The following is a 52,162-nucleotide window of genomic DNA, read 5'->3' on the forward strand; positions in this document are numbered from 1 at the left end:
GAGAAGGCAGATCCGTAGCTTCCGGCTGAAACAACGGCAGTTGGCGCGTACGACGACGCAGCCGCGCGTTCGGTTTCGGCCGGGAGGCGGCGACTCACGGCGGCGGCGTGGCTGGATTCGGCGACGTGCCGGCGCAGTTCGACAGGAGCGCCGGCACGGGGGGCCTGTCGGGCATGTTCTCGCCGAACGTCATGGATCGTGCGTCAAGTGAAGAAGCGCGAGGGTCTCCGGAGACCTGCCGCATGTCCCTTTGCTTGTTTGCTTGTCGCACGCCTCTCGGATGGGCACGGTGTCGAAGGGGCCCCAGGCGGTTCGCCCTCTCTTCAAGGGGTGATCTGCTGGGTAGTACTGTCCGCACATGGCTGTTGATCAAGCGCTGGTGGATGCCGCGATCGAGCTAACGCGTACCCGCTTTCCGGGGCGGGACTGGTCGGGAGCAGCGGCACTACGCCTCGACGACGGGTCAATCCTCACGAGTACCGCCCCAGAGGTGCCGAACACCGCCGTGAGCCTGTGCCATGAGACGGGCGCGATCTGCGAAGCGTTCAAGCTGGGGCGACGCGTGGTCGCGTCGGTGTGCGTGACGACCGCCGACGGGAACCGCGGGTACTGGGTCCTGGCTCCGTGCGGCGTCTGCCAGGAGCGGCTCTTCGCCTACGGCCCTGACGTGGAAGTCGCGGTGCCCGAGCCTGCGGATCCGTGCCGTTGGCGCACGCTTCGGCTGCGGGATGTCCAGCCTCACTGGTTCGCGCGGGTGTTTCCCGACGACGTCTGGCCTTTCGACACCGATAGCTCGCGGTGACGCGCCGCCGCACCAGGAACACTGCCGCCGGATCGGTGCCGAACGCCCGCAGGCCGAGTATGCCCACCCGTGTGTGCCTACCGCCGTGCGAGCATGCGCCGATGCTCCAGGTGTGTCCGCCTACCGAGGGTGCGCACCCCGACTCGACCGGCACACAACAAGGTCAGTGAGTGTCTTCACCCTCGAAGGCGCGGTCAGCCCTGGGTGGCCCGCTCTCGCGCAGATACGTCTCCAACTCTGCGGCCCCGGCCAGCATCGCCCGCCCGCGTGCGGACAGCCGGCCGCGCCAGTCACTCAGCGCGGCTTCCAACGGCTCCAGCCCGCCGGCCGACCGCACTTGGGCGATCAGCGGCGCGATCTGCTCCAGCAAGTAACCGCCCCGCCTGAGCTGGTGGGCCAGCCGGGCATCCCGTACGTCGGCCTGGTCGTAGATGCGGTAGCCGGTCCCCGGATCGCGGCGTGGGCGCACGAGTCCGGCGCGCTCCCACTTGCGCAATGTCGCGGGTCGGATTCCGAGCTTCCCCGCCAGCGGCCCGATGAACGTGCCGTCGGTCCCGGGGATCGTGGTCGACTCGAGCTCGGACGCCCTCGTGGGCGCAAGTTCGAGGAGGGCGCTCTCCACGGCCTGGAGGGTCCGCCGGTCGTCGAGCAGTTGGGCATGGCTCTCGTCGATGAAGCGGAACGCCTCATCGACGGCGCCCTGGTTCACGGCCCGCATGATCGACGTCGCCGTCTGGTGACCGTGGCCGGGTGTCAGGGCAACAAACGCGCGCAGGGCGCCCGCATGCAGCGGGGTATAGGTGCGGTAGCCGTGGGGTGTGCGACCGGCGGCCGGAAGGATGCCGGCCTCCTCGTAGTTCCTGATCGCCTGTGTGGACAGACCATGCTCGCGCGCCAGATCAACCGGCCTCAGTCGCTCACGGCTTTGAAGGTTCTTCCCCATGGGGCGGACGATATCGCTGAAAAGTCTCAATCGAATGTTCAACGATACGGTTTATGGCATGGCTATCGACATCAAGGACACTGCTCATGCCGTCGAGGCTGCCGCCGTCATGAGGCTGCTCCCGGCCCGGCCTCGGCTGCTCGCCCTGGGCGAGCCCACCCACGGCGAGGACGCCGTGCTCGACCTCCGCAACGAGCTCTTCCGCCAACTCGTCGAGCAGGAGGGCTACCGGGCCATCGCGATCGAGAGCGACTGCATGAGGGGCCTGATCGTGGACGACTACGTCACCTCGGACACGGGCACTCTCGACGAGGTCATGGAGCACGGATTCAGCCACGGTTGGGGCGCCTCCGCGGCCAACCGCGAGCTCGTCCGCTGGATGCGCGCCCACAACGACGGCCGGCCAGCGTCCGAGCGGCTCCATTTCGCCGGGTTCGACGGCCCGCTGGAGATCACCGACGCCGCGAGCCCCCGGCAGGCGCTCACCGGGCTGCACGGCTACCTCTCGACCCGCGTGGACGCGGATCTGCTTCCGTGCACCGGTGAAACGCTCGACCACCTCCTCGGCGCCGACGACCGGTGGACCAATCCCGCCGCGATGATGGACCCGGCCCAGTCCATGGGCCAGTCGCCCGACGCCCGCCAACTGCGGCTGCTCACCGACGAGTTGGTGGCGCTGCTCGACGCGCAGACACCGCATCTGATCATGGCCACCTCGCGGGACGACCTGGACCGGGCGCGCCTGTACGGACGTACCGCTACGGGCCTGCTGCGCTACCACTACTGGATGGCGGACACCTCCCCGGCCCGCATGACGCGGCTGTGCGCGCTGCGGGATCTGATGATGGCCCACAACCTCCTTGCCGTTGCCGCTCGGGGCCCGGCACTCATCCATGCCCACAACTCCCATCTCCAGCGGGAGAAGAGCACGATGCAGATGTGGCAGGGGCCGGTGGAGTGGTGGAGCGCCGGCGCACTCGTGAGCGCCCAACTCGGCGAGGAGTACGCCTTCGTGGCCACGGCCCTCGGCACGATCCGGCACCAGGGAGTGGACACACCGCCACCGGACACCCTCGAAGGACTCCTGTACGCGCTCCCGGAGGACCGCTTCGTCATCGACGTCCCGCGGCTGGCCGCCACCCTCGGCGATACGCGGCCCGCGCACCGCGTGTCACCCTGGTTCGGCTACGCCCCGCTTGACCCGGCCCACCTGGCAGGGAACGACGGGATCATGTTTCTCAAGGACGTCCCGAACAGCCGGCCCCGGCGGCGATGAGGGCTGATCGCGTTGCCGCACATGGCCCTGGGCCTCGCGATACTTTCGGGACTGCGGATGCCCGGCTTCCCGACGGGTGTATAGGTCACGTCGAAGTCGGCCAGCCAGAGTTCGCCGCAGGGAAGGGGGCGCCGGCAGCCGGACGGTGTCTGTCCTTCACCTCTGCCCGCCCCGGCGAACACCCCACCCGCCGCGGGCAGTTGCTCGGCGATGCCCATCACAGCGCGGGCAGCCCAGCCGTGGCCCGGCAGGCGTGGCTGCATGCCCTGGTGATCCTCGGCGAACTCCCGCACCCCGACGCCGACCGGCCCCGCGCCAAACTCCGCTCCCGCGAAGCCTGTTCGGGCTGATCGCCCAGGCCTTGCCCCCGACCACCGGCTCGCCCTGGAGACCCGCGACGGTCCCGCCCGCCGTCGCGATCGACCGGCGGCTGTAGCGGACTTGTTTCACTCCTTGCCGTCAATCGCCGTTCGTGGCCACCAGGTCGTTCATCTCGTGAAGCCGACGAGGTCGCCAGCCGCTCGATGGACCCCGGATCCCCAGTATTGGTACAGACCTTGACCCCGTATCGAGGGGCTTGTTCAATGCCTCTGAATAGCTTTCGGATGCCCCCACACCACCGCTTCCCGCAGGATCCCGACGCCTCGTTCGCCCCAACGGGATCGCTCCTTCCCTTCACGAGCTGAACAGAATCCCCCACGAAGGGACCGCCATGACCCGGCTCCTTACAACCCGATGGCGGTCCGCAGAGACGTACTCCTCTGTCTGTGCCGCGTCCACCCTTCCCGGACTGGGCAGCGGACCGGGCACCGCGGCGGTTACGACGGTGACCGATGGCCGGCCGCGGAGCGCCAGCAGCCTTGCCGGCGGCTGGTACGCCCCGCAGTCGACCAGTGGAAGTCCATCGCCGCGCAGTGCGTCGCCCCCTCCTCCGGCACCGTGTGGCCGGTGAGCGCCGCGAACCGGCATCGATGAGCTACGCGTATCCGCGTCCGCGCCGCGCGCCATCGTGGCAGCAAGCACGTGGAAGTGGCCGGTGTGAACTCCGCCAAGGGCACCCGGCCGCAGATCTGAACTCGCTGCTCCGGCGCCAACCAGCTGCGGACGCTGCCGAGTTGACCGAGCCGAAGCCGTACACGAGGCAAGGACCGGGGCGGTTCCCGGGACGTAGCGACCCGACGTGCAATTCCCCACGAGATGGGAGACACACTGTGCGAACAGCCGTCCTCAAGATTCCCAGATCAGCGGCGGCGTTGGTCTTCGCCGCCTCCTTGGTCGTGACGGGCCTGCAGGCCCGGCCGGCCCACGCTGCCGGCGAGCCGTACCGCGACCCGACGTTGCCCGTGCCGACCCGCGTGGAGGACCTGCTCTCCCGGATGACCCTGGACGAGAAGATCGGCCAGATGACCCAGGCCGAGCGGGCCTCCGTCACCAACGGCAACGTTCCCGCCTACGGGCTCGGATCGCTGCTTTCCGGCGGCGGCTCCGCACCCTCGCCCAACAACGCGACGTCATGGGCGAACATGTACGACGGCTTCCAGAACGCCGCGCTCACCAGCCGCCTCGGCATCCCGATCATCTACGGCGTCGACGCCGTGCACGGCCACAACAACGTCTACGGCGCCACGATCTTCCCCCACAACATCGGTCTGGGCGCCACCCGCAATCCCGCCCTCGTCCAGCAGATCGGCCAGGCCACGGCGCAGGAGGTCTCGGGCACCGGTATCGACTGGGACTTCTCGCCCTGCCTGTGCGTCGCCCGCAACGACAGATGGGGCCGCTCCTACGAATCCTTCGGCGAGAAGCCCGAAGTGGCCACGATGATGACCAGTTACATCAACGGCATGCAGGGCAGCTCCCTCAACGCACCGGGGTCCGTGCTGGCCACCGCCAAGCACTTCATCGGCGACGGCGGAACCGACAACGGCGTCAACGCGGGCAACGCGACCCTGACCGAGGCGCAACTGCGCTCCACCCATCTGCCACCCTTCCAGGAGGCGGTTCGGCGCGGCGTCGGCTCGGTCATGATCTCGTACAACAGCTGGAACGGCGTGAAGGACCACGGCAACCAGTACCTCATCACCACCCTGCTCAAGGGCGAACTCGGTTTCTCCGGCTTCGTCGTCTCCGACTGGAACGGCATCGACGAGATCGACGGCCAGGCCGGCTTCACGGCCGCCGAGGTGAGCAAGGCGATCAACGCCGGCATCGACATGGTCATGGTGCCCACCGACTGGCAGCGGTTCATCACCACCCTGCGCGCCGAGGTGAACAACGGCCATGTGCCGATGTCGCGCATCGACGACGCCAACCGGCGCATCCTCACCAAGAAGTTCCAACTCGGCCTGTTCGAGAAGCCGTTGACCGATCGCAGCTACACCCCGACGGTCGGATCCGCCGCCAACCGGGCGCTCGCCCGACAGGCCGTGCGTGAGTCGCAGGTCCTGCTGAAGAACTCCGGGAACATCCTTCCGCTGGCGAAGACCAACAACAAGATCTTCGTGGCCGGCAAGAGCGCCGACAACATCGGCTACCAATCGGGCGGTTGGACCATGTCCTGGCAGGGCGGCAGTGGCGCCACCACACCCGGCACCACTGTCCTGCAGGGGATCCGGTCCGCCGCAGGCACGGGTACGACCGTCACGTACAACGCCAGCGGTACGGGCATCGACAGCTCCTACAAGGCGGCCGTCGCCGTCGTCGGCGAGACGCCCTACGCCGAGGGCTCCGGAGACCGGCCCGGCGCGATGGGCCTGGACACCACCGACCTCAACACCATCGCCACCCTGCGGGCGTCCGGGGTGCCGGTGATCGTCGTGCTCGTCTCCGGCCGACCGCTGGACATCGCCGCCCAACTGCCCAACTGGAACGCCCTGCTGGCGGCCTGGCTGCCTGGAACCGAGGGCAACGGCGTCTCCGACGTCCTCTTCGGCGACTACGCCCCGACCGGCAAACTCCCCAGCACCTGGATGCAGTCGGCAAGCCAGCAGCCCATCAACGACGGCGACGGCAAGACCCCTCTGTTCCCCTTCGGGTTCGGCCTCACCTACGGAACACCGCCCACCCACAGCGCGTACGACGTGACGCAGGCAGAGAGTTACACGTCCCAGTCCGGTACGCAGACGGAGACGACGACGGACACCGGGGGCGGCCAGGACGTGGGGTACATCGCCGCGGGGGACTGGCTCGCCTACAGCGGGGTGGACTTCGGGTCGACGGCCGCGGCCTCGGTGACGACGCGGCTGGCGTCGGCTTCCGCGACCACCGGTACGGTGCAGTACCGTCTGGACAGCACGACGGGGCCGGTCGTCGCCACCGTCCCGGTCACCAGTTCCGGTGGCTGGCAGACCTGGACGAGCCCCAAGGTCAACCTGTCGGGCGCCGCGACGGGTGTGCACTCGCTGTACGTCACCTTCACGTCCAGCGGCTCAGGGGACCTGGTCAACCTCAACTGGTTCCAGTTCGCGCGGTAAGGGCAGCCGATCGGCCGAGCCCTGCCTCGCACTCCCGCGGTATACAGGGGCGACGAGGCAGGGCAGTCGGGCTGCTCACGTGACTGCCCGGCGGAGCTCAACCGCGGGTCGCAGTGCGCGTCGGGCGCCGGGAAGGCCACGGTCACTACGCGCATCTCCCGGGCGAAGCCCGAGCCTCTCGCCGCTTCCGCTGCTCAGTGCAGTCCTTGTATCCGGGCAGTCGGACGCTCACGTACACCTGAGACGCCGCCTCGCAAAGGGAGGCGGAACCGCCGGACCTGCGCCGCGACGGCTCCGCCGAGCCCTGCCGGGATCAGCTCTTGGTGAACTTGTAGGTCATGCTGTCGGTCAGGACGCAGGAGCCGGGCGACACGACGATCACGCGCAGCGTTCCGGTACGCCGGTCGTAGTCGATGCCCTCCGCCTCGAAGGTGCCCGTGCAGCCGCTGCGCAACGGGAGTTGACGCAGCGCCGTGACGTGGCCGGTCACGTTGGAGGTGCCGTTCGGCTCGGCCGACAGGTCGATCTGGAGCAGCGGCTTGGTGATGCCGAAGAGCGTGCCCGCCGGGTCGTCGGAGGAGCACAGCAGCTGCGTCGCGGTGACGAAGTCGCAGCCCTGTACGTCGCGTACGGCGTGGTCGAGGGTGATGGCGGACGCCTGCGGAAGGTTCGCGGAGGGGGACGTACTCGGGTTCACGCCGGGTGTCGGGAACACCAGGAATCTGCTCATCGTGCCGTACTCGCCGTTCACCATCCACGAGCCGCTCGGTGAGATGGTGACCCAGGAGTTGTTCAGTGCCTCTCCGGAGTTCAGCGTGTGGACGTACTCCGACCACGCGCCGCCCGGCGCCTGCACCCGGAACATCTTGGCGGTGCCACCGTCGGCCTGGTACGGCTCGATGTAGTAGCCGTTGTAGGAGGCGTCCGGGTCGCCGACGTGGTTCCAGCCCCGGGAGTAGACGTCGATGGGGATCGTGCCGACGCCCGTGTAGCGGTTCGGGCTTCCGGCCGGAACCTCGACCGAGGTCAGGCCCTGGCTCTCACTCAGCGGGTCCGCGCGGTCCGAGCCCACCTCGGTCCAGGTGTCGGCGGCAACGGCGGGCGCGGTGGCGGAGACGGACAGGACGGCGGCCGTGGCGAGCGTGACGAGACCGGCCAATGCCGTGTGACAACGTTGCCGGGCGAGCATGCGCATGGGTGCTACTCCTAGGTGGGGGGCGCTTGTTCGGCGCACAGTCTGGCCTGCCACGAGGGCCAAGTACAGCCAGATGTATGGACGCAGGCCGTCAACTCGCCATCCAGAGCACGGCAGTTGCCTGTGCCTGTGCCAGTAGCCAGTACATGTGCCGGCGACTGTCCGGGAGCTGCCAGCCCCCCCGGGATGTGGACGCGACGGCCGGAGACTCGGGTCCAAGGGTGGTCGGCCACCGAAGTTCGGCAAGGCCGACATAGAAAGCGCCACGCGGTCGAACGCGGCATCAACCGCCTCAAACGAAACCGAGCCGGCGCCACGAGATGCGACAAACTCGCCGTGCGCTACTAGATACGTCAAACTCGCCCTGCACTAAGAACCACTAACGAAATGAGTAACGGGGAACGCTAGGCTCCCGGGGCATGAGTCAGAGTGGTTCGCAAGCGGCAGCGTTCTTCCGAGAGGCCCGCCAGAGCGGAGTGGCCTAGTTTGTCCGGGATGACGAGGGAAGCCCGGCTCCCCTCTCCGCGGACGGCACACGAAGTCTTCCCTACTGGTCGACCATGACCCGCGCCCAGAGGGCGGCGAAGATCTGGGGGCACGGGCTACGTGTTGAGTCCATGCCCCTGGACGCCTGGCGCGATCGCGATCTGCCCGATGCCACCCAAGAGGGATACATGATCGGGATCAACTGGAGTGGACCGCGCCTCGTCGGCTGGAGCTTCACCCCGGCGGAAGTCCTCAACCGACTCGCAGCGGGTGATTAGCCTACGGCGCCGCTCAACACAGAGCGCAGCCGCCGCCAACAGATCAGAGCGCATCCGAGGGTGAGGAACGCTTCGTGGATGTCGTCGCGTATCTCCCAGCGGATCCGTAGGCGGCGGAACCAGTGCAGGTGGGCGAACGCGCGCTCCACGACCCAGCGTTGGGTACCCAGGCCGGAGCCGTGCTCGATGCCACGGCGGGCGATCAGCGGTTTCACGCCCAGGTCCCAGACCAGGCGGCGGTACTTGTCGTGGTCGTAACCGCGGTCGCCCAGCACCACGTCAGGCCGGCGTCGAGGTCGGCCACGCTGGCCGCGCACGGGCGGCACGGCCTGGAGGAGCGGGATCAGCTGGGTGACGTCGTTGCGGTTGCCACCGGTCAAGGTGGCTGCAAGCGGGATGCCGGTGGCGTCGGTGATCAGATGGTGCTTGCTGCCCGTCCTGCCCCGGTCCACTGGGCCTCGTCCGGTCTTGGGCCCCCCTTTAACGCCCGGATGTGGGACCCATCGACCGCCGCACGGGAGAAGTCCAGAGCGTTCGCGCCGCGGAGTCTGGCGAGGAGGACCTCGTGCAGCCGGGACCACACCCCAGCCTCGGTCCACTCCGCCAGGCGTCGCCAGCAGGTCATGCCCGAGCCGAAGCCCAGTTCCTGCGGCAGGTGTTCCCAGGCGACCCCGGTATGCAGCACGAACAGAATGCCCTGGAACACCAGCCGGTCCGGATACCGCTTGCGTCCCGCATGCCGGGTCCGACGCTCGATCTTGGGCAACAGCGGCTCGACCACCGCCCACAACGCGTCATCGACTTCCCACGGCTTTGGCCGAGCCACCCCGCACCCCCAGATCACCGGTCCCGGAGTGATCCAACCACCTCGAAGATCATTTCGTTAGGAGTTCTAAGAAGCGCCCCGTGCTGGTTGCGGCCACCGAAGAATGGCTGTGACCAGCACTGCCGCGACGCTCCCTAGACCAGCTGCACCCTGCGGTCCAGGACGGCCGAATGAATACCGGCGGATGTCTCCCGCATGTACGCCGTCCGCAGTTCGTGCGCCTTCCGGTACTCGTCGGTCGCCAGAGCCTCGCGCATCTCGTTCTCCGACTCGAAGGCGATCCGCACGATCGCGTCGATCGGCTCCTCCTCGCCGTCCGCCGCGAGATCTGTCAGGTAGTACTGGACGTATTCCTTGACCTGGGGAAGCGCGGCATAGGTCGGTCCGTACTCCAGTTCCATGAAACGGCGGAAATCCTCCGTGGAAACCTCGGGACGCTTCCTGATCACCGTCATCAGTCTCAGCATGTCGCCACCACCTTCCTGAACACCTGTTCATTGCAAGCTATCATGAACGGGTGTTCAATGAGTAGGTGACCAAGGCAGACAATCGCGACCTGCGCTCCGAACTCGTGGCCGCCGCAATCGCCATGCTGGCGGAGCCCCAAGCGGTGGCCGTTCCGTCGCTGCGCTCGATCGCCCGGAGCTGCGGGGTGGCCCCCTCGGCCGTGTACTGGCACTTCCCCTCCGAGGCGGACCTGCGCTCTGCGGTGCTCGACGCCGAATACACGTCGCTGGTCGAAGCGGTCGAGTCGGCCCTCGACGCCGCGGACGAGGCAGACAACCAGCTGGTCGTCGCCGGTGACGCCTACATCGCCTGGGGCGCCGCCCACCCGGGCGCGTACCAGCTCCTGTTCGAGAGCAATGACGCACTGCCCGAGACCAGAGCAGCGAACGGGCCCCGCCTCCAAGCGCGCATCGTAGAACTCGCGCGGCACGTCGACCCGGACGCTCCCTTCGCCTCCGCACTCCTGTTGTGGTCGGCATGGCACGGTGTCGTCTCCCTACGGTTCCACAAAACCGAGTGGGACTGGGGAATGACCCCACAGGAAGCGAATCGCCGACTGGTTGAAGCACTGGCGACCGGGACCACCCAAGCGGACAAGCCCGCCGCTCGCTAGGAAGCTGCCTTGCCCTCGACCGAGCCGACCGAACCGCCCGGGCCCGACAGCTTCGACTGCGTCCTGCCTACTGCTAGCGCAACAGCGCGCAGACGAAGTTCTCCTCCACGGTCCGCAGCCGCTCGAGCAGGTCCGGCTTGTTCGTCTTGTTGACCTGGGTGGTGAGGGAGACGGTCAGCGACCGCTCGCCGTCCGGGGTGGCGGCGATCAGTTGTGTGTAGCCGGGGGTGTTGCCCGTGTGGCCGTACACCACACCGCAGCGGGTGGTGTACCGGAAGATGGCCAGCCCGGCTCTGTTCTCGCCGGGACCCGCGGGTTCGGATGCGCCGTTCACCCAGTTCAGCTGCTGCCGGCGGGTCCGCTCGGAGATGAGCTTTCCGCCGGCGTAGCCGCGGATGAAGGACGTCATGTCCTTCGGCGTCGAGATGATCCCGCCCGATGCCCACACGCCCGACGCACTCAGTACCTCGCTGATGTCCTCGGGCGGGTTCGGCGGGGTGACGTCGTAGCCGTGCATGTACGGCTCGGGCATCCGGTAGCCCTGCGGGAGGCTGGTGCTGCGCAGATCCAACGGGCGGTACACGAGCTGGTCGAGCAGGTCTTCGTAGCGGCGGTCCGTCACCGCCTCCGCCATCAGTGCCACGGCGATGTTGTCGGAGTTGGAGTACGTATACCGGGACCCCGGACGGAACACCAACGGCTCGTCGGCCACGAAGTCCAGCAGTCGGCGGGAGTCGAAGTGGCGGCGCGGGTCCTCGGTCACCAGGGCCAGGAACTCCGGGCTCGCGGAGTAGTCCGGCAGTCCGCTGGTGTGGTTCAGGAGCTGCCGCAGTGTGACCCGGTGCCATGCACGCGGCAGCCCGGGAAGCACCTTGCCGATGGTGTCGTTCAGACGCAGCTTCCCGTGGTCGACGAGCTGGAGGGAGACCGCGCCGCTGTACGCCTTGGCCGTACTGGCGATGCGCATGTGGTCGGTGACCTCGATCGGACGGTCGGTGCCCGTCTCGGCAACGCCGGCCCGGTAGACCTTGGTGTGGGACCCGCGCTTGAGGACGGCGATCGCTCCGGGCGGCCCGCCGGGGGCGGTGGTCAGTTCCTGCAACTGGCGTCGCAGTGCGCGGTTGTCGTCGGCGGCGACTTCCGCGGCTTGGGCCGGGGCATGCACCAGCCCGGCCGTGCAGGCCGCGGCCAGCAGAGCGACAAGGGGTAGGCGGACCTGCGGGGATCTGGCAACTCGCACGGGAGGACTCCTGAAACGTGAGCGCGGTGGGACGCCCAGCTTCACCCGCCGGTCAGGAACCCGCGCGCGGCTCTGCTCCAACCAGCCGAGAGCAGTACGCGGGAAACATCGAGGTCCGCGCAGAGATTCTGCTGGCCCGTCCGGCCGACTACAGCACTCGCCCCCGCGGGCGCGCCGAAGCAGTCGGACCGCGGCCTTGTCATCCGTCATCCGGGCGGCTTCCCGCAGGGCACCTGAGACCCGTCGACGGCACGGGGTGACACTCTTCCCTGTGATCACCGGTCAGACCGACCGGTGATCACCCGATCCTCCAAGGTGCGGCGGCTCCCCGCAGGGGAAGCCGCAGGGGCCCCGAACTGTGGGACAAGCTCAGATGCAGATCAGGACCTTTCCCCGGCGTGGTCCGCGCTCGGCGTACGCGTACGCTTCCACGATCTGCTTGAGCGGGTAGGTCCGCTCGATGCGCGGTGCGTAGCGGCCTTGCCGACCGAGTTCGCCCCGAGTTCGCCCGCCTTCGGCGAGGAGCGTGGAGTCGTTCTCCGCGTTGGCCAGATGCACACCCAGGCGCTGCGCGTTGGTGTAGTCGGCGACCGTCGACACGCGAGCAGGGTCGCCTACGATCGCGATGAGATCGGCCAGGGACCTTGAGGCCGCAGTGTCGAGCACGATGTCGACTCCGTCCGGAGCCAGGGTGGCCAGGCGCTCCGCGAAACCGGCTCCGTAGGTGGTGGGAACGGCTCCGAGGGAGCTGAGGAACTCCTGGTTGCGCTCGCCGGCCGTCCCGATCACGGTGGCGCCCTGAGCCACCGCGATCTCGACCGCGGCACTGCCCACGCCGCCGGCGGCGCCCTCGACGAGCAGGGTGCGCCCCTGCAGGGGACCGAGCGCCTTCAGCCCTCCCATCGCCGTCACGGATGCCAGACCGGCGCCGGCTGCCTCCTCGTCGGTCCACGTGGTGGGCGCGTGGGCCCAGGCCGAGAGCACGGCCAGCACCGCTGTCGCGCCGGTGACGCCGCCCAGCCCGAAGACACGGTCACCGATGCTCACCCCCTGCACACCCGCACCGGCCTCGTCGACCACGCATACGGCATCACGCCCAGGAATCGCGGGCAGGTCCAGGGGGAGTACCTCGTGCACCGCGCCGGAACGCACCTGCCAGTCAACGGGATTGACGCCGGCCGCCGCGACGCGGATGCGGATCTCGCCGGACCCGGGATGCGGGTCCGGCGCCTGCTCGACCACGAGGGTCTCCACACCGCCGTACTCGTGAGCCACTCCCGCAGTTCAGGAGAGTCGGAGTCCGACGTGAGCACCCGTGCTCGCCGCAAAGGAATCTGCGTACCCCCAACGCGAGCACCACGGATCGGCTGCCTGCTGGAGGATCCGCGGAGAACCGCCAGTACGAGCCGTGTACCCGCGCCGGACGGGACCGCACCCGGGCAACATGCAGTTGCCACGGTTGCCCTTACTTCGATGCGAACCCCATCGCCGTCCGCGGCGACAATCGTGCTCACCAGGGCCAGGTACGTCGAAGATCCCCCGTCCATCGCCGGCGGTCAGCCGCGTACGTGCAGCCCGAACCCCGTGCGGCCCGCGGGCTCCAGTCCCTCCTTCAGGTGGAGCGAGGGGATCTCGTAGTCACCGAAGTTCTGCCGCCGGAACGCGATCGGCTCGGTCGAATCCAGGGTGAGCAGGCGGTGCTCCCAGGCCTTGGCGACATCCGGGAAGTCCTCGCCTGTCATCCGGTCGGCGCCGTACAGCACGAACGGGGGCAGCACCTCGATGCCCGGGAAGTAGAGGATGCCGTGGTGGATCGGGAACAGCAGATCGTCGATGGGGCCGTTGATCCCGCGAGCGGCGTAGTGCGACTCCGGGCCGCCGGCGGTCACCGACAGCAGAGCCTTCCTGCCCGTGAGGGTGCCTTCGCCGAAGCGCTCGCCGTATCTGGTGTCGCTGTGCTCGCCGACGCCGTACGCGAAGTGGTACGTGAACACGCGGTCCACCCAGCCTTTGAGGATCGCGGGCATTGTGTACCACCACAGCGGGAACTGGAAGATGATCGTGTCGGCCCACAGCAGTTTCTCCTGCTCGGCGAGGACGTCCGAGGTGAGCGTTCCGGCGTCGAAGGCCCGGCCCGAGTCCAGGACGACCTTCAGCGGACTTGAGGCGTCGGGGCCGTAGTCCGTGGCGTCCACGACCGCCTTCCAGTTCATCGCGTACAGATCGCTCACCCGTACCTCGTGCCCGGCGGTCTCCAATGTGGACACCGCGAGGTCCTTCAGCGAGCCGTTGAGCGACTTCGGCTCGGGGTGGGCATAGACGATGAGCGTCTTCACGGGAACTCCTTCGGATCGGATGCCTTCGATCCTGGACGCCGCAGCGCCCGGCGTTCAGGGGCTCCTCTTCCGTCGGACGGGACTTCCTGGTATCGGCAGGACCACCTTCACGGGCACCACCGAGGCCATACTGGGCACATGGACGATCTCGCGGGCTACCTGCGAACCCGGCGTTCCCGGGTCGACCCGGCGGCCGTCGGCATCCCCATCGACAGCCGCCGCCGGGTCGAAGGGCTACGCCGCGAAGAGGTCGCGCACCTGTCCGGAGTCAGCGTCGACTACTACGTACGCCTGGAGCAGGGCCGAGCGACCCAGCCCTCCGAGCAGGTCCTCGACGCGCTCGCCCGCGTCCTCGGCCTCGACGAGACCGAACGCGGGCACCTCTACCGGCTCGCCCGGCAGCGCCGCCGCCGCGCGAAGGCGCCGGGCGGGCGGGTCAGGCCGGAACTGCTGCGCGTCCTCGACCTGGTCGCCGACACACCCGCGCTGATCATGGACTACCGCCTGGACGTGCTCGCCGGTAACCGCCTCGCCGGGCTCCTCTACGGCCGGCCGTTGCCGGGCCTGAACACCGCCAGGCACATTTTCCTCGAGGAGGCCGAGCGCGGCCTGTACGCGGACTGGGAGCACTGCACCCTCGACGTGGTCGGGCACCTGCGCCTGGCCGCCGGCAAAAACCCCGAGGACCCCCGCCTGGCCTCGCTCATCGGCGAGTTGGCGATGGGCAGCGAGCGCTTCCGCCGCCTTTGGGCCCGCGCGGACGTGCGCGCCCGCACACATGGACGCAAGGCGTACCGGCACCCGCTGGTCGGACTGCTGGAACTGCACCAGGAGAACTTCGCGCTGCCGGACGAATCAGGCACAGAACTGCTGGTGCTGACCGCGGCCCCCGGCAGCCCCGCAGAGGATGGGCTGCGCCTCCTCGCGGGCCTGGGCGCGGACAGCGGCGACGCGCATCCCACGGTAAGAGCTCAGGTCCGCGAGTAACTCGACCACGCCCACCCACCGCCTGGAACACCTCGGCGCTGACCGCGAGCCGGGATGGTGCCGGCCGCTGTCGTGTCTGCTGGACAGTTCGACTTCTGTGTGTGGCGGGGTGTCTCTTGACGTGGTGTACATCTGCTGTCCGTTCGTTCTCGTGGACAGAGCCGACCGAGGGCATCTTCAGCGGCAACTGCGCCACCACCGGATAGCAGAGAAGGACAGTGATTTGCCCCCCGAGCACTGACAGTTCTCAGCGGCTCTCCATCCACATGTCACGGCACGACGATCGACAAGTCCTGCCTCAACCCGACGACCTGGCGGAGCCCGTTCCCAACTGGTAGGACTCCGCTAGGTCCTCTGGTCCCTGCTCGTGAGGAGCACTGGCCGCCCGGCCCGCTTCAGAAGGCGTGCGCCATCAACTCCGCGAACAGCGCGTGTTCATCGGCATTGAGGCCCCGCGAGCGGAACCAGCCGCAAATGTTGGCGCAGTCGCGTTGGAGGAAGCTCATCCCGTTGAGGTTGCCGACCAGGTCGACGATCTGTGGCAGGTCGATGATGACCAGCCGCTCGCCCGCCGCCAGGATGTTGTACGCCGAGAGGTCGCCGTGCACGAAGCCGTTCTGCACCATCGTCGCGAGCGCATCGGTGAGTTGCTCGAAGTACGCCGACAGCAGCTCGGGGGTGGGGCGCGTCTGGGCGAGCCGGGGCGCGGTCTCGACGGCGCCGTCCTCGTCGACGACGGTGATCCACTCCATCAGGATCTCGGTGCCGTCGATCTGGACCGGGTAGGGAACCGGCAGCCCGAGGTTCCAGAGCCGCACCAGCGCACCCCATTCGGAAACCGCCCACTCGCCGGCCGCGACCTGCCGGCCGAAGGTGCTCTTCCGCTTGAGGGCCCGCTCGTCACGTGAGCGCTTCATCGAGCGGCCCTCGGTGTAGGACGCGGCGCGGTGGAAGGTCCGGTGCTCGGGAGAGCGGTACCGCTTGGCCGCCATGACCACGCCGGCGGCGGGGTCGAGCGGGTCGGCGCGCTCGACGAGGTGGACGTCGGCCTCCTTGCCGGTCTTGAGGACCCCGAGCTCGGTGTCGATCGCGCCCTGCGAGGTCACCACCCAGTCCGGGAGCGGCTCTGGGCCTCGGCAGAGGGGTTCGACGCTGAGCCAAGTCGACCAGCGCTGGCCGTCCTCGAGGTCGTCGTAGGACCGGAAGTCGAAGACGAACCGGTCGTCGACGTCGCCCAGGTCGTCCGGCGGCGGAACGTAGCGGTGGAGGTCGGTGATGAAGTCGTCAGGAACTGCCGGGTTCTGAGGGTGCTGCGAGAGATCGTCGTGAGACATCGCTGGAGGTGCTCCATGAGGTGAGAGAGAGGCGGTCTGCGGGCAGGCCGAGGACAGTCGTAGTCACGGTCGTGCCTCCTCTCGTGGAGCACCGGGCAGCTCCCGGCGTCTCGCCCATGGTGAGGGGCGGACACGGGGAGCGGCAACCGAATAAAGTCGGCCAACAGGCGCGCGAGTGGCGGTTCCGCGAGCTGGAGAACGGAGTGATGCTGGGCGCAGGCGCACACTTCCCCGAGCGCCAGTTTCGCCGGAGTTCTCGTTAGACAGGCACAGCGCCGGCTCGGCTGACCGGGAAGCGTGAGTCACGTTTCCTCGGCCTGTTCCTTAACCTTCGTGCGGCTCTGGCAGGGTGGCCGCCGGGCAGGGTGAGCGGTCGAATCGGGATGCGCTGATCTGCGGGGCAGTTGCATACTCAGCACATGGCCTTGCTTTCCGATCGTTTCCGGGATTCGCGCAGCACGGAGTACGACTACATCAGCTCGATCATTGTGCGATGCCCCGGTTGTGCGAAGGCCGCTCGTGTCGTTCCAGCACCCGAAGACTCCGATCCCGGAGGACCGATTCTGTTTAAGCCGCGACGTCTGATCTGCCGTGGCTGCGGACTGGCACAGGTGTGGAGCGGCCGTCTGGTCACCCTCTCCCGTGGCCCGGCTCAACCCGCGACGGATCCATACTTCGGCATGCCGCTGTGGCTCCAGGTTGAGACCCGCCATGGGTGGTTGTGGGCGTACAACCTCCAGCACCTCGACCTGATCCGCCGTTTCGTCCAAGCGTCCCTGCGGGAGCGAGCGCCCTGGTATGACACTGGACAAAAGATGACCTTGGTGGCCCGTCTTCCGGCATGGATCAAGCGAGCGAAGAACCGAGACGAGGTCCTGCGTGCCGTCAGTCGGATCCACGCCTCACTGATTGCCGCCTGAGTTCCGTACCCGCGTCCGGGTCGTAAGCGTCTGGATAGTCGCAAGGTGGTGTGCGGGATCCTGTTCATCCTGTACATCGGGATCCGATGGGAGTCTCTGCCCCAGGAGTTGGGCTTCCGCTCGGGGACGACCTGCTGGCGACGGCTGCGGGACTGAAGCGAGGCCGAAGTCCGGCAGCGCCTGCTCGAGCTGCTGATCTACGAGGTGCGGGCCGCAAACCTGCTGGACTTCTCCCGCGCCGCGGTCGACTCCAGCCACATCCGCCGCGAAGGACGGCTCGACCACCAGTCCGTCCCCGGCGGACCGGGGCAAGGCTGGCAGCAAGCACCACCTGATCGTCGAGGCGCACGGCATCCCGCTCGCTGCGATCACCACCGGCGGCACCCGCAGCGACGTCACCCAACTGATCCCGCTGCTCCAGGCCATCCCGCCGGTCCCGCGGCAAGCGCGGCCAGCCAGTGCGCCGCCCCGAGCACCTGTACACCGAACGTGGCGATGACTACGAGGTCTACCGGGACAAGGTCCGCCGGTTCCAGATCACTTCGCACGTCGCCCGGCGCGGCACCGGGCACGGCTCCGGCCCGGGCGTGTACCGCTGGGTCGTGGAAGGAGCGACCGCGTTGCTGGACTGGTTCCGCCGCCTGTGCACCTGCTGGGAGATCCGGTACGACATCCATCACGCGTTCCTCGCCCTCGCCTGCGCCGTAATGTGTTGGCGACGACTGCACACCGCACTTCGTCGGGAGCAGGGGCAGGCGATGCGCGCCCGAGGAGATGGCCTGTTCGATGCTTCAGAACGCACTCGTAGCAGCCGGGCCGGCGCTCCTCACATCCGGGATTTCAGCACGTCGACCTCACAGCCCGGCGCGGAAGGGTCGAAGCCGTGCTCAACCAGCCAGCGAACGACCAGCAGGCTTCGCAAGGACCACCACGCGCGGATCACGTCGAGGTCGACGTCGTTGCCGTATCCGGCGATGACGTCGCCGAGGTGCTCCTCGTGTCCGAGCGTGAGGGTGGCGAGGTCGTACAGTGCATCGCCCTGGCCCGCCTCGGACCAGTCGATGATGCCCGTGATCTCGTCGTCGTCGACGAACACGTGAGCGATCTGCAGGTCGCCGTGCGTGAACGCCGGAGGCCACGGTCGGAGCGCGGCCTCGGCGACCTGGCGGTTGCGGGTGACCAAGTCGGCGGGCAGGATGCCGTCCGCCACGAGCAGCTCGCACTCGCCGTCGAGGTCCGCCGCCAGCTCGTCGAGGTCCCGGCCGGCCCGGCCGCGCCGGGCCGGCAACGGCGCGTCGTGCAGCTTTCGGATGGCGGCACCCGCCGCGGCCCATGCCGCCGGGGACGCGGTCGACGGCTCGCCGAGGCGGCCTAGTGCCGTCCCCGGGACCGCGGCGATCGCCAGCACGGGCGGCTTGCGCCACAGAACCTCTGGGGTCGGGACCGGCGCCAGGGCCATCGCACCGACCTCGACGTCGATGCGCGCCTGATCGGCGTCCACCTTCAGGAACACGTCGCCGACGCGCAGGGTCGCGCGTTCGGAATGGGCGACGACGACCTTGACTTCATCCATGGTGACCAGTATTCCGAGATGCGCGTCGGCGTCGCCGGATTTATTGCCTGCGACTGCGCGGCTGACCATGTCCGCTACCCGGCGGCCGCGGGCACGACGCCGACAGCCGACCAGGTCAAACCCGCTACTTTTGTTAGGAGTCCCAAGGGTTGCCCCGTATTGGGGCGCCCGTCTCGTCGTAGGGGGCGTGGAACGGTGTGGCGAGTGCCGTCGGCCCGGCTGCAAGGGAGTGCATCGGTGGACCGGACCCCACCTGTTGCTCCTGTTACCTGATAGTCGATCTTGAGCAAGACCGGAGAGCGCAAAACTCAGGCTCGGCCCGGTTGAGCCGGAGCACGCAGACGGTGTATGGCAATGGGTCGACTCACGCTCAAGTTGTCTGCGCGAGCGAGTCCACGGGAGTATGGACTTGTGGTGGGAGTTCCGAGGGCCAAAAGCCCCGTTCCCGCTTGGTGAGCCCACAGCGAGATGATCTTGCTGGGCTGATGTGATCACGGCGTCCGAGCCGTCGCCAACGCCGCAACCGACCTACCTGCCACGCCGTCATACACCCAACGAGCCAAGGTCACGTCCAACTCTGTCACTGCCGTCGCTGACGTCACTGGTTGCCTATACGCAGAGTCTCACCTGTGCCATCCTCCGGACACGCGGGCGTTTTCGGGGGATCGGTGATGCGGTATGTGGACATCAACGAGCGCTACCCGCCTGGCTGTTGTCCTTCTCCTCTGTGTGCCGACAGCACTGGCCTGCGGCGATACGGGAGGCGATGCGGACGGTGGAAACGGTGGCGGCAGTGCTGACAGCGGAGACAGTGGCGGCACCGCTGACGGCGGAGTCGGCGGCGGGGTGCCGGCTCCTGGAACCGGCGGCGGGGGCGCGGGAAGCGGGAGTGACAGCGGCGGTGGCGGAGGCGCCAAACCGGGGCCGCTGAAGATTCCGGAGTGGGGCCAGAAAGGTTTCCTCTTCGACGACAGCAGCACGGAGAACTGGAACAAGATCAAGGGCCTGTTCATTGCGAGATGCAAAGACGGCACCCTCTGCGTGGACCTCGTGCGCGTCTACCGCACGGAAGACGGCCAACCCAGCAACATCCCGTGCGGCTATGACCACATGGAGCCCTTGGCGGGAACCGACGTCAAGCGGCATACGATCGTGTCCGTGGTCGGCATTTGCGCCTCGGAGCCCGGCGACACGGGCGACACGGGCACCACTGGCGAGCCGGGAGACTCGGGCGATCCGGGCAGCAGCCCACCCGTTGTGCCCTCGCCGCCCGTCGAGACCGTGCCCGCCACGTGAACGAGGGCACCGGCGGCATCGGGCGGCTCGGCGCGATCGTCGGTGCGATCGCCGCGCCGACGAGCCTGGTCACCGCGTTGCTCTACTACTTCGGCTACTACCACGCCTACTGGTTCTTCGCGTATTTCAGAGTGAACTCCACCCTCCTCGGCTTCGGCACGGCGGACTACCTGATGCGCAGTCTGGACGCCCTGTGGGTGCCGATGACAGTGACCGCGACCGTCGGCCTGCTCGCGTTCTGGGGGCACGACCTGCTGCGGCACAGACTCACGACGGGCGTACGGCCACCTGTTCTGCGCTACGTGATCCCAACCGTGGCCTGCCTCGGATTCCTGTTGGCGCTCGGGGGACTCTGGTCGACGTTCACGGGGACCTTCCTCAACCGCGTCCTCGCGTTGGCCCCACTGAGCCTGTCCGTGGGGGTGACACTGTTGGCGTACGCCCTGCACCTCAGACGTACGGTCGCGGCGACCACGACCGCCGTCGACGACCACACGGACAGTCAGAGCAACGCGGCCGAGGAGAACGACGACGACTCCACCGCGTCCCCCGACACCGACAGCACCCCGAACAGCGCCGCCCCCGACACCGCCCAGCACCCGCCCGCCACACAACCAGAATGGGCGACCCTCGCCGAATGGGCGGTCGTCTTCATACTCGTCGGGCTCGGGTTGGTCTGGGCCGCCAACGACTACGCCGCATCAGTGGGCGTGACCCGGGCACAGCGCTTCGTGGCCGGCCTCTCGGACTACCCGTCCGCCGTGCTCTACAGCGAGCGCAGCCTAAGTATCAGCGCTCCCGGCGTACGTGTGACCCCTTGCGGCGACGGCAAAGCCGCCTACGGTTACCGCTACGACGGGCTCGTGCTCATCCTGCAGTCCGGCAACCAGTACGTCCTCCTGCCCTACCGCTGGAACCGGGCCGACGGAGTCGCCTTGGTCATCCCCCGCAACGACTCGGTACGGCTGGAGTTCGGACCGCCACCAAGCACACTCCGTGGGCCGGCCCAGCACCTCGCGTGCTGACGTGCGCCGGACTCTGTACAAGGGCCGCGGGCGGAAAACTCCGGACGTGCGGGGCGGGGGTGGCGCTCGCCGACCCGGACGTCATTCGGTCGGGTCGAGACCAAGGGCGCGAAGACCGAGCCGAGAATTCGCCGTACCGAACGGCCGACTCCTCGTCCCGTAAGTCGCTGCTCGTCACTGCGACCCCGCGGCCGGCAGCCTTGCGGTGATGGGTTCGAGCTCGGCGACCAACTCGTCGAGCTCGGTGGGAGTCAGGGCCTCGTACGGCGGGGCGGCGAGCTCGTTGGTAAGGGCTTCGATGCGTTGCTTGGTCTCGCGGCCGGCGTCGGTGAACCGGCCGTCGGTGTCGACGAGCCCGCGCTTGCGCAAGCCGTCCATGACCGCGGCCAGCCGCTCCTTCGGCAGGTGATGGATGCGCCCGAAGGACTCCGGCGGGTGGATGCCCATGTCCAGCGCGCTGAGCACGTGGGCCTCCGTGCCGCCGATGCGCGCGCCGACGAGAGCGGCGACATGCCCGTCACCGCGGTGCTCGCGCAGCATGGTGGCGGAATGCCACAGCCGGGCGACCGGGTCGCTCGGCACCGGAAGGGTGCGCATCCCGGCGTACATCACCCGGCCTTCTGTGGGCGCGTTCGTCGCGGCTTTGGTGGTCAGGTCGGCGGCGCGCACCAGGCCCCGGGAGTAGGCCAGCTCGTTGCCGAGGATGCGCCGTAAGGAGGCCGCGCTGCCCCGCTCCCGTGCGGCGAAGGATGCCTCGGGCGGGATCGTCTCCCACGCGCTCGGGATGTGCCGCGCGGCCTCCCCGTCGGCGAAGCTGTAGAAGGCCGCGTGTACGACCTGCGCCGGTACCCGCCCCAGTGGCGCGGCGCGGCTGGCGAAGTAGCCGTCCCAGTAGGTGCGGTGGCCGAGCGCGGCCAGCTCCTCGTTGCACTCGTCGGCGAAGTAGGTGACCAGGCAGATCGGCTCCATGAGCTCGAACATGCGGCGGGCGGTGTGAGTCATGGCCTACATCCTGCCTGCGGGTCACGTCCGGTGGAGCAGTACGGGCCGCTGGATCAGCTCCGGGGTGTGGCAGTCGAACCTTTGGTTCTATGGATTTCGACTTCTGGTGAGAGGGAATCGTGGCCGCTGGATTAACCGGCTGTTGAGCCGGTGCTGGGACAGTTGTGACCGAGGTGTGCTTGTTGTCTCAGTGGTGGAGTTCTGTCATACCCGTGGGGTGTGCTGGTGCAGGATCGCCCGTAGCCGCTCGAGGTCCGCTGCTTCATGCGCGCCTCGCTTGGGCAGGACGTCGAGGCACATGATGTTGGGATCCCTGCTGAGCAGGACGAAGTGACCTGCTGTTTCCCGGTATCCCTGGAAAACGGACCACTTCTGGATCAGTGTGCCGTGGTCGGTGCGGCAGGTGATCCCGGCCGGAGACACGGTGGCGCGGTACTCGCCCTGCCATCCGACGAGCCGCTGCACGTGGGCGGCTTGCAGCCGCGGGTAGCCCCACACCAGCAGGAGGACCAACAAGACCAGAACCGTTGAGACCGCGTCGACACTCCCGCGGACCACGGGTGAGACCAGCCAGAGCCCTGCCAGCAGGACGAGGAGCACGCCCCGCAGAAGTAGCCCGGTCCGCTTGATCCGCTCACGGACCCGCAGGCCGACCAGGGTGTCGGCAGGCTGGGGCCGGTAGGCCAGTTCAACTACGGTCCGCTCGTCCACGACATTGTCGGAGATTTCGGCATGGTTGGCGCCTTTGCCGCTGTGGCCTTCGGCCATGGTTCCTCCGGGTACAAGACACATGCGGATTACAACGAACTGACGTTGGCCCTCAGCCGGGTCGAAGACCACCGGCCCGGCCAAGGACTTCGCCCCTCAGGCACCGAGTCGGGTATCGGCATCGCCGGCACCGTCTGGAACGCCACCGTCAACAGCGAACGGCGGGTGCAGGCGGCCGCCGTCGTCCAAGCAGACCGGTGGGCCAGAGGGGTCGACCCACCGGAGTCCTGGCCGCGCCGATCAGGCGGCGTACACCCGGCCTTCCTTCACCAGGTAGTTCACCGGGGCCGAGCAGCCGATGGACGGCGTGACCAGCAGGCTCACCGCGAGCGGTGCAGGCTCTGTGCTCGCGGTTGAGAACTCACAGATGGCGCGACTGCCCGTGAGCGGGTACCAGAACCAGCCGTTCACATCGCCTACGGTGACCAGGTCGGTCTCCTTCCAGGCACCGCCGTTGCGCTCATAGACCTGGAGTTCCACGGTGGCGGCGTACTGGTCCTCCGTCGACCGCAGCGCGGTCAGGGTGATCTTGTAATCGTTCCCGAGGACGGACGAGGCGATCTGCTTCTTCTGCTGCGCCGGCGCCGACGTACCGGCACTGGACGCCCCGGCGCCGGCGGTTCCCAGGACCCCCGCCATCAGGAGAGTGAGGGCCGCGGTGGAAGCGCGACGGGTGCGGACGCGGTTACGGATGTCCTTGCGGACCGAGCTCATGCGTTTCCCCGTTTGAACCAGTATGCGCCGAATGGTCGTTGTGCACCGTACGGTGGTTATGACGACTCGCCAAGCCCAAAGGTTGTACGGCCTCTTGCTCGGCTTCGTCCGGCGGTTGCGTGACCTGCGCATTCCGCGCTGTCTCAGGCTGCTTGATCGGTGAGCCCTCTCAACTGCACTGCACGTCCTGCGTAGTTCACACCGGCCGCCGATGAAAGTGCACGCCGCTGGGTGGTCGAGCGGAGCCTGGCCTGGATCATGCTCGCCCGCCGTCACGCCCGGGGCTACGAACGACTCATCCAGCACTCGGAATCTTTGATCACCTGGGCCGCGATCACGCTGATGGCCAGGCGCATCACCCGCCGGTCCTCCCGCAGGAGCACGCAGCCCGCCTCCCGCGAGGCCAACCGGGACTGATCGCTCTCAAGTTCACGGTCGGCAACTCCATTTGGACCCGCCCGCATCCCGGACCGGCATCAACTCGCCCACGGCACCACCTGCTTCGTCTCCTTCCAGCTCCGGCAGGATGAGTACATGCTCATCGTGATCGGCGGACTGCCCGGCACAGGCAAGACCACCCTGGCGCGGCTGCTGGCGGCGCGCATCGACGCGGTCCACCTGCGCATCGACACCATCGAACAGGCCATCGTCCGCTCCGGCCTGGCACAGCACCCCGTCGGACCAGCGGGCTACGTCATCGGATACGCCCTGGCCGAGGAACATCTCCGGCAAGGGCTGACCGTGATCGCGGAATCCGTGAACCCTCTGGCTGTCACCCGCGACAGCTGGCAAAGCGCGGGGACCCAGGCGGCCGTTCCCGTCGTCGAAGTGGAAGTCATCTGCTCAGACCCGGACGAGCACCGAGACCGCGTGACCACACGATCGATCGACATCCCCGACCTGCCGCTGCCCGACTGGCAACAGATCCTGAACCGCAACTACGAGGCATGGAACCGGGAGCACATCGTCATCGACACAGCCGGACAAGACCCCCCAACAGTCACTCGCCCTGCTCCTTCACCATGTTGATCACACCCGGCAGACGGCAGGCGATCCCACTGGGCGCCCATCACGCTGCTGAACGGTGCCAACGAAGGTCGGCGACGCCCCCGCGATGTCATGACCGGATCCGGAAGAAGCGCTCAGGCCGGTGTCGGCTTGTTGAGGGAGTACACCGTGACCGGATTCCCGGACAGGGTGTCCTCACGCAGAGGCGTGAAGCCGAGCCGTTTCGCCACCCCCACTGACGCAGTGACAAGTGGCGTCACTACTGCTCGACAAAGCCAATGCATCCAAAACATCCGGTATCCGCCCCTGGCACTTTGCCGGCGCCGCCTCGGTCGGCCGGATCAGCGCGTCGGAACGTGTCCGGTCTCCTGCATGATCGACAGCAGTCAGTAGCACTGTCAGATTGGGAGTCATCGATGAATACGAGTACGTCGCAACACGCTGCGCGAGTGTCCGCTTACGCGGCCGTGGAAGCACGGCTGTCGCTGCTCAGCGACCGCCGGCTCGCCCAAGCGGTGGCCGCCGCGCCGACTCTGGGTTCGGGCATCGGTGGCAGGTCGGCGGAGATGGAAGTCGAAGGAGAACGCGTCTTCGTCAAACGGGTCCCGCTGACGGACATCGAGCTGCAACCAGACCACGTACGGTCGACCGCCAACCTGTTCGAGCTTCCCCTCTTCTACCAGTACGGGGTGGGTTCGGCAGGTTTCGGCGCCTGGCGTGAGCTGGCCGCCCACATCATGACCACGGGCTGGGTACTGAAGAACGAGTACGCCGGCTTTCCCCTGCTGTACCACTGGCGGGTCCTGCCCGACAGCCCCCCTGACGGCTTCACCGACGAACTCGGGGGCGTAGAGGGAGCTGTTGCCCATTGGGACGGATCGCCGGCCGTGCGCCGCCGGCTGGAAGCCATTGGCAGTTCCTCCTCCAGCCTGGTGCTCTTCCTGGAACACGTACCCCAAACGCTCGGTACCTGGCTCGCCGACAACCATGACCCGGCCCGACCGGAACCGGGAGGTGAATCGCCCTACCAGTGGGTCGAGAACGCACTGCTGCGCGGGACGGAATTCATGAGCGCACGCCAACTGGTCCACTTCGACACACACTTCGCCAACCTGCTCACCGACGGCCAACACGTGTACTTCGCCGACTTCGGCCTCGCGCTGAGCCGCGACTTCGAACTCTCCGCCGAAGAGGCCGCCTTCCTCACCGACCATCTCGTCTACGACCGCAGCTACGCACCGAACCACCTACTGCGCCACCACCTGCCCGACGGCATACGCGAAGGCACCGAACACCAGACCTTCCTACGCCAGTGGACCCAAGGCCACCGACCCGAGGGCATCCCAACCGACATCGGCGCCATCATTGACCGCCATGCCCCGCACGCCATCATCCTGGACGACTTCCACCGTCGACTGCTCACACAGAGCAAGCGCACTCCGTTCCCCGCAGCCGAGATCCAGCAGGCCCTCGCCGGCACATCCGCGTCGGGGTAGCGGGCGGCCGCCACTTCGGTCCGCTCAACCAGCCGCGATGGCAGCTGTTCGATGGTCCTGTGGGCCTACCCGCGCGGGTGACAAGCCTTCAGCGGCAATACGTCCAAAGCTTCGTTGTCATCCAAAGATTCGTTGTCATCGGAGAAGTCATGAGCTGTGACAGCGGACATTGATGGTGTGTCACCCGCGCAGGACTGTGGTCAGTGGCCACCGCTCGGGGGCTCGCAGCCGGTGCCGTCGGGGTAGCCGCCGAAGGCATCCGCCGTGGTGGAGTCACTGCTCATCGTGCCCTCCACACACCAGGGAGAGACGCCGATGTCGATGAGGAAGCCGACCCCGGCGGACCCGTCCTGGTACGCCTGCACCTTCCCGGCCGAGTAGCCGAGGCCGGTGAGCGCCTTGCGGACGCTGTCCGGGGCGAAGTCGCTGCGCCGGCGCAGCGGTTCGAGTGCACTCTTGACGTGTCCTACGGCGGTGAGCCCGTCGCAGCGGCTCTGGCCGTGGAGCGGGAGGGGGACTCTGAAGCCGTGGTTTTCGGCGTAGTGGTCGGCCGGCGACACAGTTGAGCTGGGGGCAGTGGCGGCCGTGGGCGCCACCGGCTCGCTGCTCTCGCCCTGGCAGCGGAAGTCCGCTGGTGTACTCGGCGTCGATATGCCGCTCGGTGTTGGATGTGAACGCCGGTACGCGTCGGCGGTATCCCCTGCCCGCTGCGTTCCGCACCCCGCCGTCAGCAGGACCATCACCGCCAACGGCAGCATCCCCAGCCGGGCCCTCATCTTCCTCAGCATCGTCACCCCCCTGATCCTTCCCCGCAGCTCGGTCGGTGTCATGAGTACTTCTACTCATCGGGCCACACCACCCGGCCGGCCTTCGGTGACAAACCATCAAGATTCGGTGCCACAGGGCACCGTTGCTCGTGATCGTACTGCTCGCCGGTGGTGGGCCTTGTCGCTGCTGTGGGCGAGGAAGAGGGTGCCGATGCGCCGTCGGCTTCCTACGCGGCCCCTCACCGGACTCGCCCTCAAGGGGGCGTCCGGCAACGCACTGATCGCGCACCGGCAGCCGCAGCCGCAGCCGCAGCCGCAGTGCCGGTGCCGCAGTCGCAACCGCCGGTGTCGGTGCCGTTGGTTGTGGCCCTGCACGCGAACAGAGGAGCCGATGGAGATTCCCGGTCACGCGGCGGTGAACACGCACTCCAGCGTACTCACCATGGTGCTCGCCAAGAGAACGCCGACGGTAGCGAATCCGCGTCCCGCCGATGGCTCGAAACCGTTGCGCCGTACCACTCACCGCCCCCTTGACATGCCCGATCACGACGCTGAATAGTCGCTGACGCACGGCCGCCGTGCGGGCGGCGTCCGCCGCCATGACCTGCTGAGGAGGACGCTTTCATGCGTTTCCCAGGTGTTCGCGGTTTCGTGCTGCTCACCGCGGCCGTGCTGACCGGCGGGCTGGTCTCGGTGCCGACGGCTGCCGCCGATCCGGCTGCCCAAACAGCAGGGACCGCGGCGTGCGCGGTGGCGGACCACATGGTCTCCGCCGCCAATTACTGGGTCACCAACGGCACGAACCTGGCGGCGGCGGACTGGCAGAACGCGACGTTCCACGTCGGCAACCTGGCACTGGTGCGGACCACCGGCCAGTCCAATCACAAGACGTTCCCCTGGGCGCAGGACAACAACTACCTACTGCCCACCGACCCGAAGCGGCCGTTCTTCCCGGACGACCAGGCCGCCGGTGAGGCGTATCTCGACCTCTACACCTACTACCACCCCGAAATCTCACTGGACAGCATCCGCACCCGGATCGCCGACGAAACCGCCAGCGTCAAAGCCGGGCACAAGGACTACTGGAACTACGTCGACGCACTGAACATGGCGATGCCGTCGTTCGCGCGGATGAGCCAGATCGACAACGATCCGGCCATCCTGGACACGATGCAGCAGCTGTTTCACCACACCGAGAAGGAAGCCGGCGGTCACGGCCTGTTCAACGAGTCCTTCGGGCTGTGGTACCGCGACGCGCGGTTCGTCGGCACCGGGGTGTTCTGGTCGCGTGGCAACGGCTGGGCGCTCGCGGCGATGACAAAGGTGCTGCAGGTGCTGCCGTCGGACGACCCGCGGCGGCCGGAGTATCTGCGGGTGTTCAAGAAGATGGCGTTCACGTTGAGCCTGGTGCAGCGCCGTGACGGCTTTTGGAACTCCGACCTGCTCAACCCGTACAACTTCGGCGGCCCGGAGAGCAGCGGGACGTCGCTGTTCACCTACGGCATCGGCTGGGGTATCAACGCGGGCATCCTCGACGCGCACTGGTACCAGCCGGTGGTCGACAAGGCGTGGGCCGCGCTGTCCACCAAGGCCTTGCAGCCGAGCGGCCTGGTCGGCTACGTCCAGCCGGTCGGCACGCAGCCGGGCCCGGCGAAGGTGACCGACACGACAGCGTACGGTGTCGGCGCGTTCCTGCTGGCTGGTCAGCAGGTGGCGAAACTCCAGGGCTGCTCGGCTTCCTGAAACGTCCGGCCTCGTACGGTCAGCTGAAAGACGCGTTCGGTGCACTCGATGCACCTCGGACCAGGAGTGCGTCCGCTGCCGGCGATTGGCGCACAGCACCCGCGCTGCTGACCGACCAGGTCCTCGCCGAGCAGGGCCGCACCGTCACCGCGACGCTGGACGCGGGCTGGAGGCGCGAGCCACTCCAGCACGTCATCAGCGACCGCCCACTGCCACACCCGGTCCCGCACCACCGTCGGCGCGGTCACCTCCGTCCGCCACCGTGGCGGGGCATGCCTGTCTATCACCGGGACGGTCGCATGGTCGGCCTGTCGTACTCGGGCTCGGGCTCGGTGCGAAGCTGTCCCGGTCCTCGGGCGCGTTCCGGCGTCGGGTCTTTTGGCTGCTGCTGCACAAGCGGGACGCGGTGCCCGACGGGCTGTACGTCATGGGGGCGCCGGCCGAGGCGGTGGACCCGCGCAGGCTGGCGGCCGGGATGAGAGGGTGCAAGGCCGGGTGTTTTGTGGGAGTGCGGTCGTTGGTCCGTCCCGTTTGAAATCGGCCAACTGTGCTGTGTGGTGGTGAAACTGACCGAGCGTCCGTCTTCCGTAAACCTGATGTTGTTTCGGTGCTGCCCGGTGTGGTTATGTTCTTTGATGTTGAATGGCCGGTGCCAGTACGGTGAGCGGTCGGTCGGCACGGTGAGTGGCCAGGGGGGCGGGTTTCACGATGCGGAAGTCGTATCACGCAGCGCATATCTACATGATTGTGGGAGTGCTTTCGGGGCTCTTCTATCGAGAATTCACCAAGGTCAAGGACTTCACCGGCGACACTCAACTGTCCGTGTTGCACACGCACTTGTTGGCGCTCGGTATGCTCGTTTTCTTGATCGTCCTTGGTCTGGACAAGGTGTTCCAGTTGTCGGGGTCGAAGCTGTTTACGTGTTTCTTCTGGTTCTACAACGCGGGCATCGTGGTCAGTGTCGGCATGATGGGCGTGCACGGCACGATGACGGTGCTCGGTCACGATGACGTGCCGGAGGTGGTGCCGCTCGTCGCGGGCCTCGGTCACATCCTGCTCACCGTCGGGCTTGTCCTGTTGTTCATCCGGATCGACAGGCGCCTGAAGGAACTGAAGGCGGCCAAGCAGCCGCCGGCCGGCGAGCCGGAGCGCGCCGCGACCTCGGTCTGATTCCTGCGCAGGGCTCCTCTCGGCCGACCGGAGTGTCTTCACTTCCATGACCGTCCGGGCTCTGGCTGTGGCTGTGGCTGTGTCACGGACATCGGCACATTGTTGCTTGTGTCGGATGCGGATGCGGAACGGGAGTTCGCGGATGCGGTTGGGGAATTGAGGGCCGCCGACCAGCGGGTCGCTGAGGCGCTGCGTGCGTACCTGCGAGGGTCCCGGTCGCGGGTTGTCCGGTGCATGGCCGGATCGGTCGTGCGGCGCAGCTCACCGGCACCGGCTGGGGTGAGCAGCGGGTGAAGGAGACGGCTGCGCCGGCCCTGGCAGCGTGGCGCAGGGCCGGGCGCAACGAGTTGGGTGCATGAGCGACTTCGAGGCGATCGACGTGCTGTTGGTGTCGGTGATGGTCCGGGCGGAGCTGCCCGAGGTGGGGGTGCGCGGCGAACTGCGTGGGTGGGCCGGTCTGTCCTGGGTGTAGGTGGCTCGTGGGCTCGGTGTGGGCCCCTGGTCGGTGGCCGTGTGGGTGGCGGGCTGCGATCCGGTTGGGGGGATCCGGGCCATGTACGCGTACCTCTGGGGTGGACTGGCGGCCGGGAGGTATGCAGAGCCTGAACCGGGCCCGGTAAGGGAATCCGTGGTCGATTCGGACGCCGACTGCGACTGTGACTGGGACTGCGACTGCGCCCGCGGGCTCGAACTCGGCGACGATGTGGTTGTGTTGGGCGTTGCCGGGCCGTGTGTGCTGTGCGGGCCTCCCGCCGTGTGCCGTGTCGCGGGGGTGGCCCGGCATCTGGATGCGGCCGAGTGCCGCCGTGCCGCGGAACCGAAACACCGCAGGACGCGAAGCAGTCGTACCAGGCGAAGCAGCTGTACCGGGCGATGCAGCCGGGAGGCCGCGTGCGGGGCCCGGGGTGGGTGGGGGGCAGGCCGCGGCCCTGGCGTGTCTTCCAGCTGTTGAAGGAATCCGCCGAGGCGATCGGCCGGGCGGTTCAGGCCGTGTTTGCCGCTCCCGAGGGCGATGTGGGGGTGGCCATGGCGGCGTTGGTGAAGGAGGCGGTCCCGGATGCGATGGGGCTGTTCGACGATGCCCGCAGGGGTGGGCGCTACGTCGTGATCGCGCTTCCTTGGATGCGGGATCTCCTGAGGGGGTAGTCCTCGCGCGGTGGTGACCGGGTGGGGTAGGCGTGCCCTGAGTGTGCGGTGAGGTGTCGCTGGAGTTATGTGATGGCTGGGTGCTGCGAGTTTGTCTGCACGATGGGGGAGTCGAAGGGCAGCCGGGAGTGGTAGCGCCCCGGCTGGATGCACCTCATCCGCTCGCGGGCCTTCGCCAGTCTCTGGATGAAGGCGCTGAGAGCGTTACGGGGGAAGGCCTCGTGGTCATGCGGGCGATGGGCACCGGCGCACTTAACGTCGTCGGCGTCCGGCGCCGCGTCTTGGTCGGGGGCCGCACCGTCACCGAGGTCAAGGTCGACGGTGTCTGTCTTGGGGGTGTCGGTGTCGGTGGTGGGTCCGGTGAGGTGGGGTGGTGAGGCTGGCTCGGGGCAGGCGGGGCCTGTCTTGGGGGTTGATTGGTTGTTGAGGGGTGCGCGAGGAGTTGCCTGGAGGGTGGGGGGCCGGTGCGGGTTTTCGGCCCGGGCTGGTGACGTGAGGAGTTTTGATGAGTGTGCAGGAGGTCCCCGTGTGGGGTCCGCAGTCCTCGGTGGAGTTGTATCAGCAGGTCCAGGAGTTTTATGCGCGGCAGATGCAACTGCTGGACCGTGGTGAGGTGGACGCGTGGGCGCGCACCTTCACGGAGGACGGTGTGTTCGTGACGAATGCGCAGTCCGAGCCGACGGTCGGCCGCCGGGCGATGGCGGCGGGTGCCCGCAAGGCTGTCGCGTATTACACGGCGCAGGGTGTCCAGCGTCGCCACATGCTGGGCACGGTGTCGGTGACCGGGCGGGAGGGGGCGCTGGTGAGCGTCCGTTCCTACGTCCTGCTCATCGAGACCCCGCGCGGTGGCCAGGCGGTGATCTTGTGCAGTGCCACGTGTGAGGATGTCCTGGAAGTGGGTCCGGACGGACTGTCCGTGTGCCGGCGTGACGTCAGCCGTGACGACTTGGTGTGAGGGTGTGGAATGTGACCTGACGCCCCTGTCCCGGCCGGGCCGCCCGGGGGTGGGGCGCTTGGTGTGGGGGTGTGGAATGTGACCTGACGCCCCTGTCGTGGCCGGCCCGCCGGGGGGCTTGGTGTGGGGGTGTGGGACGTGACCTGGCACCCCTGTCGTGGCCGGGCCGCCCGGGGGGAGGGGCGACCCGCCGGGGGGAGGGTCGGTCCGCCGGGGGGAGGGTCGGTCCGCCTGGGGGGGTGGGAAATATTCAGGGTGGCTTTGTGAGCCTGTCTGATGCCTTGGTCGTGTGGTTCGGGTGAGAGTGAGTCTTGTGCCGCACAGGGGGTGGGGCATGGGAGGTGGACATGTCTTTGAGGGCCGATCTTTACGCAGATATTTCGGGGTTCCTGCTGGCCAAGTGTGATGCGGACCCGGATGTACTTTCTGCGGATTCCGATCTGTACTACGACATCGGTATCGATTCGCTCGACCTTGTTGCTATGGCGCAGACCCTTCAGGGCGGGTATGGCATTTCGATGGACGATGAGCGTGTCGGTTCGCTGCGCACTGTTGGTGATGTCGTGGACTTCGCTGTCTCGAAGGTCGAAGCCAAAGAAGCCGTCTAGTTCAGGGGGAGAGTCGGTCATGCCTGCCTACATCACCGCCATGGGGCGTTTTTTGCCTGGCGATCCGGTGCCCAATGAGGAGATCGAGGATTACATCGGCAGTGTGGGGCGGGCGAGTTCGCAGTTGCGCCGGCAGATCCTGGACAACTGTGGGATCAAGTCACGCCACTACGCCATCGACAAGCAGCAGAAGACTCTGTTCTCCAATACCGATATGGCGGTTGCGGCCATCCGTCAGGCGGTGGACCGCTCGGACATCACGCTTGATGACATCGACCTGATTGCGGCGGGCACCGCTGTCCCGGATCTCATCGCGCCGGGTATTGCCAGCGGTATCCATGGTGAACTGGGCAGCCCGCCCTGTGAGATCGTCTCCACTCACGGTATCTGCAGTACCGGCATGATGGCGCTGAAGAATGCCTACCTTCAGGTGGCGGCCGGTGAGAAGAGGAACGCGGTCGCCTCCGCGTCCGAACTGGCCTCGCGGTTCATCAAGAGTGACCGGTTCGCCGATGTCCGGCCGGTCTCCGGCGACGGAGCCATCGCCATGGAGATGGCGTTCTTGCGTTACATGCTCTCGGACGGCGCCGGTGCCGCGCTGGTACAAGACCGCCCGGCGGCCGGCGGGGTGAGCCTGCGGATCGACTGGATTTCGCTGACCTCCTACGCCAACACCGAGCAGACCTGCATGTACATGGGCTCGGCCGACAACTCGGCGGAGCGGACCTGGTGGGATCACCCCTCCGCCGCCGAGGCTGCCGTCGAGGGCACTTTGGCGCTGCGCCAGAACCTGGGGCTGCTGCCGCACCTGGTGCGGATCGGTGTCAAGGAGTACCAGCGGCTGCTGGACGAGGGCCGCTTCGACCCCGACGAGCTGACCTGGTTTCCCGCGCACTATTCCAGCGAGCGCATGAAGTCCATGGTGCTCAAGGAGATCGAGCGGAAGAAGGTCAGGGGCCCCTCCGTCGAGAAGTGGTACAGCAATCTGACCCGGGTGGGGAACATGGGTTCCGCCAGCATCTACGTCATCCTGGAGGAGATGCTCAGCGAGGGCATGGTGTCCCCCGGTGACAAGCTGCTGGTGATGGTTCCTGAGTCCGGCCGGTTCGCGGTGTCCTTCGCGCATCTGACGGCCGTCTGTGCCGGGGAGGCCTGAGGTCATGGGTGCCCAGCCGCGAGTGAGGGTCTACTGGTACTCGCAGACCGGTCAGCTCCTGGAATCGGTCTGCGCCGTCACCGACCCGCTGGAGAAGGCGGGTTGGGATGTACGCAAGGTTGAGATCAGGCCGCGGGAGCCCTTTGCCTTCCCCTGGCCCCTACGCCGCTTCTTCGGTGTCTTCCCCGCCTGTGTCGACCCCGACGGGGCGCCCGGGATTACTGTCAGGCCGCCGGTGGCCGAGGACGACGACGCGGACCTGGTCGTCTTCGCCTTTCCTGTCTGGTACTTGGCCCCGGCGCTGCCCATGCGGGCGCTGATCGACGCCGAGCCGCAGGCGTTCGAGGGGCGCGCCGTCATCGGCCTGGTGGCCTGCCGGAACATGTGGTACTCGGCCGCCCTGGAGGTGCAGCGGCTGCTGGGGGCCGCGGGCGGCCGCTACGTGGGCACGATCGCCGCGGTGGACACCGCCTCCGCCGCTGTCACCTTCGTCACCCAGCTGCGCTGGCTGCTCGCCGGCAGGCGGGAGGCGTCCTGGGGGTTCTCGCGCGCCGGTGTCGGCAACGACGAACTGGACCGCCTCGCGCTCCTGGGCGAACGCCTCGCCCAACTCGCCCCCGCGCAGAGCGAACCCGCCCCGCAACAGGGCGACCTCGCGTCCGCGCAGGGTGTACTCGCGTCCGCGCAGGGCGACCTCGCCCCGCAACAGGGCGACCTCGCGTCCGCGCAGGGTGTACTCGCGTCCGCGCAGGGCGACCTCGCCTCGCAACAGGGCGAACTCGCCCGCGCGCAGAGTGACCTCGCGTCCGTGCCGCCCCACCTCGCCTCGCAACAGGGTGACCTCGCGCCCGCGCAGGGTGAACTCGCCCGCGCGCAGAGTGACCTCGCGTCCGTGCCGCCCCACCTCGCCCCGCAACAGGGTGACCTCGCCCCCGTGCAGGGTGAACTCGCCTCGCAACAGGGTGACCTCGCGTCCGTGCCGCCCCACCTCGCCCCGCAACAGGGTGACCTCGCGCCCGCGCAGGATGAACTCGCCTCGCAACAGGGCGAATTCGTGTCCCGTGCCGTGGGCGAGGAGGCTCTGGAGGAGGTCTTGGCCGAGGGGGTCCGGGCCGTGCTCGCCGCTCATGACGCGGCCCCCGTGCATTACGCGCTGGCTGCGGCCGATCTCCTGGCCGGGAAGGTCTTCCGGGTCTGGGGCCGGGTCATCCGCGCCGCCGGCCGGCGTGGTGAGGCCCAACGCGCCGCGCTCACCGGGGTGTTCGTTCTCTGGCTGACCGGTGCCGTGCTGGCCGGGCTGCCCGCCGTTGCCGTCGCCCGCGTCCTGGTCAGGGCCGGCTTCGACGCAGCGGTGGCCCGGCGTCTGGCGCCGGTCGTCGCTGCTCTCACGGAGGTGCGCTCATGACCGCAGCCCTACCGTATCCGTCCCAGGCCGCCGGGCAGGTGGAGGCCGACGTCGTGGTGATCGGTGGCGGGCCCACCGGCCTCGCCGCGGCCCACTTCCTTGCCGGACTCGGCGTCCGCACACTCGTCCTGGAACAGCGCCGCACACCGTCGGGTCACCCACGCGCCACGGTGATCAACTCGCGCACCATGGAGCTGCTGCGGCACTTGGGCGTCGATGCCGAGGTCCGCCGGGCCGGCGTGCCCCTGCAGAACACGGCACGTATCACCTGGTGCACCGAGCTGGCCGGCACCGAGCTGGCCGGCCTCGACATCATTGCTTCGGCCGGGGCCCTGATGCAGCGAGCCGCCCACAGTCCGGTCCTGCCCGTCATCTGCTCGCAAAACCGGGTGGAAGCGCTGCTCGTCGACCGGCTCCCGAAGGGCGCACGACTGATCCGCGGCGTCCGGGCAACGGAGCTGACCCCCACTTCGTCCGGTGTCAGGGTGATCGCCTCGGGTGAGCACCCCACCGTCGTCGAGGCCCGCTACGCCGTCCTGGCCGAGGGGCTGCACGGCTCGCTGGGCGAGACGGTGGGCCTGCAGCGGACGGCGGCCACGCCGCTCGGCAGGCTCCTGGACATCCACTTCCAGGCCGACCTCTCGCCCTGGACGGCCGGCCGGGAGAGCGCCTTGTACTGGGTGCTCAACGACACCGTGCGGGGCGTCCTGATCACCGTCGACCCCACGCGCGGCGAATGGCTCCTGGAGATCCCCGCCCTGACCTCCGAGGAGGAACACACCTACTTCGAGCAGGAAGTCGATCACCACAAGCTGATCGAGGCCGCCATCGGGGAGACGGGCGAGGCGATCAAGGGGCTGCGCATCCACTCGGTACGCAACTGGGTGATGGGCTCCACCTCGCTCGCCTCCTGGCGCAGCGCGGAGGGCCGGGTGCTCGCCGCGGGGGACGCCGCCCACACCTTCCCGCCCACCGGTGGCTTCGGCATGAACACCGGCATCCAGGACGCGCACAACCTGGCCTGGAAACTGGCCGCGGTGCTGGGCGGCGGCGCCCCCGACGCGCTGCTCGACTCCTACGAGCGTGAGCGGCGCCCGGTCGCGGAGTTCAACGCCCGGCACAGCGAGTCCAACGCCCTGCAAAAGCGGGCGCTGCTGCAGTCCGACGCCGACCCGGCCGAGTTCGCCCGAACCATCGAACAGCACCGGCCGCACTTCGACTTCGAGGGACAGACGCTGGGTTTCACCTACGCACCGGGCCCGGGCGAGCCGGTGGTCCAGGACGTGGTGACCTATTCTCCGACCGCCCAGGCCGGGCATCGCGCCCCGCACGCCTGGCTCGAGGGCGCCGGCGAGCGGATCTCCACGACCGACCTGGCCCGCACCGGCTTCGCCCTGCTCACCGGGGCCCAGGGAGCCCTCTGGCAGCAAGTGGCGCAGGAGAGCGGGACCTTCCTGGGCCTGCCCCTGACAGCAGCCGTGATCACTACGGACGGCCCCCGACTGCGCGATGTCACCGGCGCCTTCGCCGACAGCTACGCCCTGCAGGGCACGGAGGCAGTGCTGGTGCGACCCGATGGCCATGTCCTTGCCCGGCTGCCCGGCGTCGCCCCCCGGCAGGAACTGCGGCAGGCCGCGGACCGTGCAGTCAACAGCGGGCCGGTGCCCGCACGAGCGGAAGGCCTCTCATGACGGCGGGATGGACCATCACCCCGGAGCGAGCCGCGGGCCTGCGCTCCGGCGTACGCGCCGAAGTCCGCGCCGCGCTTGCCGGGCTGCCGCGCGCGGACCTGGCGGCCTGGCTGGCCACACCCGACGGCGAGGGCGTGCTGCGCACGGTCTTCGAGCAGATGCCCGCACGCTACACCGGAGGGATCACGGACGGTCCGCAGACCGCCCGCTGGGAGGTCGAAAGGACGCGGGCCGACACCATCGCCTACGACCTCGTACTGGGCGAGGACACCTGCGACGTACGCGAGAGGGCAATCTCCAGTGCTCCTGCGGTCACCCTCACCCTCGATGCGGTCAGCTTCGTGGAGATGGCCTCGGCCGCTGCCCAGGGCATGGATCTGCTGTTCGCGGGCCGGCTGCACATCCAGGGTGATGTGCGCCTGGCGATGCGGATGGAATCTCTCTTCGGGCTCGCCGCGCCGGGTGAGCCGACATGAGCACCGTGCCCGCACGCCACCGGGTGGTGGTGACGGGCATCGGCATGGTCAACCCGCTGGGCATCGGCACCGAGAGGGTCTGGACGCGGCTGCTCGCCGCAACCGGTGGGGTGGGGCCGATCCGCAGCTTCGACGCCGACCGGCTGCCGGTGCGCATCGCCGCCGAGGTGACGGACTTCGATGCGACCGACTGGCTGACCCGCAAGGAGGCCAGACGCCTCGACCGGTTCTGCCACTTCGCTCTCGCCGCGGCCGAACTCGCCGTGGAGCGCGCGGGCCTGGACGGCATCGACCGCGACGGCGCCGCCACCGTGATCGGCAGCGCCATCGGCGGCGCCGCCACCATGATGGCGGGAGTGCTCAAGGACGTGGCGGCGCCCCAGATGGTCTCGCCGTTCTTCGTGCCCAGCTCCATCGTCAACATGGGCGCGGGCACGGTCTCCCAGCGCTTCGGCTTCCGCGGCCCCGGCGCCGCACCGGTCACCGCCTGCGCCTCCTCGGCCGACGCGATCGGACAGGCCTACCGCCTGGTCCGCGACGGCTACGCCGGGGCCGCACTGGCGGGCGGCTCCGAGGCGTGCATCGCCTCGCCCCTGATCGCGGGCTTCGCCAACCTGCGCGCACTCTCGCGCCGCAACGACGAACCCCACCGGGCCTCGCGCCCGTTCACCGCCGACCGGGACGGTTTCGTCATGGGGGAGGGCGCCACCATGCTGCTCCTGGAGACCGCAAAGTCGGCCCGGGCGCGCGGCGCCTACGTCTACGCCGAGATCTGCGGCTACGGCCAGACCAGCGACGCCTACCACGTCACCGCCCCCGATCCCACCGGACACAGTGCCGCCCGCGCCATGCTCGCCGCGCTGCGCGAGGCCGGCCTCAAACCCGACGAGATCGATCACGTCAACGCCCATGGCACTTCGACCCCGTTCTCCGATGCCGCCGAGACGAAGGCGATCAAAGCCGCCTTCGGCCCGCACAGCGGGAACCTGGCCGTCAGCTCCACCAAGTCGATGACCGGCCACCTGCTGGGCGCGGCCGGCGCGACCGAGGCGGCGTTCTGCGCCCTGGCCATCGACCGCGGAATCATCCCGCCCACCATCAACCAGGACGCCGCCGATACCGAGTGCGACCTCGACTACGTACCGAACACCGCCCGGCCCTACGACGTCCGGGCGGCCGTGTCCAATTCCTTCGCCTTCGGCGGGCAGAACGTCGCGCTCGCCCTCCAACGCTTCGTCAGCTAGTGAGCTTTGGCGCTGTCCACGCATCCGCCTCCAGGACGCGGGCCCGCAACACCCAAGCACCCACGTCCCCCCCTTTTTTTTCGGACCGCCGGCCGAGCCCGCGGCGCCCCGTGTGACCACACCCAAGGAAGGCACCTCGATGACCCAGCTCTCCACCGCGCCGGTGGCCGCCGCCGTCCCTGGCCCCACCGGCCGGCTGCGCGCCCTGTACTCGATGTCCGGCAATCCGCTGGACTACTTCAACGAGCTGCGCGAGCAGTACGGCCCCGTCGTGCGCGTCCCCCTCGGCTTTCGTGATCTGTACCTGGTCAGCGACCCGGAGGCGGTCCACGAGGTGCTGGTCACCTCGCACCGCAACTTCACGAAAGCCACCATGAGCGCCGGGGGCGGCGAGTGGGTCGCCCCGCTCTCGGTGATCTTCGGCAACAGCCTGACCACCAGCGACGGCGAGTTCCACCGCAAGCAGCGCAGGCTGATACAGCCGATGTTCCATCACGAGCGCATCGCCGGCTACGGCCGTGCCTTTGCCGAGATCTCCGACGACATCCAGTCCGGCTGGAAGGACGGGGACCGGCTCGACCTATCGGTCGAGATGACCGAACTGACCCTCGCCGTCGTGGCCCGCACGATCTTCGACGTCACGCTCGACAGCGATGCGGCCCACACCATCCGCACCGGCATCCCGCGCGACTCGGGCCCGCTGCGCTGGGACTCCCTCCCCTTCGCCCGCTACCTCTCGAAGCTGCCGCTGTCCGGCAACAAGGCCTTCTTCGAGGGCCGGGACAAGCTCGATGCCATCATCTACGGGCTCATAGAGGAGCGCAGGCAGGGCGACGGCCAGGGCGACGACCTGCTCTCCCTGCTGCTCGCGGCGCGCGACGCCGACACCGGCAAGCCGTTGGAGGACTACCAGGTACGCGACGAAGCCGTCACCATGCTCATGGCCGGGCACGAGACCACGGCCAACGCTCTGGCCTGGTCCTACCACCTGCTCGGCAACAACCCCGAGGCGCGGGAGCGGATGCACCAGGAGATCGACGAGGTGCTCGGCGGCCGGCTGCCCACCTTCCAGGACCTGCCCCGCCTGGTGTGGACCGACGCGGTCCTGTCCGAGGCGATGCGCCTGTACCCGCCGATCATGGGCATGGCGCGCCGTCCGCTGGAGGACTTCGAGCTCTGTGGCTACCGCATTCCCAAGGACAGCTTTGTCGCGCTCGTCCCGTGGGTGAACCACCGCGATCCCAAGTGGTGGCCGCAGCCGGAGCGCTTCGCCCCGCAGCGCTGGCTCAAGACCCCGCAGCCCGGCGACGCGGCGGACGTTCTCACCGGCCACGCGCTACAGCCCGGACGCCCGCGCCTTGCCTACCTCCCCTTCGGCGCCGGTCCGCGGCAGTGCATCGGCAGCGCCTTCTCGCAGATGGAGGGCGTCATGGCGCTGGCCACCCTGGGGCGCAACTGGGAGTTCGAGCCCGCTCCCGGGGTCGCGGTCGACACGGTGGCCAGGATCACCATCCGGCCGCGCAACGGGGTGCCGGTGACCGCCCGCCGCCGCTGAACGTCCCCGCGCCGCGGCGCCGGCCCCCGCCGGGGGACCGGCGCCCGCCGGGGGACCGGCGCCCGCCGGGGGACCGGCGCCCGCCCGGGGACCGGCGCCCGCCGGGGGAGACCACCGCAGGCCGGCATACCTGTCCACTGACACCTCTCTGAAGGGACGCCCCCTCATGACGAGCAACACCCAGGTCGCACTCGACAAGGAAGAGCTGCGCACCCTCATCGCACACATCCTCGAACTCGACGTGCAGGAGGTCACCGACGACGCCGACTTCGTGGCGGATCTGGAGGTCGACTCCCTGATGGCGCTGGAGATCGTCGTGAGGCTGCAGAGGCAGTACGGCGTCAAGCTGGAGGAGAGCGACCTCAAGCACGTCTCGTCCCTCCCGCAGGTCCTGGAGCTGGTCTCCGGCAAGCGCGCGGCCCAGGTTGCCTCCTGAGGGCCTGTGCCGGCTTTCGGTGTACGGCCGCCCCCACCACCTCTGCTCGACATGGCTTTCAGGAGGAACTCGTGCCGGACACCCAGCGCCCGGTGGCACTCGTCTCGGGCGGCTCCCGCGGCATCGGCCGTGCCGTCGTGTCCCGCCTGGCGCACGACGGATTCGACGTCGCCTTCTGCTACCGCTCGGACGAGGCCGCGGCCGATGAGGCCGTCAAAGCGGCCACCGGCACGGGAGCGCGCGTCATCGCCCGCCGCGTCGACGTCACGTCCCCGCAGGAGGTCCGGGCCTTCACTGCTGCCGCGCAGAGCGAACTCGGCCCGCTCGACGCCGTGGTGACCTGCGCAGGAGTGATACGTGACAGCCCGCTGCTGCGGATGTCCGACGAGGACTGGCGTGATGTCATGGCGACCAACCTCGACGGCACGTACAACGTCTGCCGCGCGGCCGTCTTCTCGTTCATGACGCGCCGCACCGGCTGTGTGGTGACGTTGTCGTCCATCGCCGGCGTGCACGGCAATGCCATGCAGACCAACTACGCGGCTTCCAAAGCGGGCATCATCGGCTTCACCAAGTCCCTTGCCAAGGAGTGCGGAAAGTACGGCGTGCGCGCCAACGTGGTGGCCCCCGGTCTCATCGAGACCGACATGACCGCCGGCCTGAGTGAGGCGGCCAAAAAGGACATCCTCGACGGCGTCCCGCTCGGCCGCTTCGGCGCACCGCAGGACGTGGCAGATCTGGTGTCCTTCCTCGTCTCCGACCGCGCCCGGTACATCTCCGGGCAGGTCCTGGGCGTCGACGGCGGCCTGGTGATCTGAGTGAGGCTCGGACTCAATCTCCGCTATCTCGGCCATCCGGGCGCCGCAGCGCCGCCCAGGGAATCCGCGCGATACGTGCGCGAGGCCGAGCGGCTGGGCTTCTCGGTGGCCTGGACCGCCGAGGTGTTCAGCTCGGACAGCGTCTCGCTGCTCGGCTGGCTCGCCGCGCAGACCTCACGCATCGAGCTGGGCACCGCGGCGATGCAGATCCCGGCCCGCTCACCCGCGATGACCGCGATGACCGCCGCCACCCTCGACCTGCTCTCGGAGGGCCGCTTCCGCCTCGGCCTGGGGGTGTCAGGACCGCAGGTCGCCGAGGGGTGGCACGGGGCCCGGTTCGACAAGCCGCTCGCCCGCACCCGCGAGTACGTCGACATCGTCAGGATGGCGCTGCAGCGCAAGGCCGTCGCCTACGACGGCGAGCACTACCGCCTGCCGCTGCCCGCGGGGCCCGGCAAGGCCCTCCAGCTGGGAATGCGTCCGCGGCGCAGGCACGTGCCCCTCTACCTCGCGGCCGTCGGCCCGGCCAACACACGCCTGGCGGGCGAGATCGCGGACGGCTGGCTCTGCGTCTTCTTCCAGCCCGAGTTCGGGCACGAGTCCATGACGCACCTGCGCACCGGGGCCGCGCGCACGAGGGGTGATCTGCAGGGCTTCGACGTGGTCGCCGCGGTGCCCGTCGCTGCCGGCGGCGACCTCACGCAGTGCGCGGACCGGGTCCGCACCTTCACCACTCACTACGTGGGCGGCATGGGCTCGCGGCGGCACAACTTCTACCACCAGCTCATGGCCCGCACCGGCTTCCCGCAAGAGGCGGACCAGGTGCAGCAGCTCTACCTGGCCGGAAGGCTGCGCGCGGCCACCGAGGCCATGCCGGAGGAATTCCTCGACCGCACCGCCCTGTTGGGATCCGCCGACCGCATCGCGGACCGGCTGCAGGCCTATGCCGAAGCCGGTGTCACCACGCTCTCGGCCATGATCTTCCCGGACCACGCCGAACAGGGCATCGCCACCCTGCGCACCCTGGCCAAGGCCCTGGACAAGGCAGGTGTGGGGGACTGACGCAGGCACGGGCGCGGGCCCGCCGCTCCGGGCCCAGGGAGCCATCCGCCGCTGAACCGCCCACGCCTTCGGAGCCGGTGACACCCCCGTGGAGCACTCGTCAAGGGGAGACGTCAGCCGACTCCGAAGGCCGGTGGACTTGCCTGCGGATCACGAAGAAGGTGCGGACACCACGGGGGGCTACTCGGTGATGAAGTCGCCCATCATGGCCATGTCCTCGTGTTCCAGGTTATGGCAGTGGATCATGAAGGCGCCGGCGTAGTCGGTGAACCGGGTGACCACCTCGACGGCCTCGGCCGGACGCAGGTCCACGGTGTCCTTCCAGCCGTGGTCGAACGCCCCGATGCCGTGGCCCTCGCGCGAGACCACCTGGAAGGGGTCCAGGTGCAGATGGACGGGGTGGTGGAAGTTCGTGGTGAACCGCCATACCTCCACCTGCCCGAGCTTGGGGCGGGCCAGCGCGCGTCCCGGCTCGTACTCCTTGCCGTTGATCGTCCAGCCCGCGCTGGAACCGCGGAAGTGGAAGTTGCGGGTGACCGCGGCCCGGCCCGGGTCGAGCCGGCGCACCTCGCTCAGCTTCTGCGGCACCCTCGTGTCGTCACGGGGGGAGCCCGAGCCGACGTCGAAGCGCATGACCTCGGCCGTCGAGCCGTCCCCGAAGCGGTTCACCAGACGTACTTTGGTGCCCGGCCGGTAGCGGGAGAAGTCGACCACGACATCGAAGCGTTCGGCCGGGGCGATCTCCAGCGCGTCGTGGCGCCGCGGCGCCTCCAGCAGTCCGCCGTCGCTGCCGATCTGCACGAAGCCGCCGCCGCCTTCGGGCTGCGGGTCCAACTGAAGTTTGTACAGGCGGGCGTTGGAGGCGTTGAGCAAGCGCAGCCGGTAGCGCAGCCGCTCCACCTCGTGCACCGGCCAGGCAGCGCCGTTGACCAGGATGACGTCACCGAGCACGCCGTTCATGTAGGCGTCCGTGACGCCCGGCGTGCGCAACGTGCTGTCCACCCAGGGGTAGCGGAACGACCCGTCCGCGGCGAACGAACGGTCCGTGATCATGAGCGGGATGTCCCGGTCGCCGCGGGGCAGCGGCAGCCGCTCCTCCTCGTCGTCGTGCACGAGGTGGAATCCGGCCAGCCCCATCCAGACGGCCACGCCCGTGTAGCTCATGCGGTGATCGTGATACCAGAGCGTCGAAGCGCGCTGATCGAGGGGGTAGGTGTAGCTGCGCGAGCCCTCGGTGAGGTCCATCGCACCGTGGTCCATGGACATGCCGTGCGCTCCGCCGCTCATGTCCTGGTGGACGCGGCCCATGTCATAGGAGCCGTCGGCGGGCAGGATCATGGAGGTCGGGTAGCCGTCGCTGGCCGCCGGGGTGTGGCCGCCGTGCAGATGGACCACGGTGGGGCGGTCGAGTTCGTTGCGATGGCGCACCACCGTGCGCCGTCCCGAGCGCGAGACGATCGTCGGCCCCGGGAAGGTGCCGCCGTACGTCCACGCCTTGGTGCGCAGGCCGGGCAGGATCTCCAGCTCGGCATGCTGCTGGGTGATTTCGTAGCTGTCCGTGGTGCCGCTCGTCGAGGTCGGCTCCAGCACCCGGGGGATCGGCAGGGGCGTGCGGAAGGCAGCCGGCAGTTCGGCCTCGCTGGACAGCACCCTGCCCGGCAGGCCCTCGCGCACGTAGCGGCTCAGCATCGGCCAGCCGGCCGCGGTCAGGGCGCCTGCGCCGAGCACCGCTCCGCCGGCGCCCAGGAGCGCGCGCCGCCTCACTTGACCGGCTCCGGCTGCACTGCGGACGCGTCCCGGGCCGGGACGTCCGGGGCCTGGGTCTGCGCCTTGGCGGGCAGCGGGGTGGTCATCACCCGCTGGGTCAGCACCGCACCCGCGCAGACCAGGATGACGCCGAGCAGGACGTGGGCGGTGACGCTGTGGGCCAGGCCCAGAGCGATCTGGCCCACGAGCGCCACGACCAGGACGACCGCGACGGGAAAGATCGATTTGGGCCCTCCGTGGCGGCGCACGAAGAAGGCGGCGATGGCCGTCAGGAGGGTCGCCACGGTGAGGACACGGCCGAGTGTTCCGTGCAGCGCCAGCATGTCGAAATGGCCGCCGAGAAAACCGGCGGCCAAGGCGACCTGAGCGAGCATCAGAAGCGACTGGAACACCATGGTGATACGCAAGGACAGCAGAGACAGACGCAAAGTCATATCGATAATCCAACCCGGTAACCCGGCGGCCTGGCAACCCGAAATCGGCAGGTGGCAAAGGCAGTTGGGTTCCCTCTAGTAATTCTCCAGATTGGCAAAGACGGAATCGAGCCAACGGGCGGGTTGATATCGAGCCATGCGTTCTCTAACCCGTGATGGAATCCCTTTGCCGAACCCGTCGAATATCCGGTTTCGCTGCTCGGGACCGGGACAGGTCCCTCTTCTGGCGAGCCGGCTCGGAGTTCGACACCTTCACACCCTCGCCCAGCCCGCTTGAGACCGGCTCGAGGCGGGCTCGAGCGGGTCGATGCAAAAAAAGGGGGGCGGCCCGCCGCTGTTCACGTCAACAGGGCCAGTCGGCCGGGATCGGCGCGGGGATAGCTGCCCAGGACGAACGCGGCGTGGCGCTGGGCGAGGGCGGCGACGACGGGGCCGACCGCGGGGTCGTCCACGTGTCCTTCGCATTCCAGGAGGAAGGAATAGGTGCCGAGGCCGAAGCCGCCGGGCCGGGACAGTACGGCTGTCAGGGGTATGCAGGAGCGGGCGAACTCCTCGAGCACGGTGTGCAGGTGCTGCATCTTGTCGGCCAGCGGCACGACCAGGCTGGTGCGGTCGACACCGGTGGGCAGCGAGCCCGTCACGGGCCGGGCGACCTTCACGAAGCGGGTCACCGCGTCCCGCCTGTCCCCGATACCGGACGCGAGGATGTCCAGCCCGTAGCGCCGCAGGGTGTCCGGTGAGGCGATGGCGGCGCGGCCGGGCACGGCCCCGGCGGCGACCTCCCGGGCGGCCTGTGCGGTGGAGGTCGCGGTGACGGTGTCGGCCCACGGCAGGTTGTCGCCCAGCCAGGCGCGGCACTGGGCGTGCGCGACGGGATGCGTCAGCACCTGCCGGACGGAGGCGAGGGTGCCGGCCGGGGGAACGGCGAGCGCGAATTCCACCCGCAGCAGCGTCTCGCCGACGATGCGCAGGTCCCTTCCGGCGGCGAGCGTGTCGACGGACTCGGTGACGGACCCCTCCACCGAGTTCTCCCACGGGATGACGCCGGCCGTTGCCTCGCCGCGGCGAACGGCGTCGAGCGCCTGACGGACCGTCGAATACGGCACCGCCGAGTCGTGCGGTACGTCCAGCCCGCTCAGAGCTGCTTCGGTGAACGAGCCGGCCGGGCCCAGATAGGCGATGGACATCAGGGGATTACCTCCGGGCTCGGCCGGTCAGGCGGCGCTCCAGGCCCCGGCGACGGCGACGGCCTGCCGGGGGTTGAGCCGCGGGTCGCACAGGGTGGTGTAGCGGGTGGCGACGTCGGCCGACTGGGCCTGGCTCCAGACGCATTCGGTCACGTCGTCCGGCGTGGTCTCCAGGTGGAGACCGGCCGCGACGCCACCGGCTTCGGTGACCGCCTGCTGGAAGGCCACCACCTCTTCGATGAGGGTCTGCACCGACCGGGTCTTCAGCCCGACGGGAGCCTTGACCGTGTTGCCGTGCATCGGGTCGCACAGCCAGGACACCGGATGCCCGGCCTCGCGCACCGCGGTGACCAGTGCCGGCAGTCGTGCGGCGACCTGGTCGACGCCCATGCGTGCGATCAGCGTCAGACGGCCGGGCTCCCTGCCCGGATCGAGCCTGGCGCACAGATCCACCAGTTCCGAGGCGCGCATGGTGGGACCGACCTTGCAGGCAACCGGGTTGGCGACCTGAGCGAGCAGTCTGACGTGCGGGCCCGCCGGGTTGCGGGTGCGTTCGCCGATCCAGGGCAGGTGGGTGGAGGCCAGATAGCTCTGACCGCCCAACGTGCGGCGCAGCAACGGCCGCTCGTAGTCCAGGACCAGCGCCTCGTGACTGGTCCACACCGGTGCTCCGGTCGGCGGCATCCAGGCACCGGTGCGCTGGCGCAGGAGTGTGGTGGCCCGGTCCGCTGCCGCGTAGCAGGTGAGCATGCGCTCGGGGTCGGCGCGGCGCTCCTCGGGGGTGGCGGCGGGCCCGTTGACCAGGTGCCCGCGGTAGACCGGCAGTTCACGCCCGTCGACGATCTCGGTGGGGGAGCTGCGCGGCTTGGCGAACTGTCCGGCTATGCGGCCGATCCGGATGACCGGCCGGCCGGTGTTGATCTTCATGACGCCCGCCAGCGCGTCGATCAGACCGATCTTGCGGTTCACCGCCTGCGGCCCGCACTCGGCAGGGTCCTCCGCGCAGTCCCCGGCCTGGATGATCTGGTACGTGCCGACGGCCGCCTCGGCCATCAGCATGCGCAGCATCTGCACCTCCTCCCAGCCCACCAGGCCGGGCCGGGCGGCCAGTTCGGACCGTACGGCGGCCGCGCGCACCGGGTCGGCCCACACGGGCTGCTGTTGCGCGGCGACGAGCCGGTCCGGGGTGTCGCCGGTGGCTGCCGGTGGCCGGAGATCGCGGTCCTGAACGGGTGACGCGACAGGCATCGCGGACATGATCATGCTCCTTGGGTCAGAGGGGGATCAGTTCCCGGCGGCGGGGCACTCAGATCGGGGCGCAGCGCCGCCGTGGCACCGAGATAGACGTGGTGCATGGCGGCGCGGGGCCGCGGGCTGTGCGCATGCGCCAGAATCCGGATGACACGCTGCAGGGCGCCCGGGACCGCGATCTCGGCGGTGCACAGCAGCGGTACGTCGCTCAGGCCCAGCCTCCTGGCCGCGGCCGCCGGGAAGGCGGAGCGCAGGTCGTGGGTGGTGGTGAAGACGATGCTGATCAGGTCCGCATCGCTCAGCTCGTTGCGCCGCAGGATCTCGCCGAGGAGTTCGCCGGTGGCCTCATCGATGAGTACGGGGTCGTCGGAGGCGACCTGCGTGGCACCGCGCACGGCACGCACGGCGAGAACGCCCGGCTCGATCACCTGGCTGGTCGGGGTCGTCACTGGCTGGCTCCTGTGTCTCCGGGAAGAATCGGTACGGCCCGGTGATCAGGCCGCCTGGCGGCTCAGCAGGCCGTACAGGGCGGTGATGCTGCGCGCCTGCGGCAGTTCGTCCAGGGGCAGCACCACCTGGTACTGCTTCTCCACCCGCGCGACGATCTCGATGAGGTTGAGCGAGTCGGCCAGGTAGTCGTCGAAGAGGTCCGCGGTGTCGTCGATCTCCTCCGGACTCAGCGCCAGGATCTCCGCCACGATCGCGCGGACCCTTGAGATCGAGTTGTCGGTGTCGTTCATCTGCCGTCCTTGTCTTGAAGCGGTGGCGGTGCGGTGGGGAGCAGGCTTGCGGAAGAGCGCGAGACGACGAGGATCGAGCCCACGGTGAGGACCGTTCGGCCGGCTGCCCGCGTCTCACCGGTGAACTCACCCACCTGGCCGGAGTGGTGGCTGAGCCGTACGTGGTGTTCCAGGACGTCGCCGGGCACCGCCGGGGCGGCGTGGACCAGCTCGCGGATGCCGACCATCAGCGGGACCTCGTCCGGCGGGCCGAGCCCGGCGAGCGACCACAGCAGCGAGACGGCCTGTCCGAACGACTCCAGCAGCAGCACCGACGGATAGGCGTACCCCTCGATGCCGGCTCCCTCCGCCATGTGGCGGTAGCAGTCCTCCCCACCGGTGATCGCCTTGGTGGCGACGAGCGAGTCGGGCGGCGTGAACTCCCGCACCGTGTCGAGCAGGAGCAGGGGAGGGCGCTGGCGCAGCCGCTCGCGCACCTGGCTGTGGTCAAGCATCGGCCACCACCGGTTCGAGAACGACGGACAGTTCCGCCGCCATCTGGCCATCGGCACGCGTGCCCCGGGCCCGGACGGCGACCCGGGTGTCCCTCTCGTGGGTCACCAGCAAGGAGAGCTCCAGTTCGTCGCCCGGAAGCAACGGGCGGGCGAAGCGGGCGCGGACGATGCGCCACAGCCGCAGCTCGCAACCGAGGGCAAAGCCGGCTGCCTGGCGCACACTGTCGATCAGGAGAACCCCCGGCATGATCGGAAACCCCGGATAGTGGCCGGCCATCTGTGTGCTGGCCCGCTCCACGGGCACCCGCACCGTGACCCGGGTGCCCTCGGGACTCGACTCGGTCAGCGGCGGGCTGTGCAGAGCGTCGAACACCTTCGCTGTGCGGGACGGGGCAGGCACGGCGCGCTCCTCAGCCCAGGCCCGGCTCGGACAGCAGGCGCTTCGCGAGCTCTTCCACGTACTCGGTGATCGTCACGTCGTGGTCGAGGTACGGCACCACCTCACGCGTCTGCTCGTACAGCCGCCGGGTCGCCGAGGACAGGCCTTTAGTGCCCCGGATGTCGACGGCCTGGCAGGCGCAGAGCAGCTCGAAGGCGACCACGTAGGCGACGTTGTCCAGGACCTCCGCAGCGCGCCGGGCCGCGACGAAGCCGAAGGACACGATGTCCTGGAAGTCCCCGGTCGAACTCAGCGACTGGATGGAGATGGGCATGGACTTCGCCCTGGTCTCCGCGGTCAGGGAGGCGGTCATGAACTGACCACCCATCAGCCCCAGGCGCAGGCCCGGGTTCTCCTGGCACAAGAACGCCGGAAGCCCCTCGCTGTTGCTCTTGTCGAGATACCGGTCGATACGGCGGTTGGACAGATTCATCAGCGTGGTCAGCGCGATCGCCAGATGGTCCATCGCCATGGCCACGTACTGCCCATGGAAGTGCCCGTTGTGGAACACCTCGGCCTCGTCGGGGTCGACCAGCGGGTTGTCGTTGGAGGAGTTGAGTTCGTCCTCGACGACCTGCTCGATCGAGGCGAGGCTGTCCACGACCGGTCCGAGGATCTGCGGTGTGCACCGGACCGAGTAGGCGTCCTCGATGGACTGCGATCCCGCCTTCGCGGTGTCACCCATCTCGCCCGACAGGAGGTGCTCGGTGTCGAGCTCGTCGACCGCCAACGTGGAGTCGGCCAGTGTCTCCCACAGGAACTCGGCGACCGCCTGCTGCCCCTTGTGCGGCTTGAGCGCGTGGACCCGCGGGTCGAACGGCTTGGTCTTGCCGGCGAGGCCTTCCACCGACAGCGCCGACACCAGCAGATACGACTGCAGCAGCCGCCGGGCCCGCGCGATGTTCAGGCTGCCCAGACCCACCATGCCGGAGGTGCCGTTGATCAGCGCCAGGCCCTCCTTGAAGCTGAGTTCCATCGGCTCGATGCCGACCCGCCGCAGCGCCTCGGCGCCGGGGAGGACCTCACCGTTCACGCGCGCCTTCCACTGGCCTATGCAGACCAGGGCGATCGCGGCCAGCGGCCCGAGGTCCCCACTGGTGCCCAGCGACCCCTTCTCCGGCACACACGGCACGACATCGGAGTTGCGTACCGCGATCAGCTTCTCCAGGTTCGCCAGGGAGATGGCCGAGTTGCCGCGGGACAGCGACACGATGCGGGACGTCATGATCGCGCGGACCGTGACGTCGTCGAGATGGTTGCCCACGTTGGTCGCCACCGCGTTGAGCAGATTCTCCTGGAGCTGGCGGGCCATCGTGACCGGGACCAGATAGTTGACGAACCCGCCCATGCTGGTGTTGACGCCGTAGATGACCCGCTCCTCGGCGACGAACTTCTCCAGCGTCCGGCGCGAGGCCTGTACGCGTGCGCGAACCGAGTCGTCGACGGCAACGGGGTCGGCTGATACCGCGGTCGACTCGACGTCGGCCAGCCGCACCCGCCGGCCGATGGACAAGGTGTAAGTCACGTGTGGCTCCTAAGCGTTCGTAGCGTGTCGTACAGCCGATGTCCTCCGGGGGGAGGCCAGCTGCTGCGTGAGCAAAGCGCGATCGACCTTGCCGTTCTCGGTCAGGGGGAGCTCCGGCAAGGTGTGGACCGAGCGAGGCACCATGTAGGCGGGCAGCTCCCGCGCGCAGAACGCGAGGGCCGCACCGCTGTCGAGATCACCCGGGCCGTCCAGGACGACGGCCGCCATCAGCACGTGGTCCCCCGCTCGCGGCACCAGGGCGGCCGCGGCCGCCCTCACGCCGGGAAGGCGGGTCAAGGTGCCCTCCACCTCGCCCAGCTCCACCCGGTTCCCGCGGATCTGCACCTGGTAGTCGCAGCGGCCCACGAAGGACAGATCGCCCCCCGCGCCCAGCCGGGCCAGATCGCCCGTGCGGAGCACCTTCTGCCCGTGCCGCGGGTCGACCGGGTCGGGCACCAGCACCGCGGCCGTGGCCTCGGGATCGTTCCAGTAGCCGGTGAACAGTGCCGGGCTGCGCAGGTAGATCTCCCCGATCCGGCCCGGCTGGGTGACGACTTCGCCCCGGTCGTCCACCAGGGTCATCTCGGCGCCGGCGTGGGCGTGACCGATCGACAGTCGTTCCTGATCGGCCGGCAGCGGACGGGGGACGTCGGTGAACGAGGCGGCCATCGACTCCGTCGCCCCGTAGCCGTTGACGACGCGGACGCCGGGCAGCGTCTCCTGCAGCCGGCGAAGTTCGGGGATCGGGAACTCCTCACCCGCGAAGACGACCGAGCGCAGCCGCTCCAACTCCCTGAGCAGGTCGGGGTCGTGACGCAGGACCGGACGCCACAGCGACGGAACGCCGTGCACCTGGGTGGCCCCGGCATCGCGCAGAAAGCCGATCATGCGCCGTGGTGAGGCGAGGTCCTCCCGCCGGACCGGAACGAGGGTGGCACCACTGCTGAGAGCCACCCCGATCCCGAACAGCGCGAAGTCGAACTGCAGCGGCGATGTGCTGGCCACCCGGTCGTCGGGTCCGGCCAGTGCGTCCTCCAGCATCGCGCGCAGGAACGTCACGATCGACCGGTGGCTCATCACCACGCCCTTGGGACGGCCGGTCGATCCGGAGGTGAAGACGATGTACGCGGTGTCGGTGGCCAGCACGCTACGGCGCCGGCCCACCCGGCGCGCCGGCGGACGCTCCACCACCAGGCCGCCCGGGCCGAAGTACGCGCTGCCCTCCGCCTCCACCCGCTCTCTGCGCGCGAGGCCCTCGGCCCGGGCGTGCAGCGCGGGTTCGACCGAGTGCACGATCGACAGCAGGCGCGTGTCCGGAGTCTGCGGGCTCACCGTGACGAACGGCAGGCCCAGCAGGGAGCACGCCAGCAGCATGGCCACCGCTGGGGCGGAGGTGTCCGCCTCGATGACCACACGATCACCCACATCGAGGCCGAGGCCCTCCAGAACGGCCGCGTACTCCTGGGTCAGACGATCGAGACGGCGATAGGAGACCTCATGGAGGACTCCCTCGTCGTCCGCCTCCACCACCGCGGGCTTGTCCGGAGTGACGGCCACGGGGCCCATGAGCAACCCGTAGAGGTTGTCCACCGAAGGACGCGGGCGTTCCATAACGTCTCCCTGGTCAGTTGAGTGACGGCGGCGAACGCAGCCGCCGGTGCCGCCGTGTCGCGTCGGGGCCTCGGGAGCAACCGTGGAACATCGCGATGGGCGTGGGACTGGAGCACGACTTGAGCAGCGGTGTACAGGCAGGTCGGCGACCTGGGGCGAACAGCCGCACGCACGGCGGCAAAACCCCGCGCCCCGCGCCGGCAGGCACCGGCGCTGCACGCTCCAGCGCGGTACGAGGGACAGACGAGGCCGGCCGCCTAGCGTCGCTTCCCGTACCCAACCAGCCGACGTCTGAAGGAGCCTGCATGTCCTCCGAGGAGCACGAGTTCAAGCTGCCTGGTGCGGATCTTCCGCAGCCCGACGCCGAGCTGCGCAAGCGGCGTG

Annotated in this window: 47 protein-coding genes and 4 pseudogenes; 28 read left to right on the plus strand and 23 right to left on the minus strand. The window is 68.8% G+C overall.

Features of this window, described 5'->3' with window-relative positions; genetic code table 11:
- Positions 1-358: 358 nt before the first annotated feature.
- Positions 359-802 carry a cytidine deaminase gene (locus ACFWM2_RS38125; protein WP_383290238.1) on the plus strand — a complete coding sequence of 148 codons (444 nt, stop codon included), beginning with the start codon at positions 359-361 and terminating at the stop codon, positions 800-802.
- Between the two features lie 163 nt (positions 803-965).
- On the opposite strand, the gene ACFWM2_RS38130 is transcribed toward ACFWM2_RS38125, so the two are convergent.
- Positions 966-1,745, minus strand: coding sequence for a TioE family transcriptional regulator (locus ACFWM2_RS38130; protein WP_383290241.1), 780 nt, complete (start codon positions 1,743-1,745; stop codon positions 966-968).
- A gap of 58 nt (positions 1,746-1,803) precedes the next feature.
- Between ACFWM2_RS38130 and ACFWM2_RS38135 the strand changes: the two genes are divergently transcribed.
- A complete protein-coding gene (locus tag ACFWM2_RS38135; protein ID WP_383290244.1) occupies positions 1,804-3,021 on the plus strand; it encodes an erythromycin esterase family protein in 1,218 nt (405 codons plus the stop codon).
- Between the two features lie 1,211 nt (positions 3,022-4,232).
- Positions 4,233-6,494 carry a glycoside hydrolase family 3 N-terminal domain-containing protein gene (locus ACFWM2_RS38140; RefSeq protein WP_383290247.1) on the plus strand — a complete coding sequence of 754 codons (2,262 nt, stop codon included), beginning with the start codon at positions 4,233-4,235 and terminating at the stop codon, positions 6,492-6,494.
- A gap of 313 nt (positions 6,495-6,807) precedes the next feature.
- Here ACFWM2_RS38140 and ACFWM2_RS38145 read toward each other — a convergent pair whose 3' ends face one another.
- Positions 6,808-7,689, minus strand: a complete 882-nt coding sequence (locus ACFWM2_RS38145; protein ID WP_383290250.1) for a hypothetical protein — start codon at positions 7,687-7,689, stop codon at positions 6,808-6,810.
- A 503-nt stretch (positions 7,690-8,192) separates the two neighbouring features.
- Between ACFWM2_RS38145 and ACFWM2_RS38150 the strand changes: the two are divergent.
- A pseudogene (locus tag ACFWM2_RS38150) lies at positions 8,193-8,453 on the plus strand (DUF2750 domain-containing protein); the annotation flags it as partial.
- On the opposite strand, the gene ACFWM2_RS38155 reads toward ACFWM2_RS38150, so the two are convergent.
- Positions 8,450-9,279, minus strand: a protein-coding gene (locus ACFWM2_RS38155) for an IS5 family transposase (protein ID WP_383290253.1) whose coding sequence is annotated in 2 segments (ribosomal slippage) — positions 8,450-8,934 and positions 8,934-9,279 — 831 coding nt in all. Because the reading frame shifts where the segments join, the coding sequence is not laid out codon by codon here. The pseudogene ACFWM2_RS38150 and the gene ACFWM2_RS38155 sit on opposite strands and share 4 nt — an antisense overlap.
- 134 nt (positions 9,280-9,413) lie before the next feature.
- Positions 9,414-9,746: an EthD domain-containing protein gene (locus ACFWM2_RS38160; protein ID WP_383290256.1), complete on the minus strand. Its 333-nt coding sequence runs from the start codon at positions 9,744-9,746 to the stop codon at positions 9,414-9,416.
- Between the two features lie 65 nt (positions 9,747-9,811).
- On the opposite strand from ACFWM2_RS38160, the gene ACFWM2_RS38165 reads away from it, so the two are divergent.
- Entirely contained in the window at positions 9,812-10,399 is a 588-nt protein-coding gene (locus tag ACFWM2_RS38165; RefSeq protein WP_383290259.1) for a TetR/AcrR family transcriptional regulator, read from the plus strand.
- A gap of 73 nt (positions 10,400-10,472) precedes the next feature.
- Here ACFWM2_RS38165 and ACFWM2_RS38170 read toward each other — a convergent pair whose 3' ends face one another.
- The 3 genes from ACFWM2_RS38170 to ACFWM2_RS38180 form a co-directional block, all read right to left on the minus strand.
- Positions 10,473-11,678 (minus strand): serine hydrolase domain-containing protein, encoded by a 1,206-nt coding sequence (locus tag ACFWM2_RS38170; RefSeq protein WP_383290376.1) that lies wholly within the window; start codon positions 11,676-11,678, stop codon positions 10,473-10,475.
- 330 nt (positions 11,679-12,008) lie between these two features.
- Complete coding sequence (locus tag ACFWM2_RS38175) at positions 12,009-12,914, minus strand: NADP-dependent oxidoreductase (protein WP_383290262.1); 906 nt, start codon at positions 12,912-12,914, stop codon at positions 12,009-12,011.
- Positions 12,915-13,195: 281 nt separating this feature from the next.
- Complete coding sequence (locus ACFWM2_RS38180) at positions 13,196-13,975, minus strand: NAD(P)H-dependent oxidoreductase (RefSeq protein WP_383290265.1); 780 nt, start codon at positions 13,973-13,975, stop codon at positions 13,196-13,198.
- Positions 13,976-14,113: 138 nt separating this feature from the next.
- Here ACFWM2_RS38180 and ACFWM2_RS38185 point away from each other — a divergent pair, with 138 nt between their 5' ends.
- The gene (locus ACFWM2_RS38185; RefSeq protein ID WP_383290268.1) at positions 14,114-14,962 is read left to right on the plus strand and encodes a helix-turn-helix transcriptional regulator; all 849 of its coding nucleotides are present in this window, start codon (positions 14,114-14,116) and stop codon (positions 14,960-14,962) included.
- Positions 14,963-15,357: 395 nt separating this feature from the next.
- Here ACFWM2_RS38185 and ACFWM2_RS38190 read toward each other — a convergent pair whose 3' ends face one another.
- On the minus strand, positions 15,358-16,296 hold the full coding sequence (locus ACFWM2_RS38190; protein WP_383290271.1) for a serine protein kinase RIO: 939 nt from the start codon (positions 16,294-16,296) through the stop codon (positions 15,358-15,360).
- 419 nt (positions 16,297-16,715) lie between these two features.
- On the opposite strand from ACFWM2_RS38190, the gene ACFWM2_RS38195 reads away from it, so the two are divergent.
- Positions 16,716-17,216 (plus strand): hypothetical protein, encoded by a 501-nt coding sequence (locus tag ACFWM2_RS38195; RefSeq protein WP_383290273.1) that lies wholly within the window; start codon positions 16,716-16,718, stop codon positions 17,214-17,216.
- A 3-nt stretch (positions 17,217-17,219) separates the two neighbouring features.
- Positions 17,220-17,947, plus strand: a pseudogene (locus ACFWM2_RS38200) (IS5 family transposase); the annotation flags it as partial.
- Positions 17,948-18,042: 95 nt separating this feature from the next.
- Here ACFWM2_RS38200 and ACFWM2_RS38205 read toward each other — a convergent pair.
- Positions 18,043-18,789 (minus strand): phosphotransferase family protein, encoded by a 747-nt coding sequence (locus tag ACFWM2_RS38205; protein ID WP_383290276.1) that lies wholly within the window; start codon positions 18,787-18,789, stop codon positions 18,043-18,045.
- 729 nt (positions 18,790-19,518) lie between these two features.
- On the opposite strand from ACFWM2_RS38205, the gene ACFWM2_RS38210 reads away from it, so the two are divergent.
- Both ACFWM2_RS38210 and ACFWM2_RS38215 read left to right on the plus strand, forming a co-directional pair.
- Positions 19,519-20,085, plus strand: coding sequence for a hypothetical protein (locus tag ACFWM2_RS38210; protein ID WP_383290279.1), 567 nt, complete (start codon positions 19,519-19,521; stop codon positions 20,083-20,085).
- Positions 20,082-21,110, plus strand: coding sequence for a hypothetical protein (locus tag ACFWM2_RS38215; protein WP_383290282.1), 1,029 nt, complete (start codon positions 20,082-20,084; stop codon positions 21,108-21,110). The genes ACFWM2_RS38210 and ACFWM2_RS38215 overlap by 4 nt, the downstream gene beginning before the upstream one ends.
- A gap of 174 nt (positions 21,111-21,284) precedes the next feature.
- Here the strand turns inward: ACFWM2_RS38215 and ACFWM2_RS38220 are convergent, their stop codons facing one another.
- The 3 genes from ACFWM2_RS38220 to ACFWM2_RS38230 form a co-directional block, all read right to left on the minus strand.
- The gene (locus ACFWM2_RS38220) at positions 21,285-22,112 is read right to left on the minus strand and encodes a MarR family transcriptional regulator (RefSeq protein ID WP_383290285.1); all 828 of its coding nucleotides are present in this window, start codon (positions 22,110-22,112) and stop codon (positions 21,285-21,287) included.
- A gap of 204 nt (positions 22,113-22,316) precedes the next feature.
- On the minus strand, positions 22,317-22,880 hold the full coding sequence (locus ACFWM2_RS38225) for a YcxB family protein (RefSeq protein WP_383290288.1): 564 nt from the start codon (positions 22,878-22,880) through the stop codon (positions 22,317-22,319).
- Positions 22,881-23,120: 240 nt separating this feature from the next.
- A complete protein-coding gene (locus ACFWM2_RS38230; protein ID WP_383290291.1) occupies positions 23,121-23,594 on the minus strand; it encodes a hypothetical protein in 474 nt (157 codons plus the stop codon).
- 222 nt (positions 23,595-23,816) lie between these two features.
- Here ACFWM2_RS38230 and ACFWM2_RS38235 point away from each other — a divergent pair.
- From ACFWM2_RS38235 to ACFWM2_RS38245, 3 genes and pseudogenes are all read left to right on the plus strand, one after another.
- A pseudogene (locus ACFWM2_RS38235) lies at positions 23,817-23,965 on the plus strand (IS5/IS1182 family transposase); the annotation flags it as partial.
- Between the two features lie 163 nt (positions 23,966-24,128).
- Complete coding sequence (locus ACFWM2_RS38240; RefSeq protein ID WP_383290294.1) at positions 24,129-24,623, plus strand: AAA family ATPase; 495 nt, start codon at positions 24,129-24,131, stop codon at positions 24,621-24,623.
- Between the two features lie 395 nt (positions 24,624-25,018).
- Entirely contained in the window at positions 25,019-26,098 is a 1,080-nt protein-coding gene (locus ACFWM2_RS38245; RefSeq protein WP_383290297.1) for a protein kinase family protein, read from the plus strand.
- A 200-nt stretch (positions 26,099-26,298) separates the two neighbouring features.
- Here ACFWM2_RS38245 and ACFWM2_RS38250 read toward each other — a convergent pair whose 3' ends face one another.
- A complete protein-coding gene (locus ACFWM2_RS38250; RefSeq protein WP_383290379.1) occupies positions 26,299-26,886 on the minus strand; it encodes a hypothetical protein in 588 nt (195 codons plus the stop codon).
- A 603-nt stretch (positions 26,887-27,489) separates the two neighbouring features.
- On the opposite strand from ACFWM2_RS38250, the gene ACFWM2_RS38255 reads away from it, so the two are divergent.
- From ACFWM2_RS38255 to ACFWM2_RS38325, 15 genes and pseudogenes are all read left to right on the plus strand, one after another.
- Positions 27,490-28,608, plus strand: coding sequence for a glycoside hydrolase family 88 protein (locus tag ACFWM2_RS38255; RefSeq protein ID WP_383290300.1), 1,119 nt, complete (start codon positions 27,490-27,492; stop codon positions 28,606-28,608).
- Between the two features lie 251 nt (positions 28,609-28,859).
- Positions 28,860-29,143 (plus strand): annotated as a pseudogene (locus ACFWM2_RS38260) (DUF6009 family protein); the annotation flags it as partial.
- 218 nt (positions 29,144-29,361) lie between these two features.
- Complete coding sequence (locus tag ACFWM2_RS38265) at positions 29,362-29,778, plus strand: DUF2871 domain-containing protein (RefSeq protein WP_383290303.1); 417 nt, start codon at positions 29,362-29,364, stop codon at positions 29,776-29,778.
- A gap of 948 nt (positions 29,779-30,726) precedes the next feature.
- Complete coding sequence (locus ACFWM2_RS38270) at positions 30,727-30,924, plus strand: hypothetical protein (RefSeq protein ID WP_383290306.1); 198 nt, start codon at positions 30,727-30,729, stop codon at positions 30,922-30,924.
- Between the two features lie 505 nt (positions 30,925-31,429).
- Positions 31,430-31,879, plus strand: coding sequence for a nuclear transport factor 2 family protein (locus ACFWM2_RS38275; RefSeq protein WP_383290309.1), 450 nt, complete (start codon positions 31,430-31,432; stop codon positions 31,877-31,879).
- Positions 31,880-32,226: 347 nt separating this feature from the next.
- Positions 32,227-32,487 (plus strand): acyl carrier protein, encoded by a 261-nt coding sequence (locus ACFWM2_RS38280; protein WP_383290311.1) that lies wholly within the window; start codon positions 32,227-32,229, stop codon positions 32,485-32,487.
- Between the two features lie 19 nt (positions 32,488-32,506).
- Positions 32,507-33,643: a 3-oxoacyl-[acyl-carrier-protein] synthase III C-terminal domain-containing protein gene (locus tag ACFWM2_RS38285; RefSeq protein WP_383290314.1), complete on the plus strand. Its 1,137-nt coding sequence runs from the start codon at positions 32,507-32,509 to the stop codon at positions 33,641-33,643.
- Between the two features lie 4 nt (positions 33,644-33,647).
- Positions 33,648-35,048 carry a hypothetical protein gene (locus tag ACFWM2_RS38290; protein WP_383290317.1) on the plus strand — a complete coding sequence of 467 codons (1,401 nt, stop codon included), beginning with the start codon at positions 33,648-33,650 and terminating at the stop codon, positions 35,046-35,048.
- Entirely contained in the window at positions 35,045-36,739 is a 1,695-nt protein-coding gene (locus ACFWM2_RS38295; protein ID WP_383290320.1) for an FAD-dependent oxidoreductase, read from the plus strand. The genes ACFWM2_RS38290 and ACFWM2_RS38295 overlap by 4 nt, the downstream gene beginning before the upstream one ends.
- Complete coding sequence (locus ACFWM2_RS38300) at positions 36,736-37,215, plus strand: SCP2 sterol-binding domain-containing protein (RefSeq protein WP_383290323.1); 480 nt, start codon at positions 36,736-36,738, stop codon at positions 37,213-37,215. The genes ACFWM2_RS38295 and ACFWM2_RS38300 overlap by 4 nt, the downstream gene beginning before the upstream one ends.
- On the plus strand, positions 37,212-38,459 hold the full coding sequence (gene fabF / locus ACFWM2_RS38305; RefSeq protein WP_383290326.1) for a beta-ketoacyl-ACP synthase II: 1,248 nt from the start codon (positions 37,212-37,214) through the stop codon (positions 38,457-38,459). Before ACFWM2_RS38300 ends, fabF begins: the two co-directional genes overlap by 4 nt.
- A 139-nt stretch (positions 38,460-38,598) precedes the next feature.
- The gene (locus tag ACFWM2_RS38310; RefSeq protein WP_383290328.1) at positions 38,599-40,014 is read left to right on the plus strand and encodes a cytochrome P450; all 1,416 of its coding nucleotides are present in this window, start codon (positions 38,599-38,601) and stop codon (positions 40,012-40,014) included.
- 166 nt (positions 40,015-40,180) lie between these two features.
- Positions 40,181-40,450: an acyl carrier protein gene (locus ACFWM2_RS38315; RefSeq protein WP_383290331.1), complete on the plus strand. Its 270-nt coding sequence runs from the start codon at positions 40,181-40,183 to the stop codon at positions 40,448-40,450.
- A gap of 71 nt (positions 40,451-40,521) precedes the next feature.
- Positions 40,522-41,268: a 3-oxoacyl-ACP reductase FabG gene (fabG, locus tag ACFWM2_RS38320; RefSeq protein WP_383290334.1), complete on the plus strand. Its 747-nt coding sequence runs from the start codon at positions 40,522-40,524 to the stop codon at positions 41,266-41,268.
- The gene (locus ACFWM2_RS38325; RefSeq protein ID WP_383290337.1) at positions 41,269-42,330 is read left to right on the plus strand and encodes an LLM class F420-dependent oxidoreductase; all 1,062 of its coding nucleotides are present in this window, start codon (positions 41,269-41,271) and stop codon (positions 42,328-42,330) included.
- A 180-nt stretch (positions 42,331-42,510) separates the two neighbouring features.
- Here ACFWM2_RS38325 and ACFWM2_RS38330 read toward each other — a convergent pair whose 3' ends face one another.
- The 10 genes from ACFWM2_RS38330 to ACFWM2_RS38375 all read right to left on the minus strand — a co-directional run bounded on the left by ACFWM2_RS38330 (position 42,511) and on the right by ACFWM2_RS38375 (position 51,778).
- A complete protein-coding gene (locus ACFWM2_RS38330; RefSeq protein WP_383290340.1) occupies positions 42,511-44,094 on the minus strand; it encodes a multicopper oxidase family protein in 1,584 nt (527 codons plus the stop codon).
- A complete protein-coding gene (locus ACFWM2_RS38335; protein WP_383290343.1) occupies positions 44,091-44,531 on the minus strand; it encodes a hypothetical protein in 441 nt (146 codons plus the stop codon). The genes ACFWM2_RS38330 and ACFWM2_RS38335 overlap by 4 nt, the downstream gene beginning before the upstream one ends.
- Positions 44,532-44,869: 338 nt before the next feature.
- A complete protein-coding gene (pheA, locus tag ACFWM2_RS38340) occupies positions 44,870-45,718 on the minus strand; it encodes a prephenate dehydratase (RefSeq protein WP_383290346.1) in 849 nt (282 codons plus the stop codon).
- 27 nt (positions 45,719-45,745) lie between these two features.
- On the minus strand, positions 45,746-46,975 hold the full coding sequence (locus ACFWM2_RS38345; protein WP_383290349.1) for a 3-deoxy-7-phosphoheptulonate synthase: 1,230 nt from the start codon (positions 46,973-46,975) through the stop codon (positions 45,746-45,748).
- 2 nt (positions 46,976-46,977) lie between these two features.
- Positions 46,978-47,418, minus strand: coding sequence for a chorismate mutase (gene aroH / locus ACFWM2_RS38350; RefSeq protein ID WP_383290352.1), 441 nt, complete (start codon positions 47,416-47,418; stop codon positions 46,978-46,980).
- A gap of 45 nt (positions 47,419-47,463) precedes the next feature.
- On the minus strand, positions 47,464-47,709 hold the full coding sequence (locus ACFWM2_RS38355) for an acyl carrier protein (protein WP_383290355.1): 246 nt from the start codon (positions 47,707-47,709) through the stop codon (positions 47,464-47,466).
- Entirely contained in the window at positions 47,706-48,203 is a 498-nt protein-coding gene (locus ACFWM2_RS38360; RefSeq protein WP_383290358.1) for a 3-hydroxyacyl-ACP dehydratase FabZ family protein, read from the minus strand. The genes ACFWM2_RS38355 and ACFWM2_RS38360 overlap by 4 nt, the downstream gene beginning before the upstream one ends.
- A complete protein-coding gene (locus ACFWM2_RS38365; protein WP_383290361.1) occupies positions 48,196-48,603 on the minus strand; it encodes a 3-hydroxyacyl-ACP dehydratase FabZ family protein in 408 nt (135 codons plus the stop codon). Before ACFWM2_RS38365 ends, ACFWM2_RS38360 begins: the two co-directional genes overlap by 8 nt.
- 10 nt (positions 48,604-48,613) lie before the next feature.
- Positions 48,614-50,167 (minus strand): phenylalanine aminomutase (D-beta-phenylalanine forming), encoded by a 1,554-nt coding sequence (locus ACFWM2_RS38370; protein WP_383290364.1) that lies wholly within the window; start codon positions 50,165-50,167, stop codon positions 48,614-48,616.
- 9 nt (positions 50,168-50,176) lie between these two features.
- Positions 50,177-51,778, minus strand: coding sequence for an AMP-binding protein (locus tag ACFWM2_RS38375; protein WP_383290367.1), 1,602 nt, complete (start codon positions 51,776-51,778; stop codon positions 50,177-50,179).
- Positions 51,779-52,162: the final 384 nt, after the last annotated feature.

This window comes from Streptomyces sp. NPDC058371 (assembly GCF_042723265.1).
Lineage (GTDB): Bacteria > Actinomycetota > Actinomycetes > Streptomycetales > Streptomycetaceae > Streptomyces.

What these genes read in the sequence shown, in the direction of transcription:
- ACFWM2_RS38125 (WP_383290238.1), top strand. Translation starts at nt 359, where the DNA reads ATGGCTGTTGATCAAGCGCTGGTGGATGCCGCGATCGAGCTAACGCGT.
- ACFWM2_RS38130 (WP_383290241.1), bottom strand. Translation starts at nt 1,745, where the DNA reads ATGGGGAAGAACCTTCAAAGCCGTGAGCGACTGAGGCCGGTTGATCTG.
- ACFWM2_RS38135 (WP_383290244.1), top strand. Translation starts at nt 1,804, where the DNA reads ATGGCTATCGACATCAAGGACACTGCTCATGCCGTCGAGGCTGCCGCC.
- ACFWM2_RS38145 (WP_383290250.1), bottom strand. Translation starts at nt 7,689, where the DNA reads ATGCGCATGCTCGCCCGGCAACGTTGTCACACGGCATTGGCCGGTCTC.
- ACFWM2_RS38160 (WP_383290256.1), bottom strand. Translation starts at nt 9,746, where the DNA reads ATGCTGAGACTGATGACGGTGATCAGGAAGCGTCCCGAGGTTTCCACG.
- ACFWM2_RS38185 (WP_383290268.1), top strand. Translation starts at nt 14,114, where the DNA reads ATGGACGATCTCGCGGGCTACCTGCGAACCCGGCGTTCCCGGGTCGAC.
- ACFWM2_RS38190 (WP_383290271.1), bottom strand. Translation starts at nt 16,296, where the DNA reads ATGTCTCACGACGATCTCTCGCAGCACCCTCAGAACCCGGCAGTTCCT.
- ACFWM2_RS38195 (WP_383290273.1), top strand. Translation starts at nt 16,716, where the DNA reads ATGGCCTTGCTTTCCGATCGTTTCCGGGATTCGCGCAGCACGGAGTAC.
- ACFWM2_RS38205 (WP_383290276.1), bottom strand. Translation starts at nt 18,789, where the DNA reads ATGGATGAAGTCAAGGTCGTCGTCGCCCATTCCGAACGCGCGACCCTG.
- ACFWM2_RS38220 (WP_383290285.1), bottom strand. Translation starts at nt 22,112, where the DNA reads ATGACTCACACCGCCCGCCGCATGTTCGAGCTCATGGAGCCGATCTGC.
- ACFWM2_RS38225 (WP_383290288.1), bottom strand. Translation starts at nt 22,880, where the DNA reads ATGGCCGAAGGCCACAGCGGCAAAGGCGCCAACCATGCCGAAATCTCC.
- ACFWM2_RS38230 (WP_383290291.1), bottom strand. Translation starts at nt 23,594, where the DNA reads ATGAGCTCGGTCCGCAAGGACATCCGTAACCGCGTCCGCACCCGTCGC.
- ACFWM2_RS38240 (WP_383290294.1), top strand. Translation starts at nt 24,129, where the DNA reads ATGCTCATCGTGATCGGCGGACTGCCCGGCACAGGCAAGACCACCCTG.
- ACFWM2_RS38245 (WP_383290297.1), top strand. Translation starts at nt 25,019, where the DNA reads ATGAATACGAGTACGTCGCAACACGCTGCGCGAGTGTCCGCTTACGCG.
- ACFWM2_RS38250 (WP_383290379.1), bottom strand. Translation starts at nt 26,886, where the DNA reads ATGCTGAGGAAGATGAGGGCCCGGCTGGGGATGCTGCCGTTGGCGGTG.
- ACFWM2_RS38255 (WP_383290300.1), top strand. Translation starts at nt 27,490, where the DNA reads ATGCGTTTCCCAGGTGTTCGCGGTTTCGTGCTGCTCACCGCGGCCGTG.
- ACFWM2_RS38275 (WP_383290309.1), top strand. Translation starts at nt 31,430, where the DNA reads ATGAGTGTGCAGGAGGTCCCCGTGTGGGGTCCGCAGTCCTCGGTGGAG.
- ACFWM2_RS38280 (WP_383290311.1), top strand. Translation starts at nt 32,227, where the DNA reads ATGTCTTTGAGGGCCGATCTTTACGCAGATATTTCGGGGTTCCTGCTG.
- ACFWM2_RS38285 (WP_383290314.1), top strand. Translation starts at nt 32,507, where the DNA reads ATGCCTGCCTACATCACCGCCATGGGGCGTTTTTTGCCTGGCGATCCG.
- ACFWM2_RS38290 (WP_383290317.1), top strand. Translation starts at nt 33,648, where the DNA reads ATGGGTGCCCAGCCGCGAGTGAGGGTCTACTGGTACTCGCAGACCGGT.
- ACFWM2_RS38295 (WP_383290320.1), top strand. Translation starts at nt 35,045, where the DNA reads ATGACCGCAGCCCTACCGTATCCGTCCCAGGCCGCCGGGCAGGTGGAG.
- ACFWM2_RS38300 (WP_383290323.1), top strand. Translation starts at nt 36,736, where the DNA reads ATGACGGCGGGATGGACCATCACCCCGGAGCGAGCCGCGGGCCTGCGC.
- fabF (WP_383290326.1), top strand. Translation starts at nt 37,212, where the DNA reads ATGAGCACCGTGCCCGCACGCCACCGGGTGGTGGTGACGGGCATCGGC.
- ACFWM2_RS38310 (WP_383290328.1), top strand. Translation starts at nt 38,599, where the DNA reads ATGACCCAGCTCTCCACCGCGCCGGTGGCCGCCGCCGTCCCTGGCCCC.
- ACFWM2_RS38315 (WP_383290331.1), top strand. Translation starts at nt 40,181, where the DNA reads ATGACGAGCAACACCCAGGTCGCACTCGACAAGGAAGAGCTGCGCACC.
- ACFWM2_RS38335 (WP_383290343.1), bottom strand. Translation starts at nt 44,531, where the DNA reads ATGACTTTGCGTCTGTCTCTGCTGTCCTTGCGTATCACCATGGTGTTC.
- pheA (WP_383290346.1), bottom strand. Translation starts at nt 45,718, where the DNA reads ATGTCCATCGCCTATCTGGGCCCGGCCGGCTCGTTCACCGAAGCAGCT.
- ACFWM2_RS38345 (WP_383290349.1), bottom strand. Translation starts at nt 46,975, where the DNA reads ATGTCCGCGATGCCTGTCGCGTCACCCGTTCAGGACCGCGATCTCCGG.
- ACFWM2_RS38355 (WP_383290355.1), bottom strand. Translation starts at nt 47,709, where the DNA reads ATGAACGACACCGACAACTCGATCTCAAGGGTCCGCGCGATCGTGGCG.
- ACFWM2_RS38360 (WP_383290358.1), bottom strand. Translation starts at nt 48,203, where the DNA reads ATGCTTGACCACAGCCAGGTGCGCGAGCGGCTGCGCCAGCGCCCTCCC.
- ACFWM2_RS38375 (WP_383290367.1), bottom strand. Translation starts at nt 51,778, where the DNA reads ATGGAACGCCCGCGTCCTTCGGTGGACAACCTCTACGGGTTGCTCATG.